Source organism: Novosphingobium sp. FKTRR1 (assembly GCF_020404405.1).
Taxonomy (GTDB): Bacteria; Pseudomonadota; Alphaproteobacteria; order Sphingomonadales; family Sphingomonadaceae; genus Novosphingobium.
This window is the reverse complement of record NZ_JAIZDA010000028.1, coordinates 1-46,720: the sequence shown is the minus strand read 5'-3', so window position 1 is coordinate 46,720 and position 46,720 is coordinate 1. Positions and strand designations below refer to the sequence as shown.

Genomic DNA, 46,720 nt, shown 5'->3' with positions numbered 1-46,720 from the left:
TGGGCCAGAAGAAGCTCGTTCTTCTCAGCTTCGCTCAGCACATGAAGCGGGGGTGGGGCCATCAGCAGGGTGAATCAAACTCCGAGTCACCGCGCAACCATTTTCTGCCAACCTCCTGAGCAGTTACAATAAAACAGCTATTTATCAACGAATCCTGAATCGACGTGCGATAAGCCTTAACGATGTTTTCAAGGAATGAGGCTAGCCAAGACTTGTTGATTACCTCGCAATTGAAAATTCAGCATGATCCGCAAAACGCAATCGATCGGGGCAGGCAAGACCGTTTGCGCACTTGGCAGCCTTGCCCTGCTGCTTGCGCATCCAACCACGGCTCAGGCCGAACCCCTGCTTGATGATGCCAAACTGCTGCTGACCAACGGGATCAGTTCGGTCGAAGGCGCCAGTGGCGGTGGCCTTGCCAGTTGGAGCACCATTGCCGGGCGCGGCACCGAACGCGCCATCGGCATCTCTGGTCACGCCACGCTGATCGTATTGCCCGACTACGGCTGGCAAAGCCACGGCATCGCGATCGGCATCCATGACCGGCTGGAATTCGCCTATGCCCGGCAGAACTTCAACACCCGCAAGGTCGGGGCCGCACTGGGTCTGGGCCAAGGGTTCACCTTCAATCAGGACATCCTTTCGGCCAAGCTGCGTCTGGCGGGCCATCTGGTCTATGGCCCGACTTTGCTGCCCGCCATTGCGATCGGCGTACAGCACAAACGCAATCTCGACGGCGCCATTGTCCGCGCGGTCGGCGCCAAGGCCGCCAGCGGCACCGACTTCACGCTGAGCGCGTCCAAGCTCTTGCTGTCGCACAGTGTGCTGGTGGACGCGACCGTACGTCTGACCAAGGCCAACCAGTTCGGCCTGCTCGGCTTTGGCGGCGACCGCAGGGCAGGCGCGAGCCTGCAGTTCGAAGGTTCGCTCGCCTACATGCTGTCGCGGCGGCTGGTGGTCGGCGGTGAATACCGCACCCGCCCCGACAACCTGGGTATCGCGCATGAAAACGATGCGGTGGACCTGTTCGTGGCCTATGCGCCGATCCGCAATGTCACGCTGACCGGCGCCTATGTCGATGTCGGTTCGGTCGCGACGTTTGGCGGCCAACGCGGCGGGCTGTTCTCGGTCCAGTTCGCGTTCTGATGAGGTTGCAGCGATGTCCCTGACCTTTGCCCTTGCGCTTGCCTCGCAGCCCCTGCCGCCGGCCGAAGCCGTGTCACCAACTCCGTCGCAAAGCGCCGCCAACACCGCCGAACAGGTCGATTGGGACCGCGAATTCGGCGTGAAGCGCAAGGAGCGCGATCCGCTGACAGGGGAAATCCCGGTCGATCCCTATGTGCAGAGCAATGCCAATGCCGGGGCGAGTCCGTTCGTCGGAACCGCCATGGCGCGTGCGTTCGGCGGCCAGGCCGGAATCCGCCGGATCACCGACCGCTTCGTCGCGATCATCGTTGCCGACCCGCGTATCAAGGCGATCTTCGTCGATCATGACCAAGTACGCTTGCGCCGCACCCTGTTCGAACAGTTCTGCCAAGTTCTCAATGCCGGATGCACGTATACCGGACGAGACATGGCATCGTCGCACAAAGGTCTGGGAACAACCCGCGCCGATCTCAACGCGCTGGTCGAGGATCTGCAACAGGCGATGCGCGAACACCACGTCACCTTTCGGGCACAGAACCGCTTTCTGGCCAAGCTGGCGCCGATGGATCGCGATGTCGTCGAGCGCAAGGAGCGCCGTCTTTTCCGCCGTCATCCGGGCTGATCGCATACTTCGGAAATAAATAATGGTGATCCTGCATTAAGTATTTCCCCCAAGCCAGTAATACGGCATACTTTCGTTCATAAGAATGGACAGGGGATGAAATGCCATGAACATCATCGAACTGCAAAAAGCGATCGGCGCCAAGCCTGACGGCATCTGGGGCGATGGTTCGCGCAAGGCGCTGCTCGCGGCGTTCACCAATCCCGCCCCGGCCAAGCTTTCGGCCGCCGATGCCAAGCCATTTGCCGACAGGCTGAAGGTCAGCGCCAAGCAATTCGCCGCGGTCGCCAGTGTCGAGGCTTCGGGCCTGGGTTTTGACTCGTCTGGCAAGCCCAAGATCTTGTTTGAACGGCACAAGTTTCACGGCTTCACCGGCGGCAAATACTCGGTCAGCACGTTCAGCAATCCGCAGGGCGGCGGCTACGAAGTCAGTAGCTGGGACAAGCTGCTCGGCGCGATCGTCACCGGCGAGGTCGATGCCGCGTTCATGTCGGCATCGTGGGGCAAATTTCAGGTGCTCGGCCAGTACTGGAGCGATTTCCACTACGACTCGCCGTTTGCGCTGGCTTTCTCGACCGTGCCCTCCGAAGCGGGGCACTACGAATTGCTCAGCCGCTTTATCGAGCACAACAAGTTGCAGGACGAAATGGCTGCAATCTCGACCAACCCTGATACCTGCCGCGCCTTTGCCAAGGCCTACAACGGCCCGAAGTACGAGCAGTTCAACTATCACAACAAGCTGGCTGCCGCGATGAAGTGACGCTGGCTGTCCGGCGGTTCAACGCAGCGCTGGGCGGTGGGTCGGATCGAGCGCGGCAAGGGTAAGCCGCTGCTCGATCGCGATCGACAGGGCCAGATGCGGCGCGGCAAGAATCGACAGCATGCGAAACACTTCCGCTCCCAAATGCAGGCTGTAGGGCGCCAGATCGGCAGCTGAAGGGCTGGTCGCTGTTTTCTGGAGCACGAGCCAGATTGCCAGCAACGCGATACTCAACGCGGACAGGCCCGCGCCCTCTCGCAGCGCGCGCTGCCGCAAGACCGTAGGCAGTGTCGCGATCAACTGGCGCCAATGCCGAGGGGCATGCAGCCCGACGAAAAACAGCGTGAACCCCTCCAGCGGAGGCAGGATCAGCAGGCCAAGGTAGCCCAGAGCATAAGCCGCGACCCAGATCCGGTGCCCCGAGCGCCAGGACTGGTACAAGCCCACCGCCGTCACCAAGACGGCGACCGGCGCGCTGGCGGCAAGCCATTGTGCGACAAGCGCGGCGTCGGGCGTTCTGGTGAGCGCGATGAACAATTCGGTTACCGCGACCTGCTGGCCGAAACTGGCGACGGAGATGACGGCGAGTCCGGCCATCGCTCGCAGCAGACCGCCGGGCAGCATCCCCCAGTCTTCCCCGAAATGGAACGCCGAAAGGCACATGAAAACAACCAGCGCCAGCAGCGGAACCCGCCACCACAAGAGCGCCATCACGACCGCGACGAGCAAATAAGGAACCAGCACCCAAAAAAGTTCACGTCTGCCCGAACCCCACGCCTTGGCGGCAAGTGACAGGTCACAGGCGCCGTGCGGCAACCCGCCGAGCAGCATGATGCCGATCGCGGCCAGCGCCATCGGCTCGCTCTCGACCGACCACAGCCCGAACCGCGCGCCCAACGCGTTGCAAGACGCCAGAACGAGCAACAGCCAGAACACCGGTGAAATCCGGGTCTGGCCGTTTTCTCCGCTCGAAAGCGTTCGGGATTCCAAGTCAGGGATCCGCGGGATGGATCGGTCACCAAATGCCATCCCGCCGAACCTTTGCGTCACGCGGCTTCGAGTTGTGACTTGCGCACCGCGATATTGAACACCAGCAACCCGACCACCGCCTTGGCGATGAGATCGGCAATCGTGTAGCCCAGCTGGATTGTCGTGGTCGCATCCGCGCCGCTCAGGTGCACATAGGGCGCCATGTAGACGATCGGATAGAAACCCCAACTGGCGAAGGTAAGCAAGCGAGCCTGCTTGACCAGCCCCTTTACGGCACCGGGCTGGCGCTCGATCGAGGCACCAAGACCGCTGAACAGCTGCCAGACGATGTAGACGAACGGGATGGCCGAAAGCGTACCCCACAACGCGCGGGTCGGGATATCGGCGGCCACTTCGCCGGGATAGCCCAGTACGATCATCAGCGCTGCCGCAAAGCCGAGCGTCAGCGACTTGCTGCGCGCGTCGGCCGGATCAAGCCGCATTACCAGCACCAATTCGACCAGCAGCAACGGCACGGTCAACAGCCAGTCGACGTATCGATAGGCATCGTTGAAGGCGTATCCGGTGGCCGCGACCACGCCATTGCGAACGTCGTAAGCCGCTTCCCAGCTATTGAAGATGCGCCAGTAATGATAGGCCGCAATTGCCGTGACCAGCCCGGAAATCGTCACCGCCGTGCGATAAGGCGCCGCAACGTCGGATCGGCTGATCCAAAGAAAAAGCGTAGTCGCTGCCATTGCCGCCAGTGTAAACGAGAATGCGTTGTATATCAGCGAGTATTGAAACAAGGTTATTCCTTGCATCGCCAGTCTCCCATTGTAACCCGTGTTTATGAATTATGACTTGGGTTGTGGAAAACTGACCATCTCGGGCAAAAAATAGCAACCTGATCTTTGGTGAAATTTGGAACAATATTTTAAAATCACAGCGGAACTTTGCCATCACTGATGCGATTGGCTGCCCGACGAAGCCCCCTTTGCAGACACGGAGACAGCGCTATGCTGGCGACTGAAAACGACACGACAAAGGGATGGGGAGCCATGCGCAAACGAACGATCGGCCTTGCATTGGTGGGCGCGGTATTGCTTGCAGCCGGCGGCTGGTACGCCAGCCTCGACAAGGAGACGCGCGGCCTGCTGGCGGCCATGCCGACCGATGCCGACGTGCTGAGTTGGTCGGTGCCGCAGCGCGACGCCGCGTTCCGCGCCATGGATCGTTTGCCGGTGCTGGCCAAGGCCAACAGGATTTCGCCCTCCCCCCACCCGCTGCCACTGCCGGTCGGCAAGCCGCTGGTCGTCCCAGGCCTCGATCAGTACATGGCCAACCAGCGCGCCGCCGGGCTGGTGATCGTGCAGGACGGGCGCATCCGGCTGGAGCGCTATGCGCTGGATTTCGATGCCAAGGGGCGCTGGACCAGCTTTTCGGTGGCCAAGTCGTTCACCTCCACGCTGGTCGGTGCGGCCATTCAGGATGGCGCGATCCACAGCCTTGAGGACAAGGTCAGCCGCTATGTCCCCGGCCTGCGCGGTTCTGCCTATGATGATGTCACCATCCGCCAGTTGCTGACCATGAGTTCGGGCGTCCGCTGGAACGAGGACTACGAAGACCCCAAGTCCGACGTTGCCCGCTTCAACAACGCCGCCCCAGAGCAGGGTCTGGACGCCACCGTCAGCTACATGCGCAAGCTGCCGCGCGCCCATCCTCCCGGCGAAGTCTGGCATTACAACACCGGCGAGACCAACCTGATCGGCGTGCTGGTGTCCGAAGCCACGCACAAGCCGCTGTCGCGCTATCTTGAGGAAAAAGTCTGGCATCCCGCCGGGATGGAAGCCGAGGCGACCTGGCTGCTCGACAAGACCGGCCACGAGATCGCCGGCTGCTGCCTGCAGGCCGCGACGCGCGACTTTGCCCGGATGGGCCTGTTCGTGCTGGCCAACGGGCGTAGTGGCGACCGCCAGATCGTGCCGCCCGACTGGTTTGCGCAAGCCACGCACAAGCAGAAGGACGATGGCGAGCCGGGTCGTGGCTATGGCTTCCAGTGGTGGACGTATGATGAGGGGTCGGTTGCCGCGCAGGGCATCTTTGGCCAAGGCATTTTCATCGACCCCAAGCGGCGTCTGGTCATTGCCAGCAACGCCAACTGGCCCCGCGCCGATCTTGGTCCCCAGCCCGCCGCGCGCGAGGCGTTCTACAAGCAGGTGCAAGCCCTGATCGACGCGGGGCAATAGAGCGCCCGCTTCCCCCCAATGCACTTGACCCGCAATATGCGAAAGGGCGCCCTTTGCAGGGGCGCCCTTTCCACTCGACCGGACTTGCCGCGGCCGATCAGCGTGGCAGTTCGGTAACCCCCATCAGCGCTTCGTCCACCGCACGCGCGGCCTGACGGCCTTCGCGGATGGCCCAGACGACAAGGCTTTGGCCGCGCCGCATGTCGCCGCAGGCAAACACGTTTTCGACGCTGGTCTTGTAGTCGGTGACATTGCCCTTCACGTTGCCGCGCTGGTCGAGCTCGACGCCAGCCTGTTCGAGCAAGCCAAGCTTGCGCGGGCCGACAAAGCCCATCGCGAGCAGGATCAGATCGGCCTTCAGCGTGAATTCGCTGCCGGGCACCTCCTGCATCTTGCCGCCGACCCATTCGACACGGACGCATTCGAGCCCGGTCACGTCGTTTTCGCCCGCGACCCGCTTGGTCAGCACCGCGAATTCGCGCGCGACGCCTTCTTCATGGCTGGACGAGGTGCGCAGCTTTAGCGGCCAGTTCGGCCACGACAGCGCCTTGTCCTCCTTTTCAGGCGGACGCGGCATGATCTCCAACTGCGTGACCGAGGCGGCGCCCTGACGGTTGGACGTGCCAACGCAGTCCGATCCGGTGTCGCCGCCACCGATCACGACAACGTGCTTGCCGGTGGCGACCAGCGAGCCGCGCGGGGCGGCGCGTATTTCGTCGTCGCCCGCCACGCGCTTGTTCTGCTGGGTCAGGAACTCCATGGCATAGCGCACGCCGGGCAGTTCGAAGCCCGGAATGCCGATCGGGCGCGGGTCTTCCGCGCCGCCGGCCAGCACCACCACATCGAAGTTTTCGCGCAACGACGCGACCGACACGGTGACGCCGACTTCGACCGAAGTGCGGAATTCTACCCCTTCGGCCATCATCTGCACCAGACGGCGGTTGATCAGGTGCTTTTCCAGCTTGAAGTCAGGGATGCCGTAACGCAGCAGACCGCCGACACGGTCGTTCTTTTCGAACACCGTCACCGAGTGCCCGGCGCGCGCCAGTTGCTGGGCACAGGCCATGCCAGCCGGGCCGGAACCGACCACGGCCACCGACTTGCCAGTCTTTTTCGCCGGAACCTGCGGTTCGATCCAGCCTTCCTTCCAGCCCTTGTCGACGATGGCGCATTCGATCGACTTGATCGTCACCGGCTGGTCGACAATGTTCAGCGTGCACGCCGCCTCGCACGGGGCGGGGCAGATGCGGCCGGTGAATTCCGGGAAGTTGTTGGTCGAATGAAGATTGTCCAGCGCCTCGCGCCAGTCGTTCTCATAGACCAGATGGTTCCAGTCGGGGATCTGGTTGTTCACCGGACAGCCGTTGTGGCAGTACGGAATGCCGCAGTTCATGCAGCGCGACGCCTGCCCCTGAAGCGCGTTCTCATCATGCGGGATGACGAATTCGCGGTAGTGCTTCAGCCGCTCCGCCGGAGCGTCATAGCTGCGATCCTTGCGATCGACCTCGAGAAAGCCGGTTGCCTTGCCCATTGTAATCTAACCCTTATTCCCCGAATGTCTTACTCTGCAGCGACCGAAGCAGCGGCGAGGCGCTCGGCCTCGAGCTGTCGGAGCGCGCGCGCGTAATCACGTGGCATGACCTTGACGAAACGCGGCAGTTCCTCGGCCCACTTGTCGAGGATGGCGCGGGCGCGCTTGCTGCCGGTGTGGAGGAGGTGGCGTTCGATGAGGATGCGCAGGCGCTCTGCATCGTGGCGCAACACGTCGCCCATGCCGAAGTCGTTGACATCGACCCCGCGCTGTTGCGGACGGCCGGTGCCTTCATCCTCATCCGGTTCAGCCGCGATCGGCAGAAGGTCGACCATGGCGGCGTTGACCAGCTTACCGAAACGCCCTTCCGGATCATAGACGTAGGCGATACCGCCCGACATGCCTGCGGCAAAGTTGCGCCCGGTGTTGCCAAGCACGACGACAACGCCGCCGGTCATGTATTCGCAGCCGTGGTCTCCGGTGCCTTCGACAACCGCGATGGCGCCCGAGTTGCGCACGGCAAACCGTTCACCCGCCACGCCGTTGAAATAGGCCTCACCCGCGATCGCGCCATAAAGCACGGTGTTGCCGACGATGATGTTCTCGGTCGCCTCGCGCTCGACATGCGCTGGCGGACGCACGATCACGCGGCCACCCGACAGTCCCTTGCCGACATAGTCGTTGCCGTCACCGACCAGATCGAGCGTAACGCCGTGTGCCAGAAACGCGCCGAACGATTGCCCCGCTACGCCCCGGAAGGCGATGGCGATGGTATTGTCGGGCAAGCCCTTGTGGCCGTACTTCCTGGCGACTTCGCCCGAAAGCATGGCGCCGACCGTGCGGTTGACGTTGATCACGTTGCGCTCGATGCGCACCGCCTCGCCCCGCTCCAGCGCAGGCCGGGCAGCAGCGATCAGATCGTTGTCGAGTGCAGCATCGAGCCCGTGATCCTGACGCCCGCTCCAGTTGAGCGTGGTGCCCTCCACCGGTTCCACCTGATGCAGCAGCTTCGACAGGTCGACGCCTTGCGCCTTCCAGTGGTCGACTGCCTTCTTGGTGTCGAGCCGGTCGACCCGGCCGACCATCTCGGCAACGGTGCGGAAGCCCATTTCGGCCATGATCGCGCGCAACTCTTCGGCAACGAAGAAGAAGTAGTTGATCACATGTTCGGGCTGGCCAGTGAAGCGCGCGCGCAGCACCGGATCCTGCGTGGCGACGCCGACCGGGCACGTGTTGAGGTGGCACTTGCGCATCATGATGCACCCGGCCGCAATCAGCGGCGCGGTGGCAAAGCCGAACTCGTCCGCGCCCAGCAACGCGGCCACGGCCACGTCGCGCCCGGTGCGGATGCCGCCATCGGCCTGCACCGCGATACGGCTGCGCAAGTTGTTGAGCAGCAAAGTCTGCTGGGTTTCGGCCAGACCGATTTCCCATGGACTGCCCGCGTGCGTCAGCGAGGTCAGCGGTGAAGCGCCGGTGCCGCCTTCGTAGCCCGAGATCGTCACATGGTCGGCGCGCGCCTTGGAAACGCCCGCAGCAACCGTGCCTACGCCCACTTCGGACACCAGCTTGACCGAGATGCGCGCGCCGGTGTTCACGTTCTTGAGATCGTGGATCAGCTGCGCGAGGTCTTCGATCGAATAGATGTCATGGTGCGGCGGCGGGCTGATGAGGCCGACGCCCGGAGTGGAATGGCGGGTCTTGCCGATGGTCTTGTCGACCTTGTCACCGGGCAACTGGCCGCCTTCGCCGGGCTTGGCACCCTGCGCCATCTTGATCTGGATGTCGTCGGCATTGACGAGGTATTCGGCCGTGACGCCGAACCGGCCCGAAGCGACCTGCTTGATCGCCGAACGCATCGAATCGCCGTTGGCCAGCGGGGTGAACCGCGCCGGATCCTCGCCGCCCTCGCCGGTGTTCGACTTGCCGCCGATGCGGTTCATCGCCAGCGCCAGCGTGGTGTGCGCTTCCCAGCTGATCGAGCCATAGCTCATCGCGCCGGTAGCGAACCGCTTGACGATCTCGCTGGCGGGCTCGACCTCGGCGATGTCGATCGCCTCGTCCGCCGCCTTGAGGTCCATCAACCCGCGGATTGTCAGCAACCGCTCGGACTGCTCGTTGATGCTGGCGGCAAATTCGCGATACTTTTCGGGAATGTTGCCGCGCACCGCGTGCTGCAGGCTTGCCACGTTCGACGCGGTCCAGGCGTGCTCTTCACCGCGCAGGCGCAGCTGATACATCCCGCCCACGTCGAGCATCTTGCGATAGATCGGGTTGTCGCCATAGGCGCTGGCGTGACGCTGCACCGTCTCTTCGGCCACCTGGGCAAGGCCGACACCCTCGATCGTGGTGGCGGTGCCGGTGAAGTACTTGTCGACGAACGCCGTGGACAGGCCCACCGCATCGAAGATCTGCGCCCCGCAATACGACTGGTAGGTCGAAATGCCCATCTTGGACATGACCTTGAGGATGCCCTTGCCGATCGCCTTGATGTAGTTCTTCTGAACGTCATAGGTCGTCAGCGGCAGATCGCGCTCAATGCGGATCTGCTCCAGCGTCTCGAACGCCAGATAGGGGTTGATTGCCTCGGCACCGTAGCCAGCCAGCACGCAGAAGTGGTGAACTTCGCGCGCTTCGCCGGTTTCGACCACCAGCCCGGTCTGCATGCGCAGACCCTGACGGACAAGGTGGTGGTGCACCGCAGCGGTTGCCAGCAGCGCTGGCATCGGCACGCGGTTCTCGTTCTGGCTGCGGTCCGACAGGATCAGGATGTTCTTGTCGGCCAGCACCGCTTCGGTCGCGGCCCAGCACATTTCCTTGAGCGCCTGCTCAAGACCGGCAGCGCCGGCGGCGGCGTCCCAGGTGATGTCGATCGTCGCGGTGCGGAAAGCGCCGTCCAGCGCCGCCTCGACCGAACGGATCTTGGCGATATCGTCGTTGGTCAGGATCGGCTGGTCGACTTCCAGCCGCTTGTGGCTGCCGGCATCGCGGCCGAGCAGGTTGGGACGCGGCCCGATCATCGAAACAAGGCTCATCACCAGTTCCTCGCGGATCGGGTCGATCGGCGGATTGGTGACCTGTGCGAAGTTCTGCTTGAAGTAATCGTACAGCAGGCGCGAGCGCTTCGAGAGCACCGCGATCGGGGTGTCGGTGCCCATCGAGCCCAGCGGATCGTCGCCATAGATCGCCATCGGCTCAAGGAAGCGGCTGATGTCTTCCTGCGTGTAACCGAAGGCCTGCTGGCGATCGAGCAGCGAGGTGGTCTCGCCCGGCAATGCGGCCAGTTCGGGCTCGATCACTTCAAGCTCCTTGAGCTTGTACTGAGCGGCAGCGAGCCATTCCTCATAAGGTTCTGCGCCCGAAAGCTGCTCCTTGATCTGCTCGTCCTCGACGATCACGCCCTTTTCAAGGTCGATCAAGAGCATGCGACCGGGCTGCAGCCGCCACTTGCGCACGATATCCTCTTCACGGAACGGCAGCACGCCACTTTCCGAGGCCATGCAGATCACGTCGTCGCGGGTGATCGTGAAACGTGCGGGGCGCAAGCCGTTGCGATCGAGCGTTGCGCCGATCTGGCGCCCGTCGGTGAAGGCCACGGCGGCCGGGCCGTCCCACGGCTCCATCAGCGCGGCGTGGTATTCATAGAACGCGCGACGCGCCGGGGTCATCAACGGGTTGCCCGCCCATGCCTCGGGGATCAGCATCATCACCGCATGCGACAGCGAATACCCGCCAGCCACCAGCAGTTCGAGCGCGTTGTCGAGGCAAGCCGTGTCCGACTGACCATGCGGGATGATCGGCCACATCTTGTCGAGATCGGGGCCGAGCAGCTCGGATTCCATGGTGCGGCGGCGCGCGTTCATCCAGTTCACGTTGCCGCGAACGGTGTTGATTTCGCCGTTGTGGGCCACGAACCGATAGGGGTGCGCCAGCTTCCAGCTGGGGAAGGTGTTGGTCGAGAACCGCTGGTGCACCAGCCCGAGCGCCGAAACCGCATCGGGATCGCGCAAATCGTCATAGAAGCTGCCGACTTGCGTGGCCAGCAGCAGACCCTTGTAGACGATCGTGCGCGACGAGAAGCTGGGCATGTACAGTTCGGCGATGCCGGGCAGATTGTGCTTTTCGGCCAGCGCATCAAGCGGGTTCTGCGTCTGCTTGCGGATGGCGAGCAGCTTGCGCTCGAACGCATCCTGATCGGGCGTGCCTTCGCCGCGCGCGATCACGCACTGGCGGATGACCGGCATCTGTTCGAGTACGGTTTTGCCCAAGCCATCGAGCGTGACCGGCACATCGCGCCAGCCGATCAGTTCCTGCCCTTCCTTGGCGATGAACTTCTCGAAGTATTCGATGACGATGGCGCGGCTCGGCTCATCCTGCGGGAGGAAGCACATGGCCACGGCATAATCGCCCGGCGCGGGCAGCGTCTTGCCCTCGGCAGTGGCCCACTTGCGGAACAAGGCATCGGGCAACTGGATCAGGATGCCGGCGCCATCGCCCAGCAACGGATCGGCGCCCACGGCGCCGCGGTGATCGAGATTGCGCAGGATTTCCAGCGCCTGCTCAATGATCGCGTGGCTTTTCGTGCCTTTGATATGGGCAATGAAGCCCACGCCACAGGCGTCATGCTCGTTACGCGGATCGTAGAGGCCCTGAACCGGCGGAAAACCCATTTCTATTTGTGTCCTGCATCCTGAAGTGGAACGCCCACGCGAATCGCGCTGCCCCGAAAGGCAACGAAAGTTGCGCGAAGTTCCCCCATGACTGCAGGAAAGTTATTTTGCAACTGCGCGCAGGGGCTGTTTACCCGCCTGCGCGCAAGAAAGTTACCGAAACGTGCGATCCCGGCAACAGCGCGTTGCGGCAATGTCGTGAAATTCAGCCCTTTGCGGTCATCCGCTTGAGCGTGTCGAGCGCATCGCGCAGGGCACGGTCGGCATCTTCGGCGTCGATCGGAGCCGGTGTCTGGCCGGATGGCATGTTCCACCCCTTGCGCGGGGCGGTCGGCAAGGGCCACACGGCGGCACTTTCGGACTGGGGCACCAGGAACGGCACCACCTGCGCAGGATCGCCTGACGGTGCAGCCATCGGCTCGACCGGCGTTGCGGCCATGAAGGGCACGATCTCGTCGGTCCGGCCGATCTGGCGCGATTGCCCCGACAGCGACAGCCCGAGCAGCGACGGATAGCGATCGTCGTTGGCCAGCGTGGCGTCGCCTTCGCCATCCGCCTGCGTCATTGTGTCAAAGGCGAACGGGTCGGCCGGATCGTGCGCCGGCATGCCGAAGAGTGCTTCGCTTTCGCCTGTCGCCAAGGCTTGTTCGCCCTCGTCGTCCGCCCAGCGCGGCTCGGCAAACCGGCGGCTGGGCTTGGTGCGCAACAGCAGCGCGGGCGGCGTTGGCGTGGCATCGCCGATGTCCGCCGCGGAATCGTTCAGGAACGGCGCCGCAGCCCCACTCGCCTGAGCGACTTCGTCAAATCGGTCCCAATCCTGCGCGCTGGGTTGCACTTCACCGGAAAAGTGCCCTTCGGGATCAGCCAGCAAGGCATCGAAGGCTTGTTCCTTCGCAGATCCGGCGGCTGCGACTGCGCTGGCGCTGGCTGCGACGCCGATGACTGCCGCTTCGCGCAGCGCGCGGCGTTCGGCCAGCGCCAGCGCAAGGCGCTCGATCAGTTGCACAAGCCCCAGCGTCGCGACCGGCGCGTTGGCCAATGGCGAGCGGGGCGCACCGGGCACCAGCGGATCGGGGATCGCGGCAGAGGCGAACGACTTGAGCGCGTGTGGCAGGACCGGTGGCAAGATCGTTGGCTGGGGAGAATTGGCCGACACAGCCAGTTCGGCCGACACAGGCGCAGGCTCGAACCCAGAGGTGGTGGGAGTGGTCAGCGCCGGGGCATCAGCTTCAACCGCCGCAGGAAGTTCATCGGACGGCTCGGCCGACCAGTCGGACAAGTCCAGAATCATGTCATCCGGGGTGGCGGACGTGGCAAATACCTGCGGTTCGGGCAGGTTCGGCCATGGATCGTCGTCAAACGGTGCGGCAAACGGCGTGGCTGAACGCTCCGGCCCAGCCCACGCAGGCGCTTCGGCTGCCTGAACGCCCGGCACTTGAACCGCATCGCTGGTAAGCGGCAGCAGATCGTCGGTCAGGACCAGCGGGCGGCGCGGTGGCGCATCGGGATGGGCATCGCGCCGGCGCAGACGGACGACCGGATCGAACTTTGCTGATGGCATATCCGCAAACCCCGCCCGCTCGGCACCACGGCCCATCCGGCGACGCGCGATCAGCGCAAAACCAAGCCCCAAACCGGCGCCCACTGCCGCCAGCAAGAGCGCCAGCAGCAACCGCGCGGTGACACCAAGCGGCGGCGCGGCGGGAGGCAAAATGGCCGGCAGTCCCGTGCGCACCACGATCGCTTCGAAAACCCGACCCGAAACCGCCAGGCTCGACAGACCGAACAGGGCGGCACACCAGAGTGCGGCTGCGACCGGGAATAGCCGATGCGCGCCAAGCAGACGCAGCGAAGTGCCAAGCCCGTTGGCCGAAGGGCGCCCGTCGCTCACTTTGCGCAATGTCCTGCGAATGCCAGCATAGCCATCATCGTCCTGCCTTCGGCCGGTTTGCGCAAGTCCGATCTGACAGAGCGGTCAGGCGGCAATTCCGGCATATTCCACGCTCTGGCCTAACAAGGTTTGGTAAACGGGAAGATAACGCCGCACGTTGCTTGCCCAGTCGTGCGCGCTTTCGACAAAGGCGCGGGCTGTGGCACGGCGTTCGTCCCACCCTTCACGCTGGCCCAGCAGGGCGATCATGGCGTTGGCGAGCGCGGTCGGATCGTCGGGCGCGAACAGCGTGCCGGTGCGGCCATGCTCGATCAGTTCGCGATGCCCGCCAACGCTGCTGGCAGCGACCAGCTTGCCCTGTGCCATGGCCTCAAGCGGCTTGAGCGGCGTGACCAGATCGGTCAGCCGCATGGCCTTGCGCGGATAGCACACCACATCGGCCAGCGCGTAATAGCGGTCGACCTCGTGGTGCGGCACCCGGCCGACAAAGCAGATCGCACGGGAAGCGGGCGACTGCGCCGCCTGCCGACGCAGCGCATCGCCCGCAGGGCCACCGCCGACCAGCAGCAAGCGCGCATCGGGCAATTGCTCGACGATGGCAGGCATCGCCGCGATCAGATCGTCGAGCCCTTCATAAGGGTAGAAGCTTCCCAGGAACCCGATCACCGGCCCTTTGCCAAGGCCCAGCCCTTCGGCCAGTTCGGCATCGCGCGCCAGCGGGCTGCCGAACAGCGCAAGGTCGACACCGTTGGGCATGATCGCCATTCGCGAACGGTCAAAGCCGCGCGCGACCAGATCGTCCTGCAACCCCTGACAGATGGTGATGACCGCATCCGCCCCGGCAACGACCCGGTTTTCCAATTGCCGCGTCAGCCGGTAGCGCGCCGATCCTTCACGGCCAGTACCATTGCCGACCGAAGCATCCTCCCAGAACGCGCGAATCTCATAGACCACCGGAATGCCCAGCCGCTTACCCGCGCGCAACGCCGCCATGCCGCACAGGGCTGGCGAATGGGCATGGAGCACGTCCGGCCGCCATTCCTCTGCCAGCGCCTCGATCCGGCGGGCGAGCGCCGTGATCTCGCCCCATTCGCGCAAACCGGGCAAGCCCTTGGGAACACCGGGCGTCCGGTGAAACGTCAGCCCTTCTGCCACTTCGGGATCGGCCAGAGTCGCGGCCGACGTGCTCCACGCCGCCGAATCGAGCTGGCGCTGTCCGGTCACCCCGCGCACCTCAAGCCCCATCGCCTGCTGCGCATGAAGAATCGCGCGGGTGCGAAAGGTGTAGCCACTGTGCAGCGGCAGGCTGTGGTCAAGAACGTGGAGGATGCGCATGATGGCTCTTTCTTCGCACGCGATGGCTTAACGGCGCGTCAACCGTGATAGAATAGGGCGATGGTCATGATCGGTCCGAACCTTTGTCGCGTCCAGACGGCTGGCGACCCTGCTCTGCAGGCGGGTGTGAGGACGACAGGTGCTTAACTTATTCCTGACCGCCTTTGTCGTCGCGTTCTTTGCGGCCGGGTTCCGCCGACCGTTCCTGTTCGTGCTGGCATACGCCTACATCGATATCGTTGCCCCACAGAAGGTCAGCTGGGGCTTTCTGCAGGTGATCCCGATCTCGCTGATTGCGTTCCTGCTGGCGGTGGGGTCGTGGGCGGTGGCCGAGGACAAGAACGGCATCCGGCTCGGTTCGCGCCAGATCGTGATGATCCTGCTGCTGGTCTATTGCGGGCTGACCACGCGCGTGGCCGATTTCCCGGTCGAGGCCGCCGACAAATGGGGCTGGGTGTGGAAGGCGCTGGTCTTTGCGATCTTCCTGCCGCTGACCTTGCGCACCCGGCTGCGGATCGAATCGCTGGCGCTGATCATGGTGCTGTCGGTCGGCGTCATCGTGGTCGGCGGCGGGATCAAGACACTGTTTTCGGGCGGCGGCTATGGCGAGTTGCGCCTTTTGGTGAACGACAACACCGGGCTTTACGAAGGCTCGATCATCTCGACGGTGGCGATCTGCGTGATCCCGCTGGCGCTCTGGCTGGCGCGGTTCGGCACCGTGTTCAAGCCCGGCCTGCTGGTCTGGCTGTTTGCGCTGGGGCTCAGCTTTGCTTGCGTGCTGATGCCGATCGGAACGCAAGCGCGCACCGGGCTGATCTGCTTTGGCGTGATGCTGGTGATGATGTTGCGCTCGACCAAGCGGCGGATGACCTACATCGGGGTGGTCGTGGCGGTTGGCATGATCGCGGTTCCGCTGTTGCCGCAAAGCTTTACCGAGCGGATGAGCACGATCAAGAACCACCAGTCGGACCAGTCCGCCTCGACGCGGGTGGCGGTGTGGAAATGGACGATCGAATTCGTCAAGACGCGGCCCTTTGGCGGGGGCTTCGATGCGTTCCGGCAGAATGCGGTCAGCTATGACAAGGTGATGTCCGAAAGCGCTGGCGACAACAACACCGCCATCAGCACCGTGCGCGTGGTGGAAAAGGCGCGGGCCTATCACTCCAGCTATTTCGAGATGTTGGGCGAACAGGGCTATCCGGGGCTTGGGCTGTGGTTGCTGTTGCACGTGATGGGGGTGGTCCACATGGAACTGATCCGCCGCCGCTTTGCCAAGAACCCGCCACCCGACCTTGTCTGGGTGACGCCGCTTGCCGATGCGTTGCAACAGGCGCAGATCATCTACTTGTTCGGCGGTGCCTTCGTGGGGATCGCGTTCCAGCCGTTCTGCTACATGCTGGTCGGCCTGCAATGCGGACTTCAGGCCTATGTCGGGCGCATCCGGCGGACCGAGATCGTGCCATTCCGCGCCCCGCGCGTCGTCCCGGAGCCAGCGGCACCGCCCGCTTAATCGGCCACTTAACATCGCTGTTGCACGCGTCAGTCGATCGCGCCATGGTACGCCCAACAACAGGTTCAACAACAAGGGTGAGGCGCCGGACATGGCAAAGTTTATCAACCCGAACGAAATGGGCGCGCTGGTCGGCCAGGTGGTCGGCACGTCCGAATGGGTCGAGGTTTCGCAAGAGCGGATCAACCAATTCGCCGAGGCGACCGGTGACTACCAGTTCATCCATATCGATCCTGTCGCCGCAGCCCAGACCCCGTTCGGCGGCACCATTGCGCATGGCTTCCTGACGCTGTCGCTGATCCCGCTGCTGACCGCGCAAAGCGATTGCCCGCGCCCCGAAGGCATCAAGATGGGCGTCAACTATGGCGGCAACCGGACGCGCTTTCTGGCCCCGGTACGCGCCGGCAAGCGCGTGCGCGGCGTGTTCAAGCTGCTCGAGATCGAGGAAAAGCGCCCCGGTCAGTGGCAGCAGACGATGGAAATCACCGTCGAGATCGAAGGCGAGCCCAAGCCTGCACTGATCTGCGAATGGCTCACGCAGTTTTTTGTTTGAGGTGAGCGCCCTTGGCGGATGCCAAGGGCGCACTTTCAGATCAAGCAACCACGCTCAGTTTGCGGCCGGAATCGCGCGCGTCGTGGCGATCGATCCATTCGTCGACGATCGGCGCGATCTTGTTGCGCCAGCGTGAGCCGTTGAAGATGCCGTAGTGGCCGACTTCGGCGGCAAGGTGGTATTGCTTGAGCTTGTCGGGCAGGTTGGGCGTCACCTTCAACGCTGCGCGGGTCTGGCCGATGCCCGAGATGTCGTCGCGCTCGCCCTCGATGCACAGGATCGCGGTATCGTGGATCGCGCCAAGGTCGACGACCTGCCCGCGATGCGCAAACTCGCCCTTGGGCAAAGCGTGACGCTGGAACACCACATCGACCGTCTGCAGATAGAATTCGGCGGTCATGTCGCAGACGGAGCGATATTCCTCGTAGAACGTCTTGGTGCCCTCGGCACTTTCGCCGTCGCCCTGCACCAGATGGTTGAACAGCGCATAATGGCTCATCATGTGGCTGCCCAGATTCATCGACATGAACGAGGCAAGCTGGACGAAGCCCGGATATACCCGACGCCCGGCCCCCGGATAGTTGGCCGGGACCGTGGTGATCACATTGTGCTTGAACCACACGTGCGGGCGCGTGATGGCGTGATCGTTGACCGCCGTCGGGCTTTCGCGCGTGTCGATCGGGCCGCCCATCATCGTCAGCGAAACCGGGCGGCAGGGGTTGTTTTCGCGCGCCATGATCGCGGTTGCGGCAAATGCCGGAACCGACGGCTGGCACACCGCCATCAGGTGCGCACCGGGGCCGATGAATTCCAGAAAATCGACGATGTAGTCGATGTATTCGTCCAGATCGAAACGGCCTTCGCTCAACGGCACGAATTTGGCGTCTGCCCAATCGGTGATGTAAACGACGTTGTGCTCCAGCATCCGCTCAAGCGTGCCGCGCAGCAGTGTGGCGTAGTGCCCGCTCATCGGGGCCACGATCAGCAGGCGCGGTGCATCGGCGGGCAGTCCATCGTGGCTGAAGCGCTTGAGATCGCCGAACGGACGGTGGATCTCGGTCGTTTCGGTGACGACGTGGGCCTGACCATCGAGATGGATGGCCTTGATCCCGAAGGTCGGCTTGCCGCGAGGCGCCGTTGCGTGTGCGAACACATCGAGCGCCGAGGCGTACATCTGGGTCAACCCCGTGCCTGCCAGCGGGAAGCGCGAATCGTTGAGCAACTCGGCCCCCATCGAGGCCATGGCGCTGCATGCGTTAAGCAGCGAGCGCTGGATTTCATAAGCCTTGTACAGCACTTGCAACCATTCCTGTTTTGAAGGACCGGCCAACCTGATGCGATCCGGGGCGAGTCCGCGTTGTCTGGCATAGTGCCGGTAAACATCACGTTGTGCAATGCAGCAGAAAGTGCGGCCTCTTGCGCCCCCTTTCGGTCAGGGCCTGCATGGGGTAGTCGGGCGCCATGAACGAGCAAGTCGCACCCGTTGACCAGCATCTGGCCGAACCGCACCCCACCGAACCCACGCCGCTGACGCAGGCCGATGGTGCGCAAGCGGCTGAGCCGCCGCGTGCCCGGTCGATCACCCCGCTGCGCATGGTCTGGCGCGAGGCGTTGAAGTATCCGGGGCAAGTCGCAGCCTCGCTGGCAGCGCTGGTGGTGACGGCCTTGGCAACGCTGGCGATTCCCGGAGGCTTCCGGCTGATCATCGACAAGGGCTTTTCGCGCGGGGCCGACACTGCCGCGCTGGGCCACTGGTTCGAACTGCTGTTGCTGGTGGTGGTCGTGCTGGCGCTTGGCACCGCGACGCGGTTCTATTTCGTGTCGTGGCTCGGCGAGCGCGTGGTTGCCGACATCCGCATCAAGGTGCAGGGCAACCTGCTGCGCCTGCCTCCAAGCTTTTTCGAATCGAACAGTCCCAAGGAAATCTCCAGCCGGATGACTTCGGACACCGCGATCATCGAACAGGTCGTGGGCACGACCGTGTCGATCGCGCTGCGCAACACGATCATGGGTCTGGGCGGCATCGTCTATCTGTTCGCGCTGGCCCCGGCGCTGACCACGTGGCTGCTGGTCGGCATTCCGCTGGTGATCCTGCCGATCACCTTCTTCGGACGGCGGCTGCGCAATGTCTCGCGCACCAGCCAGGATCGCGTCGCCGACGTCGGCGTGCTGGTGGCCGAAGTGCTGGGCGCGATGAAGGTGGTGCAAGCGTTCGGGCAGGAAGGGCGCGAACTGATCCGCTTTTCCGAAGCGGTCGAGCGCACCTTCGGCACCGCGCGCCGACGCATCCTGATCCGTGCGGCGATGACCGCGATCATCATCCTGCTGGTGTTCGGCGGCATCACCGCGGTGATGTGGCAGGGCGCGCTGGCCGTGGCCGCAGGGCGCATCAGCGGCGGCACCATCGCCGCCTTCGTGCTGACCGGAGGGCTTGTCGCCGGTGCCTTCGGCGCACTGACCGAAGTCTATGGCGATCTGCTGCGCGGCGCCGGTGCCGCCAGCCGCCTGACCGAACTGCTCAACGAACAGCCCGACATCGCTCCGCCGGCCCGGCCGATCGTGCTGCCCAGCCCCGCGCGCGGCCAGTTGCAGTTCCAGAACGTCACGTTCCGCTACCCCAGCCGTCCCGAAGTCGCCGCGCTCAGCGGGTTTTCGCTGACGGTCGAGCCGGGCGAGACGGTTGCCATCGTCGGCCCGTCGGGCGCGGGCAAGTCCACTTTGTTCCAATTGGCCGAACGGTTCTATGACCCGCAGGGCGGCACCATCCGGCTTGACGGCGTGCCGCTCAACCAGGCCGACCCGGCCGAAATCCGCGCCCGCATGGCGCTGGTACCGCAGGACGGCACCCTGTTTGCCGCCAGCGCGCGCGACAACTTGCGCTATGGCAACTGGAACGTCGGCGATGCGGCGATCTGGGACGCGGCCCGCACCGCCAATGCCGAGGAATTCCTGCGCGCCCTGCCCCAAGGTCTCGACACTTTTCTGGGTGAGGACGGCACCCGCCTTTCGGGTGGTCAGCGCCAGCGGATCGCCATCGCCCGCGCGCTGCTGCGCGATGCCCCGATCCTGCTGCTGGACGAGGCAACCAGCGCGCTCGATGCCCAAAGCGAGCGACTGGTGCAGGACGCGCTTGAACGGCTGATGCGGTCGCGCACCACGCTGGTCATCGCCCACCGGCTGGCGACCGTGCGCCAGGCCGACCGCATCATCGTGATGGATGCGGGGCAGATCGTCGAGCAGGGAACCCACACCCAACTGAGCGCGCAAGGGGGCCTCTATGCCCGCCTTGCCAGCTTGCAGTTCGATGCACCGAAAGACTGATCGACCAACGGCGCCAACGCATCGACCGGCGGCAGCTTCCATTCGCGGCAAAGGTTGATAAGGCTGCGGGCCGTATCATCTGCAACCGAATGGGATTGGCCTGTCCGATGGTTAAGCGTTCCGTAGTCCTGCTTCTTGCAACCACTCTGCTGGCCCAGTCCGGTCCGGCGCTGGCCGCCGATCCGGCGCCGTCGCCCGCTTCTGCCGCAGCTTCCGCATCGCCCGCCGCACCCGCACCCGCACCCGCACCGCTTATGCAGCGCGATTTTCCCGGCGCGGGCCTGCAACTCGGCTATGTCGATCACACGGTAAAGCCGGGCGACGACTTCGACGCCTTCGTCAATGGCAAGTGGCAGGCCGGGTTCGTCATGCCCGCCGACAAAGTGGCCTATGGCGCGTTCGGCCTGCTCGACGACCTGTCACAGGAACGGCTCCACGCCATCCTGAACGAACTGGCCGCAGCCAAGCTCGACCCGGCCACCCCCGCTGGCAAGGTCGCCGCAGCCTATGCCGCCTATCTCGACACCGCCGCGATCGACGCCGCAGGCCTTGCCCCCGCCCAGCCCTGGCTGAGCAAGATCGCCGCGGCTCGCACCAGCGCCGATCTGGCCGCGCTGTTCGCCGCACCCGGCATCGCCTCACCCATCGGGTTCAGCGTCGATGCCGATGAAAAGGACAGCGCGCACTACATCCTGTACCTGTCCACCGGATCGCTGGGCCTGCCCGACCGCGATTTCTATCTGGTCGACAGCCCGCGCAACCTGACCGTGCGCGCCAAGTACAAGGAATGGCTGACCTTTGCCTTGGGCAAGGCCGGCAATCCCGATCCGGCCAAGGCGGCGGACGCGGTCTATGCGCTGGAAACCAAGCTGGCGCAGGCGCACTGGGACCGTGCCGTTTCGCGCAACACCGCACTCACCTACACCAAGCTGACCCGCGCTGAGGGTGAGGCCGCGCTGGCCCCCTTGCCGCTGACGGCGATGCTCGACACGATGGGGCTGGGCAGTGCCAAGGCCATGGTGCTCACCCGCATGCCGCCCTCTGCCGACACGCTGGCCAAAGCCAAGGTTTCGGCCGCCGACGCCGCAAAGCTGGGCGGCGGCATCCCCGCCATCGCCAAGCTGGTCACCAGCGAACCGGTGCAGGCGTGGAAGGACTGGCTTACGGTGCAGTTCCTCACCGCCAATGCCGGGGTGCTGCCGCACGACATCGACGATGCGCGCTTTGCCTTCTACGGCACCGTGCTCGGCGGGCAGAAGGTGCAACAGCCGCGCTGGAAGCGGGCGCTGCGCGCCACCGAAGGTCAGGTGGGCGAACAACTCGGCAAGATCTACGCCGAGCGCTTTTTTCCCGCACAAAGCAAAGCCGAGATGGCCGATCTGGTCGGCAACTTGCGCAAGGCGATGGCCGCCAACCTTGCCGACCTGAAATGGATGGGCGCCAAGACCCGCGAGCAGGCACAAGCCAAGCTCGCCGCCTTCACCCCCAAGATCGGCGCGCCCGAAAAGTACAAGGACTATGCCGGGCTGGCCATCAGCCCCACCGCTCCGCTGGCCAATGCGATTGCCGCCAGCGACTGGGAATTCCGCTACAACGCCGCGCGGCTGGGCGGCCCGGTCGACCGCAGCGAATGGGGCATGCTGCCCGAAACGATCAACGCCTATTACAACCCGGTCTATAACGAGATCGTGTTCCCCGCCGCGATCCTGCAGCCGCCGTTCTTCAATCCCACGGCCGACCCGGCGGTCAATTATGGCGGCATCGGCGCGGTGATCGGCCACGAGATGGGCCACGGCTTCGACGATCAGGGCGCCAGCTATGACGGCGATGGCAACTTGCGCGACTGGTGGACCGCCGACGACAAGGCCGCGTTCGAAAAGCTGACCGGCAAGCTGGCGGCGCAATACAGCGCGTTCTGCCCGTTCGATGACAAGTCGGTCGGCGGCAAGGCCTGCGTCAACGGCCAGCTCACGCTGGGCGAGAACATCGGCGACCTTGGCGGCCTCAGCCTGGCCTACCGCGCCTACAAGCTGTCGCTGAACGGCAAGCCCGCTCCGGTGATCGACGGGCTGACCGGCGACCAGCGCTTCTTCATGTCATGGGCGCAAGTGTGGCGCACGGCCGTCCGCGACGAATTGGCCCGCCAGTTGCTGGTGGCTGATCCCCACTCGCCCGCCCGCTATCGGATCAACGGCCTCGTCCGCAATTTCGACGAATGGTACAAGGCCTTCGACGTCAAGCCGGGCGACAAGCTGTACCAGCCGCCAGCGGACCGCGTACGGATCTGGTGAGGGCTTTTGGCCGCGGGCTGTCCTTCACGGGACAGCCCGAGCGCCCCCTCAAACCATGTCCCCCGGCCGCACCAGCCGGTCGAAGGTGGCGGCGTCCACCAGACCCAGCTTCAGTCCGGCTTCGCGCAGGGTGAGGCCTTCGGCGTGGGCGGTCTTGGCGATTTTGGCGGCGGCGTCGTAGCCGATTTCGGGGGCGAGCGCGGTAACGAGCATCAGCGAGCGGTCGACCAGCTCGGCGATGCGCGCCTCGTTCGCCTCAAGTCCGTGGACACAGCGGGTCGCAAAGCTGGCCATGCCGACGGCCAGCAGGTGGACCGAACGCAACACGGCGGCCCCGATCAGCGGCTTGAACACGTTCAGTTCCATGTGCCCCTGCAGGCCGCCGACCGTCACCGCCTGATGGTTGCCGATGACTTGCGCGGACACCATCGTCAGCATCTCGCACTGCGTGGGGTTGACCTTGCCCGGCATGATCGAACTACCCGGCTCGTTGGCGGGCAAGGACAGTTCGCCAAGGCCCGAACGCGGGCCCGAGCCCAGCAGGCGGATGTCGTTGGCGATCTTGGTCAGCGCCACCGCGAGCGTCGCCAGCGTGGCGGAAAACTGCACCAGAGCATCGTTGCTGGCCAGCGCCTCGAACCGGTTGGGCGCGGGCACAAAGGCATGCCCGGTCAGCGCCGCCAGTTCCACCGCCACCGCATCGCCGAATCCTGCCGGCGCGTTCAGCCCGGTGCCCACGGCGGTGCCGCCCTGCGCCAGCCGCAGCACGAAGCGTTCGGCATCGCGCAGCCGCTGGTACGCATCGCGCAATTGCTGGACATAGCCCGAAAACTCCTGCCCCAGCGTCAGCGGGGTGGCGTCCTGCAGGTGGGTGCGGCCGATCTTGACGATCCCCGCCCAGCTTTTCGCTTTGGCATCGAGTGCCCCTGTCAGTCGGTCGAGCGCGGGGATAAGGTCGCGGTTGAGCGCCACCACCGCCGCCACGTGCAAGGCGGTGGGGAAGCTGTCGTTGCTCGACTGGCCCTGATTGACGTGATCGTTGGGATGGACCGGCGCCTTGCCGCCGCGCGTCCCCGCCAGCCGTTCGTTGGCGATCCCGGCGATCACCTCGTTGACGTTCATGTTGGTCTGGGTGCCACTGCCGGTCTGCCAGATCACCAGCGGGAACTGGTCGTCGAAGGCCCCGGCGGAGACCTCCCCGGCGGCCTGCTCGATGGCATCGGCCAGCGCGGGATCGAGTCCGTGCGCACGGTTGACCCGCGCCGCCGCCTGCTTGACCAGCGCCAGCGCGTGGACGATGCCCAGCGGCATCCGCTCGATCCCGCCGAACGGGAAGTTCTCGATCGAACGCTGGGTCTGCGCACCCCAATAGGCGCTGTCCGGCACGGCAATCGGGCCGATGGAGTCGGTTTCGATGCGGGTCATGCAAGTCCTTCCGGTAAACGCGGCCTTGCACGCAGACGCATCACGCGCGCGGCAAGGCGGCCTTGTGGCGAAGATATTCGGCCTGAACGTTCGCTCCGGCCAGTTCCGACATGACGCCCAGCGCCGCCTGCAGCCCGCGCTCTGCCATAAAGTCGATCAGCGCCTCGGGTTCGTGCCCCAGATCGAGCGCCAGCAGGCGTAGTGCTCGCGCCATGTCGATGAATTCGACCTCGGTTTCGTGCGCGGCCTTCCATTCCTCGGCCTTGCTGAAGGCATGGTGCATATCCATGATCGCGGCTCTCCTGTGCGGTCTGCAGCGGCAGAGCTATCATCGCGGACGGTGTTCGCAGATTAAGCAGGGCCATGGGGTTATCCCTCAGCGGCTTTCACAGTACGGCATTCGTATTCGTGCTGGCGTTGGGCGGAAACTTGGCGGATCGAATGGCGCATGACCGTCCTTTCTTCCCCAACAGGAAGATGGACGGCGCGATCCCGCCCGGCAAGGGCCATGGACACAAATCGAGGAAGAGGACCACCACGTGACCGCGCCAATGAGCACGAGCGAAGTTTTCCTGATCGCGCTGACCATCATTCTGGCCGTGCCCTGGCTGGTGTGGCGGTTACTGCGCACCGATGATGTGGCGCCGCTGGTGGTGGTGCAGATCGTCGGCGGCATCGTGCTCGGCCCCGGCCTGCTGGGCGCCTTGTTCCCCAGTTATTACGCCTTCGTCTTTGCCGCGCCGGTCGTCGCCAGCCTGAACGGTGTGGCGTGGTGGGCGGTGATGCTGTTCGTCTTTGCCGCCGGGCTTGAGCTTGATCTGGGTGACGCGCTGGCGCACCGGCGCGAGACGGTGATCACCGCCGCCTGCGCGCTGCTGACACCGCTGCTGGCGGGCGCGGGCGTTGCGGCAGTGCTGCTGCAAGGGCCGGGCTGGATCGGCCCCAAGGGCACCTATCCGCAGGCCGTGCTGGGGCTTGGCATGGCCTGTGCGGTCACCGCGCTGCCGATTCTGGTGCTGCTGATGGAACGGCTGGGCATCTTTCGCCAGCCGCTGGGCCAGCGCCTGCTGCGCTATGCCAGCCTTGATGACGTGGCGATCTGGGGCGTGCTCGCACTGATCCTGCTCGATTGGGAACGGATCGGACGGCAAGGCCTGTTCCTCGTCGGCTTTGCGCTGGCGGCGTGGGGCTTGCGCAAGCTGATGCCGCGCCTGGGCGAAGGCGACCGCTGGCAGATCGCGCTGATCTGGCTCGCCGCCGTCGGATTCGCCGCCGACTGGTCGGGGCTGCATTTCATGGTCGGCGCGTTTCTGGCCGGTGCGGTGATGGACGCCGACTGGTTCGAGCAGGGTCAGCGCGATGCCTTCCGTCGCATCGTGCTGCTGGCGCTGATGCCGGTGTTCTTCCTGTCCACCGGCTTGCGGACGCGGTGGGATGTGGGCGGCCTTGCCGTGTTCGGCGCGGCGGGCCTGTTCCTTGTCGCGTCGGTAGCAGGCAAGCTGGCTGGCGTATCGCTGGCCGGACGGCTGCTCGGCTGGGAGAAGGGCGAGGCCGGTGTGATCGGCTGGATGCTGCAGACCAAGGCGCTGATCATGATCCTGTTCGTCAACGTGCTGCTTGACAAGGGGATCATCACCTCGGACGCGTTCACCGCGATGCTGCTGATGGCGGTGGGCAGCACGATGCTGACCGTGCCGATGGTCCGGCCCCGACTGGCGCGACTGGCGCAGCCGCAATGATGCACCGGCTGGCGGCGGCCCTGTTGCTTGCCTGCGCTGCCCCGGTCGCGCAGGCACAAGCCGTTCTGCCAACCGTGCCGCCCGCCACTGTCGCCGTCCGGTTCGACCGCCAAACCGTGCGCCCGGCCTTGGCCGAAGGGCTGGCCGACCGGGCTACGGGCCGCGGGGTGACCGCCGACGATCCGGTGCGCGTGGCGTCGATCTCCAAGCTGGTGACGACGCTGGGCGTGTTGCGGCTGGTCGATGCCGGACGGCTCGATCTTGACCGCGATGTTTCCGCCTACCTTGGCTGGCCGCTGCGCAATCCGGCGTTTCCCGACACCCCGATAACGCTGCGTCAATTGCTGTCGCACCGCTCGAGCCTGACCGACGGGGCGGACTACCTGATCCCGCTGGGCGAAACGCTGCGGCACCGCCTGGCCGATCCGCGCGCTTGGGACAGCGCCCATGCGCCGGGCAGCGACTGGTTCCATTACACCAACCTCAACTTCCCGGTCGTCGCCTCGGTGATGGAGGCGGCCACGGGCGAGCGGTTCGACCGACTGATGCGGCGGCTGGTCCTCGCCCCGCTGAAGCTGGATGCCTGCTACAACTGGTCGGGGTGTTCGCCTCGCACGATCGGCCGCGCAGTCGTGCTCTATCGCGCCGCTGGCAGTGTGGCGCGTGACGACCTGAAGGGCCAGCCCCCCGCCTGCCCGGTGCTGCCCGCCGCCGACGGCTCGTGCGATCTGGCGAGCTATGTCCCGGGCAGCAACGGCGCGCTGTTTTCGCCACAGGGCGGCCTGCGGATCTCGATGCGCGATCTTGCCCGGATCGGGCAGGTGCTGGCCCGGAGCGGTCGAGGCTTCCTGAAGCCAGCCACCTACGCCGTGCTGGTAACGCCGCAATGGCGCGCCAACGGCCACAACGGGGTGGGTGAGGATGGCGCCGACGACGGACTGTTCTGCGCCTATGGCCTTGGCCTGCAAACCCTCGCCCAAGCGACACCCGGTTGCCACGACGATCCCTTCGGCGATGGCCGCCACCGCATCGGCCACCCCGGCGAAGCCTATGGCCTGCGCTCGGGACTGTGGCTCGATCCGGCGAGCGGCAAGGGCGTGGCCTTCTTCACCAGCGCGGTGGCCGACGATGCCCCGCGCGGGACAAGCGCCTTCACCGCTGCCGAAGAAGCCGTGCTGGCGAGAATTCGTTAAACCCTGCCCGGTACTTTTCCGGCGCATGGCCGACTTCATCATCGTGGCGATCGTTGCCGACGCGCTGTTCGTGCTGTTCTGCCTGTGGCAGGTGCTGACCCTGTTGAGCGGCTGGCGCCCCGCCCTCGCCCGCGTCTGGCGCAGCGACTATACCGGCGACCAGCAGCGCGAGGACTTCTGGTCGTTCGGCATGACCGCGTTCACCTCGCGCGGGTACAACTGGCGCGATGGCGAGGATACGCGGCTGGTCGAGGACGAAATCGTGTTCACCGGCGATGACGGGCGCGAACACCGCGCGCTGGTGCAGCGGCAGGTCGCGCGCGGCTGGCAACCGACGCAGAACTATGGCGTGTGGTACAACCCGGCCAACCCGGCGCAAGTGACGGTCAGGGGGCCGCTGTACTGGTCGTTACTGGCGATCCTGTCGCTGGTGGTTGCAGGACTCCTCGTCCGCGCCTTGCTCGCGCTCGGCGGTGGGGCGCAAGGCTGATCCCCGTCACTGGCCATAAGCGCAGGGGCGCCGCGTCGGCAGCGTGTTAGGGTGCGCCAAAGCCGGTAACCGGCAGCGGGAGAGCGTCATCATGAGCGAAGTTTCGGCAATCGAGCAACTGATCGCGATCGAGGAGATCAAGGCGCTCAAGGCGCGCTACTTCCGCCTGATGGACACCAAGGATTTTGCCGGACTGCGCGCGGTGTTTGCCGATGATGCCACGTTCGATGCCAGTTGCTCGCTGTCGCTGCAGCCGGCTGAGGATGCCGCCAACTGGATCCACAGCGGCGGCGATGCCATCGTCGCATTTGTCCGTGCCGCGGTGGAGACCTTGCGCACCGTCCACCATGGCCACTGCCACGAGATCACGGTGACAAGCCCGACGCAGGCGCATGGGGTGATTGCGATGGAGGACCAGATCTGGGATCTGGCCGGTACGGTCAAGACGCTGCACGGCATGGGCCACTATCACGAAACTTACGTCAAGGTGGACGGCGTCTGGCGCATCCACACCAGCCGGATCAGCCGCCTGCACGTGATTGTGGGCTAACCCTGCCCGATCTGCCATAGGCGGCGGCGATGACCTTGCTACCGCCTGACGCAACCCTTCCCGCAACTCCCCCTTCAGGCCGCCTGGACAAGGCGCACGCCGCGCTTGCGCGGGTGTTCGGCTTCGGCGCGTTTCGTGGCGTACAGGAGCACGTGGTCGAACGCGTGCTGGCGGGACAATCGACGCTGGCGGTGATGCCCACCGGCGCGGGCAAATCGCTGACCTATCAACTGCCCGCCGTATTGCTGGATGGGACTTGCGTGGTCATTTCGCCACTGATCGCGCTGATGCACGATCAGTTGCGCTCGGCCCGCGCCAACGGCATCCGCGCCGCCGCACTGACCAGCGCCGATACCGATCACGCCGCCACCATCGAGCGGCTGCAGGCGGGTGAGCTGGACTTGCTCTATGTCGCGCCCGAACGCGCCAGCCAGCCACACTTCCGCAGCCTGCTGGACACCGCCCGGATCGCCCTGTTCGCCATCGACGAAGCGCATTGCGTGTCCGAATGGGGCCACGATTTCCGCCCAGACTACCGCCTGCTGCGCCCGATGATGGATGCGCTGGCGCATGTCCCGCGCCTTGCCCTGACCGCCACGGCCGACGCGCATACCCGCGCCGATATCCTCAACCAGTTGGGGATTGGCAAGGACGGGCTGATCGTGGCCGGGTTCGACCGGCCCAATATCCGCTACGCCATCACCCCGCGCGACAATCCGTTGCGACAGTTGACCCGGTTGCTGATCGATCACCCCGGCCCCGGCGTGATCTATGCCCAAACCCGCGCCCAAGTGGAGCGCTTGGCCGGCCAGCTTGGCAACCAGCCGGGGCTGGAGGGCCGCACCGTACTGCCCTATCATGCGGGGCTCGCGCCCGAAGTGCGCTCGGCCAATCAGGCTGCGTTCGTCGGCAGCGAGGACATGGTGATGGTCGCCACCGTCGCCTTCGGCATGGGCATCGACAAGCCCGACGTGCGCTTTGTCGCCCATGCCGGGCTGCCCAAGTCGATCGAGGGCTATTATCAGGAGACCGGCCGCGCGGGGCGCGATGGCGATCCGGCGGTGGCACTGATGCTGTGGGGGCCGGACGATTTCGTCCGCGCGCGCCAGCGCCTGTCCGAAGTGGATGAGCAGCGCAAGATCGGCGAACACACCCGGCTGGATGCGCTGGTCGGGCTGGTCGAGACCGCCGGATGTCGCCGCGCCGTGCTGCTGCGCCACTTCGGCGAGACCCCGCCTGCCACTTGCGGCAAATGCGACAACTGTCTGCAGCCGCCCGGCGTGACCGATGTCACCGAACTGGCGCGCAAGCTGCTCAGCGCGGTCTATCGCACCGGCCAGTCGTTCGGCTTCGGCCATATCGAGAAAGTGCTGACCGGCGTGGCCGATGATCGCGTGGTGCAGCGCGGGCACGATACGCTGTCGGTATTCGGCATCGTGTCGGCTGACGAGGCGCCGCTGCTGCGCCAGGTCGTGCGGGCCCTGCAGGCGCGGGGCAGCCTGATTGGCAACGAGCACGGCGGACTGATGCTGGGCGGCGATGCGCGGGTCATCCTGAAGGGTGAAGCGCGGGTCGACGTCGTGGTGGCTCCCCGCACCGAACGATCCAGCGCCCGCAAACGCCGCAGCGGCACCGGCGAGGCCAATCCTGTCGGCGATCCGCTGTTCGAGGCGCTGCGCGCGTTGCGACGCGAACTGGCGCAGGAAGCGGGCGTACCGCCCTATGTCATCTTCCACGATGCCGTGCTGCGCGACATTGCCAGCGCCCGCCCGTCAAACCGCGACGAACTGGGCGCGGTCGGTGGTGTCGGCGCGCGCAAGCTCGAAGCGTATGGCGACCGCTTCCTTGAAGTTGTGCGCAACGCCTGAGCGGACTTGCACCGGCACCCGATTGTGATATTAAAGTGATATCACTTTATGACGGGTCGCCTTGAGGCCCGCCGCAAGGAGCAGGACATGTCCGATCAGCCACGTATCGTCGATACCAGCCGCGAACGGCCCGCATGGAGCACCAGCGGCTTTTTCATGCTGGGGCTGTTCGTGCTGCTGCTGGCAGTGTTCGCGTGGCGTCTGGTCAGCTTTGTCGGGGAGGGCGGCAATCCGACCGATGCGCAAGTGATCGCCTTCTTGGGCAGCATCGTCCTGCTCCCGATCTCGTTGGTGCTGATCGCCAAGGGCTTTTACATGATCCAGCCCAATCAGGCGGCGGCGCTGACGCTGTTCGGGTCGTATCGCGGCACTGACCGCGCCACCGGGTTGCGCTGGGTGTGGCCGTGGATGGGCAAGACCCGCATCTCCGTCCGCGCCAACAACGTCGTGTCCGAAAAGCTGAAGGTCAATGACTTGCGCGGCAACCCGATCGAGATCGCCGCCAATGTGGTGTGGCGCGTCGCCGACACGGCGCAGGCGCTGTACGATGTCGACGATTACAAGACCTTCGTGTTCGTCCAGATCGAAAGCGCGGTCCGCTCGATCGGCGCGCGCTATCCCTATGATGACATCGAGCACAACGAAGTGACGCTGCGCGGGCATCATGACCAGATCAACGCCGAACTGCGTACGGAACTGAATGCACGGCTGAGCATCGCGGGCCTCAGCGTCGACGAATGCGGGCTCACCCACCTAGCCTATGCCCCCGAGATCGCCGGGGCGATGCTGCGCCGCCAGCAGGCCGAGGCGGTGATCGGCGCGCGGCGCAAACTGGTGGAAGGCGCGGTCTCGATGGTCGAGATGGCGCTGACCCAGTTGTCCGAACGCAACGTCGTGCAGCTTGATGACGAACGCCGCGCGGCAATGGTGTCCAACCTGTTGGTGGTGCTGTGCGGCGAGCGCGACACCCAGCCGGTCGTCAACACCGGCTCGCTCTATACCTGACCGGCCGACGCGATGAGTGCCCCTGACCCGATCGCGGCCGCAACTCCGACCGCTTCGGCTTCCTTGCCCCGCAAGGCCTTCGCCCTGCGCCTCGATCCGGCGCTTCACGCCCTGATCGAGCGCGTCGCCGCCGCCGAGCTGCGGTCGGTCAACGCGCAAGTCGAATGCCTGTTGCGTGAGGCTCTGGCCAAGCGCGGAATTCGCCTTGCGCCTGCCGAACCACCGCGCCGCGGACGACCGACGAAAGAGCCGCAAGGAACCGAAGAGCCCTGACCCCAGCTCGCCCGCTGTCCCGGATCGGGGCATGGCGCTGCGTTCGCCTGATGGCTTGGCGACCGTGTCGTGTTAGCTTTCCCGAAGGTTTTTGGGGAGTGCGCATGTCTGGTTCCCTTGCCCGGCTGATCGGTCTGGTCGGTGTCCTTGGCCTTGCCGCCATGCCGGCAGCGGACGGGATCGGCCAGTCGCAGCAGTCCGGCCCCTATACGGTGGTCGCCAGCGGACAGCGCTTCGCCGCCTTGCAGCAAGCGGTCAATGCCATCGGCGGTGGCAGGGGAACGGTCGCGATCGCACCGGGAACCTATCGGGATTGCGCGGTGCAGACGGTGGGCGAGGTCGCGTTCGTCGCGCAAGCGGCGGGGCAGGTTTTATTCGACGCCGCCATCTGCGAGGGCAAGGCGGCGCTGGTGCTGCGCGGCCGCGCCGCCCGCGTGGAGGGGCTGGTGTTCCAGAACCAACGCATCGCCGAAGGCAATGGCGCGGGAATCCGGCTTGAACACGGCAGCCTGATCGTGCGCCAGACCTGGTTCCGGGACAGCGATCAGGGCATCCTTTCGGCCGACGATCCGGCCGGAACCGTGCTGATCGAGGCATCGACCTTCTCGCGCCTTGGTCGGTGCGACCACGGGCGATCGTGCGCGCATTCGGTCTATTTCGGCAATTACGGCACCGTGCTGATCCGCCACAGCCGGTTCGAGGCAGGGCGCGGCGGACACTATGTGAAAAGCCGCGCCGCGCAGATCGAAGTCAGCGATTCCAGCTTCGATGACGCGCAAGGACGGCAGACCAACTACATGATCGACCTTTCGACCGGCGCCAGCGGCCTGATTCTGGGCAACTGGATGGTGCAGGGTCGGGACAAGGCCAATCCCGGCGCCTTCATCACCAACGCTGCCGAAGGCCGCACCCATAGTGCCGAAGGGCTGCGGATCATCGGCAATGTCGTAAGGCTGGCCCCCGGCGTCGCGCGCAGTGCGGCGATGGTGGCCGACTGGTCGGGCGATCCGATCCACCTTGGCGGCAACAATATCGGTGCCGGGATCAGGCGCATCGAACACCACTGATCGACCGCCCCTCTGGCACTGGCGCTTGCGGATAGCGTCTGTGCGCCCTACCTGACAGGCGATGTTCAACCGGCTTGCCTCGCGGCTGGCAGGGCGGCTGTGGGCCGTGCTGCTGGTCCTGACCATTGCGGTCCATGCCGGTGCGCCGGTGGCCGCAGCGCCGCTCGACTGGCGCAGCGGATCGGCGTTCAGCGCCGATACCGTCGAAGTGGCAATAGCGCCTGCCCGCAGCCAGGTGGCAGTGCGCTTGATCGCGCCGCTGCCGCAACCGGTCGTGCCTGCGCCGGTTGTGCCGCGCGCAGCGTTCAGCTTTGCCGCACCCCCCGCCCGTCCCGATTCGACCGGCCCCCCAGCGCTTGCCATCGCACGGGTCCGCCCCGCCGCGCCAAGGGCACCCCCGCTTTCCTGAACCCAGCTTGCCGTGCCCCCGTCCGCGGGGCCGTTCAAACATGTTCAGGAAAGCCTCAAATAATGACCTCGACCACCCTATCCGACAGCGCGGTTGCGCTGGCGCGCCGCAGTCACGTCGAAAGCCTGCTCGGCGCCTATCCCGATGTCACCCCCGATGAACTGGCGCTGCTCCAGCGCTGGTTCCGCAGTCAGGCCAGCGCACTGGACGTCGCGATGGTCGCCTGCAACGAACAGATCAGCGCAGGGTATCGCCAGTTTCGCCGCGATCACATCGACCGCTTCACCTGGAGCGACGTGGCCAAGGGCTTTGCCGGAGCAGCCGTTCTGGTGCTGTGCGTGGTGCTGATCCTGTTGCGCGCCTGGTAGGGAGCGGGGGCGGGCCGTCGGTCCGCCCCTGCCCGTTCAGCGCAGAATGTGGCCGGTGCGGTCGCGCTTGGTGTCCAGATAGCGCGCATTGTGCGGGTTTGGCGGCAACTGGTGGCTGACCCGCTCCACGACCGTCACCCCCACCCCGCGCAAGGCTTCGACCTTGGCCGGATTGTTGGTGAGCAGGCGGATCGAGGAAACGCCCAGCAGGTCGAGCATCCGCGCCGCAACGGGAAAATCGCGCGCTTCGCTCGGCAGTCCCAGCCGCTCGTTGGCATCGACCGTATCGAAGCCCTGGTCCTGCAACTGATAGGCGCGCAACTTGTTGATCAGGCCGATTCCGCGCCCTTCCTGCCGCAGATAAAGCAGCACGCCCCAGCCGCCGTTACGGGTTTCGTCGGCCATGCGCCGCAGCGCGGCGTCCAACTGCGGGCCGCAATCGCATTTCAGGCTGCCGAGGATATCGCCGGTCAGGCATTCGCTGTGCAGCCGCACCAGCGGCACGCGGTCGCTCCCCTGTCGTCCGATGATCAGCGCGACATGTTCGCGCAAGTCGTCGCGCGCGCGGAAGGCCACGATCTCGGCCTCCTCGCAGGCGGCCACGGGCAAGCGCGCGCGCGCCTGAACCGTCAGGTCGAGCGGATCCTTGAATGCCGCGAGATCGGCCACGGTGACTTCAGCGGCCACTTCCACGCCGCTGCTGACCAGAAATGCGGGCAGGATTCCGGCCAGCCGGGCCAGCTCCATCGCCGCGACCGCTGCCGCCTCGGCCACGATCGGTTCTGCGCGAAACGGGCCGCGCAACGGGCGCGCCAGATCGAGCGAGGGATCGGCCAGTTCGCGCGCGCTGTGCAGCGTGAACGGCTCACCACCGTGGATCAGGATCGGCGCTTCGGGACGGAATTCGCGGCTGTTGGCCAGCTTGAGCGTGACCCCGCGCGCCGCCGAAATCAGCAGCCGCGCGGCATAGAGGCCGGGTTGGACAAAGGCGGTTTCGGCTGGCAGCAGTTCGAACGAGCCGCCATCTCCCGTCACCCGGATCGCCCAGCCATGGCGCAGCGCATCAAGCGCGCGGGCCACCGCGCGCGACGAACCGCCGGTCGCAACCAGCGCCGGGGTCACAGATCGAAGCCGGTGATCAGCGGAATGTGGTCGGACGGCTGATCCCAGCGGCGGGTTTCCTCGACGAAGCGGTGACCCGACGACTGCGCGGCCAGTTCGGGCGAGGCCCACATATGATCGAGCCGCCGCCCCTGATCCTTGTCGCGCCAGTACGAGCGGTACGACCACCACGAATAGTTGCGTTCGGGCGCAGGGATGTGCTTGCGGCCAAGGTCGACCCAGCCGTGCGCATCGGCCAGCCGTTGCAGCGTTTCCACTTCGAGCGGGGTGTGGCTGACGACCTTGAGCAACGCCTTGTGATCATAGACATCGCTTTCCAGCGGCGCGATGTTGAAATCGCCGACCAGCAGCGTGGGCCGGTCGATCGCGTCGGCCCAGCGCGTCATCCGTTCAAGGAAGTCGAGCTTCTGGCCGAACTTGGCATTCACATCACGGTCGGGAATGTCGCCGCCAGCCGGAATATAGACGTTTTCGAGCACCAGCCCTTGCCCTGCGCCCAGCAGCTCGACGCCCACGTGGCGCGCCTCGCCATTGTCCTGCCAGTCGTGGCGGGAAAATTCACGGAACGGCAGGCGGCTGACCGTGGCGACGCCGTGATAGCCCTTCTGCCCGTGGACCGCGCGGTGGACATAGCCCAGCCGCTCGAACATCTCGTGCGGGAACAGCGCTTCGGCGGTCTTGATTTCCTGCAGGCACAGCACGTCGGGCGCCTGTTCGGTCAGGAAGCGTTCGACCTGGTCGATGCGCAGGCGGACGGAATTGATGTTCCAGGTAGCGATGGCGATCATGGTGGGGGCTTTAAGGGCCTTGGTCGCGCTGGGCAAAGGCGAATTGCAGGTGGCCGGGGCGATTTGCGCATGAAGGCAAACGCGCAAACAAAAACCCCCGGACCGGGGCAATTGGTCCGAGGGTTCCGTTTGCGCTCGTCACGCTGTCGACAAGGCCCTTGGGGGGGCAATGAGGCCGGGCAACAGGGGGGAAACCCGTCTCGGTGGCCTTGTCTGAAACTCTTCTAGCCCCGCCCCGCTTGCTGGGGGATGAACGTCAGCGTCAGGGTTATCGCAAAGTGTCGCAGGCCAGCCAAAATCGGCACAGCGCCGGGTGAAAATCAGCCCGCCTTGCGCGATTGCGGGCGCGGATCGTTCCAGCGGAAGGTGTTGTCGGGCACCGCGATGCCATATTGCTGGTTCAGCAGCCGCACCGAGGTGCGTTTGCCTTGCGAATCGAGCGCGACCCACGAATCGAGCTCAAGGCCTCCCGGCGCACCGGCTTTGCGAACCATGATCAGCGTGATGGTGCCGTATTCGGGATGGCGCGGATCTTTGACCTCGATGCTCAGCACCGCCGGATTGCCGGTGGGTGTGCTGCGGGCGAAACGCGCCACATCCTTGTCCGGGCTGAGCAAGGCGCCAAGCGGGCTGTTGCGAATCGGCCAGCGCTGCACCTGGCGCACTTCGTAGTCGATCACGTTGAGCGACGCGCCGTCCGACACGATCAGGAACGGCACACCCTGCTGATACTGGAACCGGATGCGGCCCGGACGCTTGAGCGTCATCACGCCGCCGATTCGCTGACCATTGCGGTCGGTCTGGACGAAATCGGCGCGCAGCGTCGAGATCGCGCGCAGGGCCGTGATCGCCTGATCGACCGGATTCGACACAGCAACGCCCGCGCCCGCTCGATTGGGCGCAGGCTGGGCGAAGGCTTGGGGTACGGCGACCAAACCGGCCGATGCCGCAAGGGCAATGGCCGAAGCGCAAGCAAGAACGCGGCGGGCGGAGAGGTTCATAAAGTTCATGCCCTGCCCCATCCGGTGCTGGCGTTGAACCACCGCTGAACCTGCTTCCGCCGGCAAAACGCGGCTTACTTGATCTTGGCTTCCTTGAACTCGACGTGCTTGCGCACGACGGGATCGTACTTGCGGAAGGTGAACTTCTCGGTCGAGTTGCGCGGATTCTTCTTGGTCACGTAGAAGAAACCGGTGTCGGCAGTCGAGACCAGACGGATCTTGACGGTGGTGGGCTTCGCCATTGCTCTAAATCCTGAAACAAAAAGCGGCGGCGCGTCGCCACGCCGCCTGCATAGGGCGCGGCCACTGCGGCAGAATCGAGCGAAAGTCAAGCGGTCGAACCGCAAGGACCGCGTCACCCGCCATGCTTTTTCTCAACCGCCATGCAACCACAGCGCGACTCCAGCATTGGTGTGGCATTCAACGCTAATATGGGAACACCACAATGGGTCTTATCATACTTCTGGTCGTCGGCGGCATTCTGGGCTGGCTGGCGAGCATTGTCATGCGCACCGACGGCCAGCAAGGCATCATCCTCAACGTAGTGGTCGGCATCGTCGGCGCCATGCTTGGCGGGTGGCTGCTGCCTCCGTTCATCGGTGGCGGCAGCATCGCCGACGGCATTTCCTCGGGCACGCTGATCGTGTCGTTTCTGGGCGCGGTGATCCTGCTGGCGATCGTCAACCTGGTGCGGCGCGGCCGGGTACGCTGATCGGCCGGGTTGGGTGTGGGCCTGATCTCAGGCCCACACCAGCCAGACCAGCGCGACCGAACCGGCCACGATGCGATAGATCGCGAACGGCGCGAAACCGCTGCGGCTGATGAAGGCGACGAACGCCTTGATCACCACCAGCGCGACCACGAACGAGACGACCGAGCCGATCGCGATCTGCGTCCAGCCCACCGGCCCTGCTCCGGCAGCAAGTTCGTGGCGGTGGTCCCACAATTGCTTGGCCGTGGCGCCGAACATCGTGGGCACCGCCAGAAAGAAGCTGAACTCGGCCGCCGTGCGCCGGTTCACGCCCATCGAGAGCGCCCCCATGATCGTGGCGCCCGAGCGCGACACGCCCGGAATCATCGCAAGGCACTGCATCAGGCCGATCGCGGCCGAGCGCGGCAGCGAAAGGTTCTCGACCGGCTCGTATGCGCCTTGTTTGGTCAGCCGCTCGATCAGCAGGATGGCAAAGCCGCCGACGATCAGCGCGATGGCGACGATTACCGGCGTTTCCATCATCGCGTCGATCTTCGACTTGAGCAGTACGCCCAGAATGGCCGAAGGGATGAAGGCCACCCCGACGTTGCGCACGAAGCGCAACGAATCGGGCTTGCGCGCCACAGCCCCCAGCGCCACGTCAAGGAACGTCCGCCAGTAGAGCACCACGATCGCCAGGATCGCGGGCAACTGGATCACCACGTTGAACACCTCCCACTCCGCCGGATCGAACCCGAACAGTTCGGTGGCAAGGATCAGGTGCCCGGTCGATGAAACCGGCAGGAATTCGGTCAACCCCTCGACAATGCCGAGGAGGATGGCGGTGATGTTGAGGCTGTCCATGGGCAACGGGGTTTGCCGCAGCGCAACAGAAGGTCAAGAGCTAAGCGGCCCCGCGTCACACATTGCGCAAGTTTAACGCAGATCGGGCTTCAATCCAGATTGGGCCGCAACCACCGTTCCGCCACGCCAAGATCAACCCCGCGCCGCGCTGCATAGTCCTGCAACTGGTCGCGGCCGATGGTGGCGACGCCGAAATACTGGCTGTCCGGATGGCCGAAATAGAACCCGCTGACCGCTGCTGTGGGCAGCATCGCTTGCGATTCTGTCAGCGTGATGCCGGTGTTGTCGGTGGCGCGCAGCAGATCGAACAGGATCGGCTTCAGGCTGTGATCGGGGCACGCCGGATAGCCCGGCGCCGGACGGATGCCGCGATACTGCTCGCGGATCAGCGCCTCGTTCGTAAGCTGCTCGCCCGGCGCATAGCCCCACAGCGTGGTGCGGACGTGGGCGTGCAACCGTTCGGCGAAGGCCTCGGCAAAGCGGTCGGCCAGTGCTTTCAGCAGGATGTCCGAATAGTCGTCATGCCCGGCGCGGAAGCGCTCCAGATGCGGCTCGATGCCGTGGATGCCGACGGCGAAGCCGCCGATCCAATCGCCCGCCGGATCGATGAAGTCGGCCAAACAGAAGTTCGCCCGGCCCCGGCTCTTGGCGAATTGCTGGCGCAGGAACGGCAGGCGGACCGACAGTTCGTCGGCATCGGGGTGGAGCACCACGTCATCGCCATGCCGCGCGCACGGCCACAGTCCGACAACGCCCCGCGCGGTCAGCCACTTCTCGCGGATGATCTGTCCGAGCATGGCCTGCGCATCGGCAAACAGGCTGCGTGCGCTTTCCCCGACCACGGCATCGTCAAGGATCGCAGGGTACGTGCCCGCAAGCTCCCATGCACGGAAGAACGGCGTCCAGTCGAAGCATTCGGCCAGATCGGCCAGATCCCATTCGGGAAACACATGCAGCCCCGGCTGCTGCGGTGGCGGCGCCTTCTCAGAAAAGTCGGCGACAAAGCCATTGGCCCGCGCATCGTCGAGCGACAGCAGCTTTGATGCGCCCTTGCCCGCCCGCGCGTCGCGCACGTGCTGGTATTCGTCGGCCGTGGCGGCGATGAAGCCGTCTGCCTGCGTGTCGGACAGCAACTGGCTGGCGACGCCCACCGCGCGGCTGGCGTCGAGCACGTGGATCACCGGACCATCATAGGCCGGATCGATCCTGAGCGCGGTGTGGACCTTGCTGGTGGTGGCCCCGCCGATCAGCAGCGGAATGGTCAGCCCGGCGCGCTGCATTTCCTCGGCCATCGTCACCATCTCGTCCAGCGAAGGCGTGATCAGGCCCGACAGTCCGATGATGTCGGCCTGTTCGGTTTGCGCGGTCTCGATGATCTTCGACCAGGGCACCATCACGCCAAGGTCGATCACTTCATAACCGTTGCACTGGAGCACGACGCCGACGATGTTCTTGCCGATATCGTGCACGTCGCCCTTGACCGTGGCCATGACGATCCGGCCCTTGGCGCGCGCGCCAGCTTCCTTCTGCGCCTCGATATAGGGGATCAGGTGGGCGACCGCCTTTTTCATCACGCGGGCCGACTTGACCACTTGCGGCAGGAACATCTTGCCCGACCCGAACAGGTCGCCAACGGTGTTCATGCCTGCCATCAACGGGCCTTCGATCACCTCGATCGGACGGGCATGGAGCAGCCGCGCCTCTTCGGTATCCTCGACGATGAAGGCGTCCAGTCCCTTGACCAGCGCGTGCTCCAGACGGCGCACGACGTCCCAGCCGCGCCATTCCTCGGCTTCCTTCTCGGCCACCTTGTCGCGGCCCTTGAAGCTTTCGGCGAGCGCGATCAGCCGTTCGGTGGCCGTCTCCTCGCCACCGGCAGCGGGTTGACGGGCAAGCACCACATCCTCGCACGCCTCACGCAGCACCGGGTCGATCTGGTCATAGATGTCGAGCTGTCCGGCGTTGACGATGGCCATGTCCATACCCGCCGGAATCGCGTGATACAGGAACACCGAGTGCATCGCGCGGCGCACCGTCTCGTTGCCGCGAAAGCTGAACGACAGGTTGGACAGCCCGCCCGAGATGTGGACATGCGGGCAGCGCGCCTTGATCTCGGCGGTCGCCTCGATGAAGTCGAGCGCATAGCGATCATGTTCCTCGATCCCGGTCGCCACCGCGAACACGTTGGGGTCGAAGATGATGTCCTCGGGCGGGAAACCGATGCCGGTCAGCAAGCCATAGGCACGCGCGCAGATTTCGACCTTGCGCGCCTTGGTATCGGCCTGGCCCTTCTCGTCAAAGGCCATCACGACCACCGCCGCGCCATAGTCCATGCATTTGCGCGCCTGCGCCAGAAAGGCGTCCTCGCCCTCCTTCATGCTGATCGAATTGACGATCGGCTTGCCCGAAACGCACTTCAACCCGGCCTCGATCACCTCCCACTTGCTGCTGTCGATCATCACCGGCACCCGCGCGATGTCGGGTTCCGCCGCGATCAGCTTGAGGTAGGTGGTCATCGCCTCGACCGCGTCCAACAGGCCTTCGTCCATGTTGACGTCGATCACTTGCGCGCCGTTGTCGACCTGCTGGCGCGCTACCTCGACCGCCTTGGCGTAGTCGCCCGCCAGGATCAGCTTCTTGAACGCGGCCGAACCGGTCACGTTGGTACGCTCGCCCACGTTGACGAACGACGAGCCCGATGGGCGGGGGGTGGAGGTTGTTTCTGCAGTCACTTTAAGAACTTCCCGGGAGAGGGGTTTGGGCTCAGGAGGCCATCACGAAGGGCTCAAGCCCCGCCAGACGGGTCAGCGGCGCCGGGTGGGGCAACTGGCGCACCGGAAGGCCTTCCACCGCCTGCGCGATCGCAGCGATGTGTGCGGGTGTCGATCCGCAGCAGCCGCCCAGCACATTGACCTGGCCCGCATCGGCCCATTCCTTGACCAGACCCGCCGTGGTCGGCGGCATCTCGTCATATTCGCCCAGCTCGTTGGGCAGGCCCGCATTGGGGTAGACCATGATCAGCGTGTCGGCGATCTCTGCCAGCGCCTTGACGTGCGGGCGCAGCTGGGTGGCCCCGAACGAGCAGTTGAGGCCGATGGTCAGCGGCCGGGCGTGGCGCACCGCATACCAGAACGCCTCGACCGTATGGCCCGACAGGTTGCGGCCCGACAAGTCGGTCAGCGTCATCGACAGCATGATCGGCACTTCGCGGCCGAGTTCCTGCTCCACCTGCCGCACCGCCATGATCCCGGCCTTGGCGTTCAACGTATCGAACACCGTCTCGATCAGGATGAAGTCGGCGCCTCCCTCGACCAGCGCGTGGGTCTGTTCGGCATAGACATCGACCAGCGTGTCCCAGTCGACCTCGCGATAACCCGGATCGTTGACATCGGGGCTGAGCGACAGGGTCTTGTTGGTCGGGCCGATCGCGCCTGCGACAAAGCGCGGGCGGCCATCGCGGGCGGTGAACTCGTCGGCCACGCGGCGGGCAAGCCGCGCGCTCTCAAGGTTGATCTCGCGCACCAGATGCTCGGCGGCATAGTCGGCCTGACTGATGCGGTTGGCCGAAAAGGTGTTGGTTTCGGCAATGTCCGCCCCGGCTGCGAAATAGGCGCGGTGGATGCTTTCGGGCACGTCCGGCTTGGTCAGCGCCAGAATGTCGTTGTTGCCCTTCTGGTCGCGGGCAAGCCCCAGCGCACCGGCATAGTCGGCTTCGGACAGGCGGAAGTTCTGGATCTCGGTGCCGAACGCGCCATCGGTGATGAGGATGCGCTGTGATGCCTGTTCAAGCAGGGCGGTGCGGGCGGTGCTGGGTATCAGGGTCACGCGGCAGGTTCCTTGGGTCGGACGCCCAGCAGTTGGCATACCGCATAAGCCTGATCCGCCCGGTTAAGGGTGTAGAAGTGGAAATCGCGCACGCCGCCGGCATAAAGGCGACGGCACAAGTCGGCGGCGGCCACGGCCGCTACCAGCGCGCGTGGACCGGGGCGGTCATCCAGCCCGGCAAACATCGTTTCCAGCCATGCCGGAATGCTGGTGTTGCCGCTCATCCGCCGTATCCCGGCAAAGCTGGTCACGGGCATGATCCCGGGCAGGATCGGCGCGCTGATCCCGGCAGCCAGCGCCTTGTCCACAAAGCGGAAATAGGCGTCGGTCGAAAAGAAGAACTGGGTGATCGCGCGCGCCGCACCGGCGTCCAGCTTGCGCTTCAGGTTGTCGAGATCGGCCTGCGCGCTCAGCGCCTCGGGATGCACTTCGGGATAGGCAGCGACCGAAACGTCGAAATCGTGGCGCCGCCGCAGCCCTGCGACAAGCTCGGCAGCGCTGGCATAGCCATCGGGGTGGGCCACGAAAGAACCGCCTGCCTGCGGCGGCGGATCGCCGCGCAACGCAACGATATGGCGCACGCCGACGTCCCAGTAGCGGTCGGCGATCTCGTCGACTTCTGCCCGGCTCGCCCCCACGCAAGTCAGGTGCGCGGCAGGGACCAGCGCGGTATCGCGCACCAGTCGCGCCACGGTGGCATGGGTGCGCTCGCGGGTCGATCCGCCCGCGCCATACGTGACCGATACAAACGCCGGATCGAGCGGGGCGAGTTGGGTGATCGCGTCCCACAACTGCGCGTCCATCGCTTCGGACTTGGGCGGAAAGAATTCGAACGAGACGGCGATGTTGCCGGGCAGGTCGGCAAAGAACGGCGCGTCGGGCGCAAAGGCGACAGGCTGGTTGGTCATATGTCAGCGGCTCCCGGAGGTGCGGCGTACGCCAAGCCACAGCTTGACGATCAGTTCGTGTCCGGCCAGCGCGCGATCGGCAACCGGAGCAAACCCCGCCGCACTCAGCAATTCGGCCATTTGCGCATCGCCAAAGCCAAGCCGGGCGTGGGCGTGTTCGCTGCGCAGTTCCTCACGATCGTGGGCGGCAAAATCGACGATGGCGATGCGCGCGCCGGGTGCCGACACACGCGCGGCTTCGGCCAGCACCGCTTCGGGCGCAAGTGCATAGTGCAGCACCTGATGGAACAGCACCGTGTCGAAACTGCCCGCCGAAAACGGCAATTGCGCAAAGTCGCCCTGCACCAGTTCGACCTTTGAAGCCGGTAGATGCTGCAGCCGGGTCCGCGCAAGGCGGAGCATTTCTGGGCTGCGGTCGAGCGCCGTCACCTGCTCGGCCTTGGCCGCAAACAGTTCAGCCATGCGCCCGGTGCCGGTGCCGACATCGAGCAGCCGGCCCAGCGCGGGTCCGCCATTGCTGGCCAGCAAGTGGGCCAGCGTGCTTTCGACCGGTCCGTCCGCGATGTGCAGGCTGCGCAGGCTGTCCCACTCGGTGGCGTGGCGCGCGAAATAGGCCTCGGCATGGGTTTGCCGTCCGGTGCGGATGGCTTCCAGATGCGTTCTGTCCTGCGTGACCTGGGCAGCAAAGGCGGTGTCCGCCTGCTCGGCAGCGGCAAGCACGCTGGCGAGCGCCGAGGCCATTGTCGTGCTGCCGTTCGCCGTGACCGCCGATCCGCGTTCGCCCGGCTCACCAATCGTGGTGCGCAAAAACACCCAGCCACCTTCGCGCCGCCGTTCGGCAAGCCCGGCATCGCACAGGATCTTGACGTGGCGCGAAACACGGGGCTGGCTTTGCCCAAGCACCTGGGCCAGTTCGCCCACGGCGAGTTCCATGCTGGCAAGCAGCCGCATGATGCGAAGGCGCGTAGGATCGGCCAGTGCGCGCAGGGAATCCAGCAGGGTCATGAGCTTGATATAAAGATATGTTTATATGCTGCAAGCTATATAAAGCTATCTGCATATAAAGTCGCGCTAGTCGGCCTGAGGCGCGCGGTTTGCTGCCCCAAGCGCTTTTGCGGTTTGCCATGGCGGCACCCGCTGGATAGAACCCTGACGTTAATGGCTATAACCGCCTGAGCACGACTGCGTAATGAGGAAACCGATGAAGAAGATCGCCATCACTGCCTTTGCCGTCCTGTCCGCGCTGACGCTGGCGGCTTGCGGCCATTCCGATGACGTGAGCGACAAGGCCACGCCAGACAACGTCGAGATTCCCGCTGACGAACTGCCTGCAACCGAACCTTCGCTGGCCGCTCCGCCGCCTGCCGCACCGGCAGTCGATGCCAGCCAGGCTGCGCTTTCGGCAGAAGATGCAGCGCGCAGCAATGCGGCCAATGCCATGTCGGTCGCCGAAGCCGCCCGTGCCGAAGCCGCCAAGGCGGCAGACGCGGGCGCGCAGCCTCCTGCGCAGTAAGGCGGACACGGATAAGCAAGATATCACCATGCAAGACCGTCCCGGCATCGGGTTCGCTCCACTGCTCCTGCTGCTGTGCGTGGCAGGCTGTACCAGTGACAGCGACCCCGGCCCGGGCGGTGTTTCGCGTGGTGAGGCGCGCGCGCTTGATGATGCCGCCGCCATGCTCGACCAGCGGCCAGCGGCCCCGCTGGTCGACGCCACTGTCCCCGCAGACATAGGCAGCGAAGCGTCCGAGCTTTCAAACGGGAAGTAAACCCGCGCCCGAGCCGGATGGCCTGGTTCGACGAGCGCCCGAGCGACGCCGCATGAAGCATGCGCCTGGCAGAACCGTGACAGGCCATCCCAGCGCGTCATCGGATAGCGGTTCGCTTCGCCGAGCTTGGGCTTTGCGCTGACCTGACGGTTTTAGCCTCAAGAAAGATCCGTCGCGCGTCGACAATAAAGATCCGTCGCGCGTCTACAATAACGCAGCTGCGTTCATGCCGGATTTGCGGGCGATCTTCTGCGGCGGCGCCACGAACGACGAATCTCATCCTCGATCTTGCAGAGTGCTGCGATCCGCTGCCGCACACAGGCGCCGCCCGGAGAGTTGTCGGCCAGTTCGTGAAACCTGCGCCCATCGTGCGACAATCGAAGCGCCAAGCTTCGCCAGCCAACCCCGCCGCTTGCCTTCTCAGCCCAACTCAGGCGGCGCAAACGTAAGCGTCCGGTGAGGCCGATTTGTCAGGCTGGCCGGTAGTTCCACGGCAGCAGTTCGTCGATCCGGCGCTGAGGATGGTCGGCGATGCGGTTGATGGTGTCGCGTAGCCAGGCTTCGGGATCTACCTTGTTGATCTTGGCGGTTTCGACGAGGCTGTAGATGGTCGCAGCGCGGTGGCCGCCCTGGTCGGAGCCGGCGAACAGCCAGTTTTTGCGGCCGACGGCGATGCCGCGCAGCGCGCGCTCGGCGGCATTGTTGTCGATCTCGAGCCTGCCGTCGTCGACATAACGGGTGAGCGCTGGCCAACGTGTCAGGGCATAGCGGATGGCGATGGCCAGCTCTGATCGGCGCGACAGCTTGGGCAGGGTCGCGTCGAGCCAGTGGCGGAACGCCGCGAGTGCCGCTCCGGCATGTGCCTGTCGTTCGCATCGTCGGTCGTCGGGCGGGTGACCGCGCACATCATCTTCGACCGCGTACAGCTTGGCGATGTGGTCGAACGCCTCGCGCGCGGTGGCTGAGCTGGTAGCGGCATGGACATCGAAGAACTTGCGCCGGACGTGTGCCCAACACGCGACCTCGGCGATGCGCGCGCCATACAGTCGGTCGAACCCGGCATAGCCGTCGGCGTGCAGATCGCCGGTGAAGCGGGCAAGGTGCTGCGCGGGCCGCTCGCCCTTGCGATCGGGGGCATAGCGGAACAGCACGGCGGGTGGTGCGTCGCCGCCAGCGCCGCGCTCGTCACGGACATAGGTCCACAGCCTGCCGGTCCGCGTGCGACCGGCACCAGGGGCAAGCACCGGCACCGGCGTATCGTCGGCATGGAGCGTGCTGCCCGCCATCACATGGCGTTCGAGCGCGTCGATCAGCGGGTCGAGCAAGGTGGCGGACCGTCCGACCCAGTCGGCCAAGGTCGAGCGGGCCAAGTCCACACCCACGCGCGCATAGATCGCCGACTGGCGATAGAGCGGCAGGTGGTCGGCATACTTGGCGACGAGTACATGCGCGAGAAGACCGGCGCCGGGCCGCCCGCGCTCGATCGGCATCGACGGCAGCGGTGCCTGCACGATGCGCTCGCAGGCGCGGCAGCTGAGCCGGGGTCGGACGTGGCGGATGACGCGGAAGCTGGCGGGCACGTAATCGAGCTGCTCCGTCACATCCTCACCAATGCGCCGCATCGCGCCGCCGCAGTCGGGGCAAAGGCAGGCGGGCGTGTGCACAATATCCTCGCGCGGCAAATGATCAGGCAGTGGCTGACGATACGGCTTGGCCGCATCCCTTGCGCGGATGACCGCTGGCGGTGCCTTGGCGACAGCTTCGACCTCGGCGTCTTCGAGACCCAGCTCGAGTTGATCCGCTTCGCGGGTCAAGCGCTCGGACGAGGTGCCGAACTGCATCCGGCGAAGCTTGGCAACCTGCATCCTGAGCTGCTCAAGCTCGGCGTCGGCGACGACCAGCATCGCCTTCAAAAGACTTATATCGTCGGGCAGCGAGGCAGTATCGAGCGACACGCTTGCTTATACCAGAACGGGCCCCTCAACACACGCAAAAACCACGCAAAACCGTTGATTTTACCATGCAAGCGACGGCTGTGAGGATCGGATCGGATGCCGCCAGTCAACCCCTTCGAGCAGCATCGACAGCTGCGCCGGGGTCAGCACCGCGATCCCTTCGGCGGTCGTAGGCCAAGTGAAGCGACCACGCTCAAGACGCTTGGCGTGAAGCACGAGACCTTGCCCGTCCCACCACAACAGCTTGACCAGATCACCCCGCTTGCCCCGGAACGCATAGACCGCGCCGCCGAACGGATCACGCTTCAGATGCTGCTGGACGAGTGCTGCCAGCCCGTCGAACCCTTTGCGCATATCGGTAACCCCGGCGGCCAGATAGACCTTGGTCCCAGCAGGCGGACCAATCACGTCAACCCGGCAAGCACGGCCTTCAGCTGCGGATTCCGACTTAATGCCGCCCGTCATTCCGAGGAATTCCGGCCCGGGATTCCGGACTGATCCCGCCCACCATTCCGCTTAATTTCCGCCCACCTTTGATGTGGTGTTGAGCCTGATCGTTTGA

General features: G+C 65.2%; 41 protein-coding genes. 21 read left to right on the top strand and 20 right to left on the bottom strand.

Features of this window, described 5'->3' with window-relative positions:
• Nucleotides 1–243 precede the first annotated feature (243 nt).
• The 3 genes from LDN95_RS18770 (at nt 244) to LDN95_RS18760 (ending at nt 2,528) form a co-directional block, all read left to right on the top strand.
• Nucleotides 244–1,146 (top strand): DUF3034 family protein, encoded by a 903-nt coding sequence (locus LDN95_RS18770; RefSeq protein WP_226019099.1) that lies wholly within the window; start codon nt 244–246, stop codon nt 1,144–1,146.
• Between the two features lie 13 nt (nt 1,147–1,159).
• A complete protein-coding gene (locus LDN95_RS18765; RefSeq protein WP_226019098.1) occupies nt 1,160–1,768 on the top strand; it encodes a group 1 truncated hemoglobin in 609 nt (202 codons plus the stop codon).
• A gap of 106 nt (nt 1,769–1,874) precedes the next feature.
• Nucleotides 1,875–2,528, top strand: a complete 654-nt coding sequence (locus tag LDN95_RS18760) for an N-acetylmuramidase domain-containing protein (RefSeq protein ID WP_226019097.1) — start codon at nt 1,875–1,877, stop codon at nt 2,526–2,528.
• Nucleotides 2,529–2,546: 18 nt separating this feature from the next.
• Here the strand turns inward: LDN95_RS18760 and LDN95_RS18755 are convergent, their stop codons facing one another.
• Both LDN95_RS18755 and LDN95_RS18750 read right to left on the bottom strand, forming a co-directional pair.
• Nucleotides 2,547–3,518, bottom strand: coding sequence for a Brp/Blh family beta-carotene 15,15'-dioxygenase (locus tag LDN95_RS18755; protein WP_226019096.1), 972 nt, complete (start codon nt 3,516–3,518; stop codon nt 2,547–2,549).
• A 56-nt stretch (nt 3,519–3,574) separates the two neighbouring features.
• Nucleotides 3,575–4,321, bottom strand: a complete 747-nt coding sequence (locus LDN95_RS18750; protein WP_226019095.1) for a bacteriorhodopsin-like — start codon at nt 4,319–4,321, stop codon at nt 3,575–3,577.
• 237 nt (nt 4,322–4,558) lie between these two features.
• Between LDN95_RS18750 and LDN95_RS18745 the strand changes: the two genes are divergently transcribed.
• Nucleotides 4,559–5,746, top strand: coding sequence for a serine hydrolase (locus LDN95_RS18745; RefSeq protein WP_226019094.1), 1,188 nt, complete (start codon nt 4,559–4,561; stop codon nt 5,744–5,746).
• A 97-nt stretch (nt 5,747–5,843) separates the two neighbouring features.
• Here the strand turns inward: LDN95_RS18745 and LDN95_RS18740 are convergent, their stop codons facing one another.
• The 4 genes from LDN95_RS18740 to LDN95_RS18725 all read right to left on the bottom strand — a co-directional run bounded on the left by LDN95_RS18740 (nt 5,844) and on the right by LDN95_RS18725 (nt 15,176).
• Nucleotides 5,844–7,277 (bottom strand): glutamate synthase subunit beta, encoded by a 1,434-nt coding sequence (locus tag LDN95_RS18740; RefSeq protein ID WP_226019093.1) that lies wholly within the window; start codon nt 7,275–7,277, stop codon nt 5,844–5,846.
• Between the two features lie 29 nt (nt 7,278–7,306).
• Nucleotides 7,307–11,947 carry a glutamate synthase large subunit gene (gene gltB / locus LDN95_RS18735; protein WP_226019092.1) on the bottom strand — a complete coding sequence of 1,547 codons (4,641 nt, stop codon included), beginning with the start codon at nt 11,945–11,947 and terminating at the stop codon, nt 7,307–7,309.
• Between the two features lie 205 nt (nt 11,948–12,152).
• On the bottom strand, nt 12,153–13,838 hold the full coding sequence (locus LDN95_RS18730) for a hypothetical protein (protein ID WP_226019091.1): 1,686 nt from the start codon (nt 13,836–13,838) through the stop codon (nt 12,153–12,155).
• Between the two features lie 84 nt (nt 13,839–13,922).
• On the bottom strand, nt 13,923–15,176 hold the full coding sequence (locus LDN95_RS18725; protein WP_226019102.1) for a TIGR04063 family PEP-CTERM/XrtA system glycosyltransferase: 1,254 nt from the start codon (nt 15,174–15,176) through the stop codon (nt 13,923–13,925).
• 136 nt (nt 15,177–15,312) lie between these two features.
• Here LDN95_RS18725 and LDN95_RS18720 point away from each other — a divergent pair, with 136 nt between their 5' ends.
• Together LDN95_RS18720 and LDN95_RS18715 are read left to right on the top strand one after the other, a co-directional pair.
• On the top strand, nt 15,313–16,683 hold the full coding sequence (locus tag LDN95_RS18720) for a putative O-glycosylation ligase, exosortase A system-associated (protein ID WP_226019090.1): 1,371 nt from the start codon (nt 15,313–15,315) through the stop codon (nt 16,681–16,683).
• A gap of 91 nt (nt 16,684–16,774) precedes the next feature.
• On the top strand, nt 16,775–17,236 hold the full coding sequence (locus LDN95_RS18715; protein WP_226019089.1) for a MaoC family dehydratase: 462 nt from the start codon (nt 16,775–16,777) through the stop codon (nt 17,234–17,236).
• Nucleotides 17,237–17,276: 40 nt separating this feature from the next.
• Here the strand turns inward: LDN95_RS18715 and LDN95_RS18710 are convergent, their stop codons facing one another.
• Nucleotides 17,277–18,533: a polyhydroxyalkanoate depolymerase gene (locus tag LDN95_RS18710; protein WP_226019088.1), complete on the bottom strand. Its 1,257-nt coding sequence runs from the start codon at nt 18,531–18,533 to the stop codon at nt 17,277–17,279.
• A gap of 164 nt (nt 18,534–18,697) precedes the next feature.
• Here LDN95_RS18710 and LDN95_RS18705 point away from each other — a divergent pair, with 164 nt between their 5' ends.
• Nucleotides 18,698–20,557, top strand: a complete 1,860-nt coding sequence (locus tag LDN95_RS18705; RefSeq protein WP_226019087.1) for an ABC transporter transmembrane domain-containing protein — start codon at nt 18,698–18,700, stop codon at nt 20,555–20,557.
• 107 nt (nt 20,558–20,664) lie between these two features.
• The gene (locus tag LDN95_RS18700; RefSeq protein ID WP_226019086.1) at nt 20,665–22,848 is read left to right on the top strand and encodes a M13 family metallopeptidase; all 2,184 of its coding nucleotides are present in this window, start codon (nt 20,665–20,667) and stop codon (nt 22,846–22,848) included.
• Between the two features lie 48 nt (nt 22,849–22,896).
• Here the strand turns inward: LDN95_RS18700 and fumC are convergent, their stop codons facing one another.
• Both fumC and LDN95_RS18690 read right to left on the bottom strand, forming a co-directional pair.
• Nucleotides 22,897–24,273, bottom strand: coding sequence for a class II fumarate hydratase (gene fumC / locus LDN95_RS18695; RefSeq protein WP_226019085.1), 1,377 nt, complete (start codon nt 24,271–24,273; stop codon nt 22,897–22,899).
• A 40-nt stretch (nt 24,274–24,313) separates the two neighbouring features.
• Nucleotides 24,314–24,562 (bottom strand): hypothetical protein, encoded by a 249-nt coding sequence (locus tag LDN95_RS18690; protein ID WP_226019084.1) that lies wholly within the window; start codon nt 24,560–24,562, stop codon nt 24,314–24,316.
• 262 nt (nt 24,563–24,824) lie between these two features.
• Here LDN95_RS18690 and LDN95_RS18685 point away from each other — a divergent pair, with 262 nt between their 5' ends.
• From LDN95_RS18685 to LDN95_RS18640, 10 genes are all read left to right on the top strand, one after another.
• Nucleotides 24,825–26,012 carry a cation:proton antiporter gene (locus tag LDN95_RS18685; RefSeq protein ID WP_226019083.1) on the top strand — a complete coding sequence of 396 codons (1,188 nt, stop codon included), beginning with the start codon at nt 24,825–24,827 and terminating at the stop codon, nt 26,010–26,012.
• The gene (locus LDN95_RS18680; protein WP_226019082.1) at nt 26,009–27,205 is read left to right on the top strand and encodes a serine hydrolase; all 1,197 of its coding nucleotides are present in this window, start codon (nt 26,009–26,011) and stop codon (nt 27,203–27,205) included. Before LDN95_RS18685 ends, LDN95_RS18680 begins: the two co-directional genes overlap by 4 nt.
• 25 nt (nt 27,206–27,230) lie before the next feature.
• On the top strand, nt 27,231–27,695 hold the full coding sequence (locus tag LDN95_RS18675) for a DUF3592 domain-containing protein (RefSeq protein ID WP_255631014.1): 465 nt from the start codon (nt 27,231–27,233) through the stop codon (nt 27,693–27,695).
• 91 nt (nt 27,696–27,786) lie between these two features.
• Nucleotides 27,787–28,245: a nuclear transport factor 2 family protein gene (locus LDN95_RS18670; RefSeq protein ID WP_226019080.1), complete on the top strand. Its 459-nt coding sequence runs from the start codon at nt 27,787–27,789 to the stop codon at nt 28,243–28,245.
• Between the two features lie 29 nt (nt 28,246–28,274).
• Nucleotides 28,275–30,113, top strand: a complete 1,839-nt coding sequence (gene recQ / locus LDN95_RS18665) for a DNA helicase RecQ (protein ID WP_226019079.1) — start codon at nt 28,275–28,277, stop codon at nt 30,111–30,113.
• A gap of 87 nt (nt 30,114–30,200) precedes the next feature.
• Nucleotides 30,201–31,118, top strand: coding sequence for an SPFH domain-containing protein (locus tag LDN95_RS18660; protein WP_226019078.1), 918 nt, complete (start codon nt 30,201–30,203; stop codon nt 31,116–31,118).
• A gap of 12 nt (nt 31,119–31,130) precedes the next feature.
• Nucleotides 31,131–31,391 (top strand): toxin-antitoxin system HicB family antitoxin, encoded by a 261-nt coding sequence (locus LDN95_RS18655; protein ID WP_226019077.1) that lies wholly within the window; start codon nt 31,131–31,133, stop codon nt 31,389–31,391.
• 104 nt (nt 31,392–31,495) lie between these two features.
• Complete coding sequence (locus LDN95_RS18650) at nt 31,496–32,458, top strand: right-handed parallel beta-helix repeat-containing protein (protein ID WP_226019076.1); 963 nt, start codon at nt 31,496–31,498, stop codon at nt 32,456–32,458.
• Nucleotides 32,459–32,519: 61 nt separating this feature from the next.
• Nucleotides 32,520–32,867 (top strand): hypothetical protein, encoded by a 348-nt coding sequence (locus LDN95_RS18645; protein ID WP_226019075.1) that lies wholly within the window; start codon nt 32,520–32,522, stop codon nt 32,865–32,867.
• 62 nt (nt 32,868–32,929) lie between these two features.
• The gene (locus LDN95_RS18640) at nt 32,930–33,235 is read left to right on the top strand and encodes a hypothetical protein (protein ID WP_226019074.1); all 306 of its coding nucleotides are present in this window, start codon (nt 32,930–32,932) and stop codon (nt 33,233–33,235) included.
• Nucleotides 33,236–33,271: 36 nt separating this feature from the next.
• Here LDN95_RS18640 and ribA read toward each other — a convergent pair whose 3' ends face one another.
• The 4 genes from ribA to rpmG form a co-directional block, all read right to left on the bottom strand.
• Nucleotides 33,272–34,357, bottom strand: coding sequence for a GTP cyclohydrolase II (gene ribA, locus LDN95_RS18635; RefSeq protein ID WP_226019073.1), 1,086 nt, complete (start codon nt 34,355–34,357; stop codon nt 33,272–33,274).
• Nucleotides 34,354–35,145, bottom strand: a complete 792-nt coding sequence (locus LDN95_RS18630) for an exodeoxyribonuclease III (protein ID WP_226019072.1) — start codon at nt 35,143–35,145, stop codon at nt 34,354–34,356. The genes ribA and LDN95_RS18630 overlap by 4 nt, the downstream gene beginning before the upstream one ends.
• 320 nt (nt 35,146–35,465) lie before the next feature.
• Nucleotides 35,466–36,155 carry an outer membrane lipoprotein carrier protein LolA gene (locus LDN95_RS18625; protein WP_226019071.1) on the bottom strand — a complete coding sequence of 230 codons (690 nt, stop codon included), beginning with the start codon at nt 36,153–36,155 and terminating at the stop codon, nt 35,466–35,468.
• A gap of 65 nt (nt 36,156–36,220) precedes the next feature.
• Nucleotides 36,221–36,388, bottom strand: coding sequence for a 50S ribosomal protein L33 (gene rpmG / locus LDN95_RS18620; RefSeq protein ID WP_226019070.1), 168 nt, complete (start codon nt 36,386–36,388; stop codon nt 36,221–36,223).
• A gap of 203 nt (nt 36,389–36,591) precedes the next feature.
• Here rpmG and LDN95_RS18615 point away from each other — a divergent pair, with 203 nt between their 5' ends.
• Nucleotides 36,592–36,858 (top strand): GlsB/YeaQ/YmgE family stress response membrane protein, encoded by a 267-nt coding sequence (locus tag LDN95_RS18615; protein ID WP_226019069.1) that lies wholly within the window; start codon nt 36,592–36,594, stop codon nt 36,856–36,858.
• Nucleotides 36,859–36,885: 27 nt separating this feature from the next.
• On the opposite strand, the gene LDN95_RS18610 is transcribed toward LDN95_RS18615, so the two are convergent.
• From LDN95_RS18610 to LDN95_RS18590, 5 genes are all read right to left on the bottom strand, one after another.
• Nucleotides 36,886–37,701: an undecaprenyl-diphosphate phosphatase gene (locus LDN95_RS18610; RefSeq protein WP_226019068.1), complete on the bottom strand. Its 816-nt coding sequence runs from the start codon at nt 37,699–37,701 to the stop codon at nt 36,886–36,888.
• Nucleotides 37,702–37,790: 89 nt separating this feature from the next.
• The gene (gene metH / locus LDN95_RS18605) at nt 37,791–40,433 is read right to left on the bottom strand and encodes a methionine synthase (protein WP_226019067.1); all 2,643 of its coding nucleotides are present in this window, start codon (nt 40,431–40,433) and stop codon (nt 37,791–37,793) included.
• A 31-nt stretch (nt 40,434–40,464) separates the two neighbouring features.
• Nucleotides 40,465–41,565, bottom strand: a complete 1,101-nt coding sequence (locus tag LDN95_RS18600) for a homocysteine S-methyltransferase family protein (protein ID WP_255631013.1) — start codon at nt 41,563–41,565, stop codon at nt 40,465–40,467.
• Entirely contained in the window at nt 41,523–42,434 is a 912-nt protein-coding gene (gene metF, locus LDN95_RS18595) for a methylenetetrahydrofolate reductase [NAD(P)H] (protein ID WP_226019065.1), read from the bottom strand. The genes LDN95_RS18600 and metF overlap by 43 nt, the downstream gene beginning before the upstream one ends.
• 3 nt (nt 42,435–42,437) lie before the next feature.
• Nucleotides 42,438–43,439, bottom strand: a complete 1,002-nt coding sequence (locus LDN95_RS18590) for a metalloregulator ArsR/SmtB family transcription factor (protein WP_226019064.1) — start codon at nt 43,437–43,439, stop codon at nt 42,438–42,440.
• A 196-nt stretch (nt 43,440–43,635) separates the two neighbouring features.
• On the opposite strand from LDN95_RS18590, the gene LDN95_RS18585 reads away from it, so the two are divergent.
• Nucleotides 43,636–43,947: a hypothetical protein gene (locus tag LDN95_RS18585; RefSeq protein ID WP_226019063.1), complete on the top strand. Its 312-nt coding sequence runs from the start codon at nt 43,636–43,638 to the stop codon at nt 43,945–43,947.
• 28 nt (nt 43,948–43,975) lie between these two features.
• Complete coding sequence (locus LDN95_RS18580) at nt 43,976–44,203, top strand: hypothetical protein (RefSeq protein WP_226019062.1); 228 nt, start codon at nt 43,976–43,978, stop codon at nt 44,201–44,203.
• A 470-nt stretch (nt 44,204–44,673) separates the two neighbouring features.
• On the opposite strand, the gene LDN95_RS18575 is transcribed toward LDN95_RS18580, so the two are convergent.
• Nucleotides 44,674–46,107: an IS66 family transposase gene (locus LDN95_RS18575; protein ID WP_226019101.1), complete on the bottom strand. Its 1,434-nt coding sequence runs from the start codon at nt 46,105–46,107 to the stop codon at nt 44,674–44,676.
• A 111-nt stretch (nt 46,108–46,218) separates the two neighbouring features.
• Nucleotides 46,219–46,566, bottom strand: coding sequence for an IS66 family insertion sequence element accessory protein TnpB (gene tnpB, locus LDN95_RS18570; protein ID WP_226019100.1), 348 nt, complete (start codon nt 46,564–46,566; stop codon nt 46,219–46,221).
• Nucleotides 46,567–46,720 lie beyond the last annotated feature (154 nt).

Coding starts and splice junctions, on each gene's coding strand:
- LDN95_RS18770 (WP_226019099.1), top strand. CDS start 244: ATGATCCGCAAAACGCAATCGATCGGGGCAGGCAAGACCGTTTGCGCA.
- LDN95_RS18765 (WP_226019098.1), top strand. CDS start 1,160: ATGTCCCTGACCTTTGCCCTTGCGCTTGCCTCGCAGCCCCTGCCGCCG.
- LDN95_RS18760 (WP_226019097.1), top strand. CDS start 1,875: ATGAACATCATCGAACTGCAAAAAGCGATCGGCGCCAAGCCTGACGGC.
- LDN95_RS18750 (WP_226019095.1), bottom strand. CDS start 4,321: ATGCAAGGAATAACCTTGTTTCAATACTCGCTGATATACAACGCATTC.
- LDN95_RS18745 (WP_226019094.1), top strand. CDS start 4,559: ATGCGCAAACGAACGATCGGCCTTGCATTGGTGGGCGCGGTATTGCTT.
- LDN95_RS18740 (WP_226019093.1), bottom strand. CDS start 7,277: ATGGGCAAGGCAACCGGCTTTCTCGAGGTCGATCGCAAGGATCGCAGC.
- gltB (WP_226019092.1), bottom strand. CDS start 11,947: ATGGGTTTTCCGCCGGTTCAGGGCCTCTACGATCCGCGTAACGAGCAT.
- LDN95_RS18715 (WP_226019089.1), top strand. CDS start 16,775: ATGGCAAAGTTTATCAACCCGAACGAAATGGGCGCGCTGGTCGGCCAG.
- LDN95_RS18705 (WP_226019087.1), top strand. CDS start 18,698: ATGAACGAGCAAGTCGCACCCGTTGACCAGCATCTGGCCGAACCGCAC.
- LDN95_RS18700 (WP_226019086.1), top strand. CDS start 20,665: ATGGTTAAGCGTTCCGTAGTCCTGCTTCTTGCAACCACTCTGCTGGCC.
- fumC (WP_226019085.1), bottom strand. CDS start 24,273: ATGACCCGCATCGAAACCGACTCCATCGGCCCGATTGCCGTGCCGGAC.
- LDN95_RS18690 (WP_226019084.1), bottom strand. CDS start 24,562: ATGGATATGCACCATGCCTTCAGCAAGGCCGAGGAATGGAAGGCCGCG.
- LDN95_RS18685 (WP_226019083.1), top strand. CDS start 24,825: ATGAGCACGAGCGAAGTTTTCCTGATCGCGCTGACCATCATTCTGGCC.
- LDN95_RS18680 (WP_226019082.1), top strand. CDS start 26,009: ATGATGCACCGGCTGGCGGCGGCCCTGTTGCTTGCCTGCGCTGCCCCG.
- LDN95_RS18675 (WP_255631014.1), top strand. CDS start 27,231: ATGGCCGACTTCATCATCGTGGCGATCGTTGCCGACGCGCTGTTCGTG.
- LDN95_RS18670 (WP_226019080.1), top strand. CDS start 27,787: ATGAGCGAAGTTTCGGCAATCGAGCAACTGATCGCGATCGAGGAGATC.
- recQ (WP_226019079.1), top strand. CDS start 28,275: ATGACCTTGCTACCGCCTGACGCAACCCTTCCCGCAACTCCCCCTTCA.
- LDN95_RS18660 (WP_226019078.1), top strand. CDS start 30,201: ATGTCCGATCAGCCACGTATCGTCGATACCAGCCGCGAACGGCCCGCA.
- LDN95_RS18655 (WP_226019077.1), top strand. CDS start 31,131: ATGAGTGCCCCTGACCCGATCGCGGCCGCAACTCCGACCGCTTCGGCT.
- LDN95_RS18650 (WP_226019076.1), top strand. CDS start 31,496: ATGTCTGGTTCCCTTGCCCGGCTGATCGGTCTGGTCGGTGTCCTTGGC.
- LDN95_RS18645 (WP_226019075.1), top strand. CDS start 32,520: ATGTTCAACCGGCTTGCCTCGCGGCTGGCAGGGCGGCTGTGGGCCGTG.
- LDN95_RS18640 (WP_226019074.1), top strand. CDS start 32,930: ATGACCTCGACCACCCTATCCGACAGCGCGGTTGCGCTGGCGCGCCGC.
- LDN95_RS18630 (WP_226019072.1), bottom strand. CDS start 35,145: ATGATCGCCATCGCTACCTGGAACATCAATTCCGTCCGCCTGCGCATC.
- LDN95_RS18625 (WP_226019071.1), bottom strand. CDS start 36,155: ATGAACTTTATGAACCTCTCCGCCCGCCGCGTTCTTGCTTGCGCTTCG.
- rpmG (WP_226019070.1), bottom strand. CDS start 36,388: ATGGCGAAGCCCACCACCGTCAAGATCCGTCTGGTCTCGACTGCCGAC.
- LDN95_RS18615 (WP_226019069.1), top strand. CDS start 36,592: ATGGGTCTTATCATACTTCTGGTCGTCGGCGGCATTCTGGGCTGGCTG.
- LDN95_RS18610 (WP_226019068.1), bottom strand. CDS start 37,701: ATGGACAGCCTCAACATCACCGCCATCCTCCTCGGCATTGTCGAGGGG.
- LDN95_RS18600 (WP_255631013.1), bottom strand. CDS start 41,565: ATGCCAACTGCTGGGCGTCCGACCCAAGGAACCTGCCGCGTGACCCTG.
- metF (WP_226019065.1), bottom strand. CDS start 42,434: ATGACCAACCAGCCTGTCGCCTTTGCGCCCGACGCGCCGTTCTTTGCC.
- LDN95_RS18590 (WP_226019064.1), bottom strand. CDS start 43,439: ATGACCCTGCTGGATTCCCTGCGCGCACTGGCCGATCCTACGCGCCTT.
- LDN95_RS18585 (WP_226019063.1), top strand. CDS start 43,636: ATGAAGAAGATCGCCATCACTGCCTTTGCCGTCCTGTCCGCGCTGACG.
- LDN95_RS18580 (WP_226019062.1), top strand. CDS start 43,976: ATGCAAGACCGTCCCGGCATCGGGTTCGCTCCACTGCTCCTGCTGCTG.
- LDN95_RS18575 (WP_226019101.1), bottom strand. CDS start 46,107: ATGCTGGTCGTCGCCGACGCCGAGCTTGAGCAGCTCAGGATGCAGGTT.